Below are 57,430 nucleotides of genomic sequence, written 5' to 3' on the forward strand. Positions count from 1 at the left end.
CCCCCTTCCCGGCGGCGGGCCGGGGCGAGGGGGAGGCGGGGGGGCGCGCAAAAAATTGGCCCGGGGGGGGGGGAAGGGGCAAGGGGGGGGAAAATAAAAAAACCACCCCCAGCGCCACGCCCCCGCCCCCCACCCCGCCGATACCCTGATCCGACCACCCCCAGACTGAGGAGCTTCCCCGTGAACGCCGTCATCGACACCCCCACCCCCGATTTCACCGCCATCAAGCAGCGCCAGCAGGCCACCTGGGCCAGCGGCGACTACGCCGCCATCGGCACCACCCTGCAAATCGTCGGCGAGACGCTCGCCGAAGCCGCCGACGTGCGCGCCGACGAGGCCGTGCTCGACGTGGCCGCTGGCAACGGCAACGCCACCCTGGCCGCCGCGCGCCGCCACGCGCAGGTCACCTCCACCGACTACGTGCAGTCCCTGCTCGACAAGGGCCGCGAACGCGCCCAGGCGGAAGGCCTGAACGTGCAGTTCCGGCTGGCCGATGCCGAGGCGCTGCCTTTCGACGACGCCAGCTTCGACGTGGTGCTGTCCACCTTCGGCGTGATGTTCACGCCCGACCACCAGACGGCCGCGCAGGAGATGCTGCGCGTGCTGAGGCCGGGCGGGCGCATCGCCCTGGCGAACTGGACGCCGGCCGGCTTCATCGGCCGCCTGTTCAAGGTGATCGGCGCGCACGTGCCGCCGCCGGTTGGCGTGAAGCCGCCTTCGCTGTGGGGCACCGAGCCGCACATCGTGGAGCTGTTCGGCGCACAGGCCGCGAACATCCGTTGCGAGCGTCGGCTCTTCAACTTCCGCTACCGCTCGGCGGCGCACTGGGTGCAGGTGTTCCGCCAGGTGTACGGTCCCACGCACAAGGCCTTCGCCGCGCTCGATGCGGCGGGCGCTGCCTCGCTGGAGCGTGGCATCACCGCACTGCTCGACGAGCTCAACACCGCGCAGGGCTCGCTGGTCGTGCCCAGCGAATACCTCGAGATCGTGGTCACCAAGGCCTGAGCGCCCGCCACCGATGCAACACCTGGCCCCGCCGCGCGCGGGGTCGCAGGAGGCACACATGAACCCCGATCCTTTGACGGCCGACTACGTGGTGGTCGGCGCCGGTGCCGTCGGCATGGCCCTGGCCGACACCCTGGTGACCGAGAGCGAGGCCAGCGTGGTCCTGGTGGACCGCCGCGCCCAACCGGGCGGCCACTGGAACGACGCCTACCCCTTCGTGCGGCTGCATGGTCCATCGGCCATCTACGGCGTGAACTCGATGCCGCTGGGCAGCGGGCGCATCGACGAGACCGGCCTCAACCAGGGCCTGCACGAACTGGCCAGTGGCGCCGAGATCCGCGACTACTACCAGCGCGTGTTGCACGAGCGCCTGCTGGCCAGCGGGCGCGTGCGCTGGCTGCCGCTGCACGACGTGGATCCGCAGGGCGTGGCCGTCTCGCTGGTGAACGGCGAGCGCCAGCCTCTCGTGGCGCGCCAGCGCTGGGTGGACGCCACGCGGGCCGACACGCAGGTGCCGGCCACGCACGCGCCGCGCTTCGCGGTGGCCGAAGGGGTGCGCTGCCTCACCCCGACCGAGTTGACGCAGCACCGTGAGCCGGCGGGCGGCTACGTCATCGTGGGCGGCGGCAAGACCGCCATGGACACGGCCCTGTGGCTGCTCGGCCAGGGCGTGGACCCGGACGGCATCACCTGGATCCGCCCGCGCGAGGCCTGGGTGCTGAACCGCGCCAATGTGCAGCCCGCCGCGCCGTTCGCATTGCCGACCCTGGCCGCGATGGTGAGCGAGCTGGAGATCGCGCGCGACGCGGGCTCGTTGCCGGAGCTGTTCGAGCGGCTCGAAGCGGCGCGCCTGCTGCAGCGCATCGACACCAGTGTCGCACCCACGATGTACCGCTGCGCCATCCTCAGCGAGGCCGAGCTGGCGCAATTGCGCCGCATCCGCCGCGTGGTGCGCCTGGGTCATGTGCGCGCCATCGAGCGCGACCACATCGTGCTCGACCGCGGCGAGATCGCCACCTCGCCGTCGCAGGTGCACGTGCACTGCAGCGCGGCCGGCCTGCCGCGCGGGCCGATGGAGCCCATCTTCCAGGGCGCGCGCATCGTGCCGCAGTACGTGCGGCGCTGCTCGCCCACGTTCAGCGCCGCCTTCGTCGCGCACCTGGCGCTCAGCCCGTTGGACGACGCGCAGCGCAACGCCCTGAGCGCGCCCGTGCCGGTGCCCAACGAGCCGCTCGATTGGCTGCGCATGCACCTGAACACCGCGCGCAACCAACTGGCCTGGGCGCAGCGCCCCGAGCTGCAGGACTGGTTTCGCCGCAGCCGCCTGGAGGCCTACAGCGCGCTGTTCGAGCAGGCTGCAAAACAGGGCGACCCGGCCTGGGGTGAGCTGCAGGTGCGGCTGAAGCGGGCGCGCGGGGCGGGGCTGGAGCGCATGGCCGAGTTGCTGCGTTCGGCGATCAAGCCGTCTCCCGCTGAGTCAGCGCCCGCGTGATTCGGTGCTTCTTCACGGTCGTCCTCGGCACCGGAAACGGCAGATGCTCGAACCACGCCCGCACGTCTTCCTCCAGCCCGGTGCCGTGCATGTAGTTGTAGAGCGCCTTGCGCAATCCGACGCCCAGCGCGTCGTGGTCCACGCCGGTGGGGTCGATGAAGCCGATGTCGTTCTTGGCGAAGCTCACCGGCGGCAGCGGAATCAACTCGATGCCGTAGTCCTGCGGGTTGAGGCCCACCGGTGAGTGCACGGTGCACGAGAAGCGGTGGAAGAAGCCGCTCTGGATGCAGCCGTTGAGGAAGAGCTGGCGCACGTACTCCAGCGCGTCCACCGTGTCCTGCACGGTCTGCGTGGGAAAGCCGTACATCAGGTAGGCGTGCACCAGGATGCCTGCGTCGCTGAAGCCCTTGGTGACGCGCGCCACCTGGTCCACCGTCACCCCCTTTTTCATCAGCGTGAGCAGGCGGTCGCTGGCCACCTCCAGGCCACCGCTCATGGCGATGCAGCCGCTGTCGGCGAGCAACTGCGAGAGCTCGGGCGTGAAGGTCTTCTCGAAGCGGATGTTGCCCCACCAACTGATGGCCAGGTCGCGGCGCAGCAGTTCTTCGGCCAGGGCCTTCAGGGCCTTGGGCGGCGCGGCCTCGTCCACGAAGTGAAAGCCCGTCTGGCCGGTTTCGTCGACGATGCGTTCGATGCGGTCCACCAGCGTGCGCGCCTCGGCGGTTTCGTAGCGGCCGATGTAGTCCAGCCCCACGTCGCAGAAGCTGCACTTCTTCCAGTAGCAGCCGTGCGCCACCGTCAGCTTGTTCCAGCGCCCGTCGCTCCAGAGCCGGTGCATGGGGTTGAGCATGTCGAGCAGGCTCAGGTAGTCGTGCAGGGGCAGGCCGTCCCAGGTGGGCGTGCCCACGTCCTCGAAGGGCACGTCGGGTTCGGCGAGGTTGAGGTACTTCACCGCGCCGGTTTCGTCGCGCAGGAAGGTGCGCACCAGCCTTTGCGGGCCGCGCCGGCCTTGCAGGTGCTCGATGAGCGCGAGCAGCGGTCGCTCGCCCGCGTCCAGCGTCACGTAGTCGACGAAGTCGAACAGGCGCGCTTCCTTCAGCTCGCGCAGTTCGGTGTTGACGTAGCCGCCACCGAGCGCGATGGGCAGACCCGGCCAGCGCGCCTTGACGGCCTGCGCGATGCGCAGCGCGCCGTACACCGCGCCTGGAAACGGCACCGAGAGCAGCAGCAATTGCGGTGCGTGCCGCTCCACCGCGGCGACGGCCAGCGCCTGCAGTGTGTCGTCCACCAGCGTGGGCGGCGCGGCCAGGGCCTGCGCGAGTGGTTCGAAGGTGGGTTGGCTGCTGGCCAGCGATTCGCCGTAGCGCACGAAGGCGAAGCGCTCGTCCACCGCGTCGCGGACCACGTCGGCCAGGTCGTCGAGGAAGAGCGTGGCGATGTGGCGCGCGCGGTCGTTCGTGCCCAGGGCACCGAAGGCCCAGCCCAGCGGGTCGCCGCCGTCTTCTTCGTTCAGGTGGTCGTATTGCTCCAGCGCGGCGAAGCGCGGGCCTTCGGGCAGCAGTTCGCGCGCGGCGATGCGGTGCGCCAGCGTGCTGTCGCGCCCTTGCAGGAAGGCAATGGTCGGCGCGATGGCGCGGCGGTGGCGCGCGAAGCTGTCCAGGAAGGCATGCACGCTGGCCGAGCGCTTCGCTTCGGGCAGGGCCAGGGCGCGGTCACGTATCGCGTCCAGCCCCGCAGGCGTGAACAGCTTGAGCACCAGGGCCAGCGCCAGGTCGGTCTGCACCGCGTCGATGCCGCGCGAGCGCAGGAAGCCCGTGAGGTAGGCGGTGGAGGGGTAGGGCGTGTTGAGCTGCGTCATCGGCGGGATGACGCTGAGCACGCGAAAGGCGGAGGCGGTCATGGCAAGGCGTGGGGTCGGCGGGCAGTGTACGGCGGGGCGCCCGGCCCTCGTTTGGGAGTGGACGCTTGCCCGTGCGCCGGCCTAGCATGGCGCTTCTGGAGGTGGACCATGTCGAAACTGTCCGGATTTCTGCTGGCCATGCTGGGGCTGGCGCTGGCCGGTGCCGCTGGTGCGCAGGGCCTGCGGCCCGATGCCCTGGCGATGTTCGGGGGCCGCTATGCCCTGGATTGCGCCAAGGCCGACTCGCCGCGCGTGCTGGTCGAGGCGCAACAGATGCGCATCGAGCAGGGCAACCAACGCATCACCGTGGGCACGCTCGATTCGGCGTTCAGCTACTTCGGCCAGAACCCACCGCCCGATTTTCGCGTGGCGCTGCTGGGCCAGGTGAAGGGGCGGCATGAGGTGATTGCCCTGGTGAACGCCGACGGCAAGGGGCAGTACCTCTCGCTTGATGGCGACCGCACCGTGATGGCGAACCTGGGCGCCCTGGGCCAGGCGAAGTTCCGCCACTGCAACGAGGCCGCCAACCGCCAGGCCGTGGCCGACCAGCAGGCCGCGAAACAGGCCGAAGCAGCGGCCCGCGCGCCCGTGGCGCCGGGCACAGCGAAGCACCCCTCGGAGCTGATCCGCGATCCGCGCTTCAAGCCCGCTTACCGGCGCGCGCTCGGGCCGTTGTCGCGAACACCTTGGCTGGGCGAGATGAACGGCCCCGCGCCCGACCTGAGGCAGCAGCGCATCGGCGGCGTGGACTACACGGTGGCGGCGTTCTGCCAGCCGCACGACTGCGGCGACAACAACGCCGTGCTGCTGTACGACGCGGCGCAGGGCCGCGTGTTTGGCCTGTTGCAGCAGAAGGGTCGCATGCAGGGCTTTGGCTCGCCGCCCGGGCCGCTGCTGGCCGAACTGAACGCGATCTGGCGCAAGGAGTGGGGTCAGGGGCGCTGAGGCGCCGCCCTCAGTCCGCCAGATCCCCCGGCGGCACGCAGCTGCAGAACAGGTTGCGGTCGCCGTAGACGTTGTCCACGCGGCCCACGGGCGGCCAGTACTTGGCGTGCGCGCGCGTGTCCAGCACCGCGGCGCCCGCGTCGCGGGGGTAGGCGTGCGTCCACTCGCCCTTGAGCAGGCTGGCCGCGGTGTGCGGCGCGTGCTTCAGGGGGTTGTCGTCCTGAGGCCATTCGCCTTTCTCGATGCGGCGGATTTCCTCGCGGATGGCGATCATGGCCTCGATGAAGCGGTCGATCTCCTCCAGCGTTTCGCTTTCGGTGGGCTCCACCATCAGCGTGTTGGCCACGGGGAAGGACAGCGTGGGCGCGTGGAAGCCGTAGTCGATGAGGCGCTTGGCCACGTCCTCGGCCATCACGCCGCTGGTGTCCTTCAGTTGGCGCAGATCCAGGATGCACTCGTGCGCGACGTGGCCCAGCCTTCCTTCCTTGCCCTCGCTGGCGTACAGCGTGGGAAAGTGGTCTGCCAGGCGGGTGCTGATGTAGTTGGCCGAGAGGATGGCGGCCTCGGTGGCGCGCTGCAGGCCGTCGGCGCCCATCATGCGGATGTACATCCACGAGATGGGCAGCACGGCCGCGTTGCCCAGCGGCGCCGCGGAAATGGCCCCCACGCCATTGACTGGCAGGCCGCCGGCCGCGTGCCCCGGCAGGAAGGGCACGAGGTCTTCCACCACACAGACCGGGCCCACGCCCGGCCCGCCACCGCCGTGTGGGATGCAGAAGGTCTTGTGCAGGTTGAGGTGGCTCACGTCGCCACCGAACTCGCCCGGCGCGGCCACGCCCACCAGGGCGTTCATGTTGGCGCCGTCCACGTAGACGCGCCCGCCGTGCTGGTGCACCAGGGCGCACAGCTCCTTCACCTGGGTTTCGAACACGCCGTGCGTGCTGGGGTAGGTGATCATCACCGCGGCCAGGTTCTTCGAGTGCTGCTCGCACCGGGCCTTCAGGTCGGCAAGGTCCACGTTGCCGTTCTCGTCGCACTTGGTGACGACGACCTGCATGCCCACCATCTGCGCGCTGGCGGGGTTGGTGCCGTGCGCGCTGCTGGGGATCAGGCAGATGTTGCGGTGGCCCTCGCCGCGCGAGCGGTGGTACGCCTGGATGACGAGCAAACCCGCGTACTCGCCCTGCGAGCCCGCATTGGGCTGCAGGCTGATGCCGGCGTAGCCCGTGGCCTCGCACAGCCAGTCGCGCAACTGCTGGTCGAGCAGGGTGTAGCCCTCACGCTGGTCGGCCGGGGCGAAGGGGTGCACGTTCGCGAACTCCGGCCAGGTGATGGGGATCATCTCGCTGGTGGCGTTGAGCTTCATGGTGCACGAGCCCAGGGGGATCATGCTGCGGTCCAGCGCGAGGTCCTTGTCCGACAGCATGCGGATGTAGCGCAGCATGCCGGTTTCGCTGTGGTGGGTGTTGAAGACCGGGTGGGTGAGGAAGTCGCTGGTGCGGCGCAGCCCCTGCGGGATCAGCGGCTCGGCGCCCTTCTCGAAGGCCTCGAACGAGGGCAGGGTCTGGCCGTCTGTGGCGAAGATGGTCCACAGCAGTGCGACGTCTTCGCGCGTGGTGGTTTCATCGAGCGTGACGATGAGGTATTCGTCCCAGGCCTTGCGCAGGTTGGCGCCGTGGGCCACGGCGCGCGCGGCGATGGCGTCCACCTTCGCCTGGGTGGTGTGCAGGCAGACCGTGTCGAACACGCCCTGTTCGCCGTGGTGCGTGTTGCTGTAGCCCAGTTGCGCCAGGCCCTTGGCCAGGATGGCGGTGTAGGCCGCCACGCGTTGTGCGATGCGCTTCAAGCCCCGCGGGCCGTGGTACACGGCGTACATGCTGGCGATCACCGCCGGCAGCACCTGCGCGGTGCAGATGTTGCTGGTGGCCTTCTCGCGGCGGATGTGCTGCTCGCGCGTCTGCAGGGCCAGGCGGTAGGCGGGCTTGCCGTGCGCGTCCACGCTCACGCCCACCAGCCGGCCGGGCAGGCTGCGTTTGAACTCGTCGCGGCAGGCCATGTAGGCGGCGTGCGGGCCGCCGTTGCCCATGGGCATGCCGAAGCGCTGCGTGGTGCCGACGACGATGTCCGCGCCCATTTCGCCGGGCGGCTTCAGCAATGTCAGCGCCAGCAGGTCGGCCGCCACGACGAAGGCGGCGCCCTTGCCGTGCACGGTGGCTGCGTCCTGCGTCCAGTCGTGCAGCCAGCCGCTGGACGCGGGGTACTGCGTGAAGGCGGCGAAGTAATCGTCGGCTGCGAGCATCGCATCCCATTCCTCGCCCGACATGGCGATGCGCACTTCCAGCCCCAGTGGGGCCGCGCGCGTCTGGATCACCTCGATCGTCTGCGGGTGCACGTCGCCCGACACCACGAAAGCGTTGCCCTTGGCCTTCACCGAGCGCTTGGCCAGTGTCATGGCTTCGGCGGCTGCGGTGGCCTCGTCGAGCATGGACGCGTTGGCGATGGCCATGCCGGTCAGGTCGGTCACCATGGTCTGGAAGTTGACCAGCGCCTCCATGCGGCCTTGCGAGATCTCGGCCTGGTAGGGCGTGTAGGCGGTGTACCAGGCCGGGTTCTCCAGGACGTTGCGCAGGATGACGCCCGGCGTGTGCGTGCCGTGATAGCCCTGGCCGATGAAGCTCTTGAGCAGCTTGTTCCTGCCCGCGATGCCCTTGAGCTCGGCCAGTGCGGCGGCCTCGGTGAGTGGCGCGGGCAACTGCATGCCCTGGCGGCGCGCGATGGCGCGCGGCACGATGCTGTCGATGAGCGCGCGGCGCGAGGCCTCGCCGATGACGGACAGCATGTGGGCCTCGTCGGCGTCGGTGAGGCCGATGTGGCGCGCGACGAACTCGCTGGCGTTTTCGAGTTCGCCCAGGGGCTTGACGGAGGGCATGAGCATGGCAGGGCCTCGGTGGCGGGGAAAGGTCAGGCGTTGTCCTTGACGAACTTCTGGTAGGCCGGTTCGTCCATCAATGGGTCGAACTGGCCCATGTCCTTGATCAGGACCTTGAAGAACCAGCCGTTGCCCAGCGGGTCGCTGTTGGCCAGCGACGGGTCGGCGCGCAGGGCCTCGTTGACCTCGGTCACTTCGCCGTCGAGCGGCATGTAGACGTCGGCGGCGGCCTTCACCGACTCGACGACGCCAGCCACCTCGCCCTTGGCGTAGGTGCGGCCCACCTCGGGCAGTTCGACGAAGACCACGTCGCCCAGCGCGTCCTGCGCGTGCAGCGTGATGCCGACGACGGCGGCCTCGTGGTCCTCGAGCTGGATCCACTCGTGATCGGGGGTGTACTTGACGGTCATGGTTGATCTCCTGGGCGTTCAGCCGCGGTGGTAACGGTTGGGGACGAAGGGCAAGGCGGATACCTGCATGGGCACGGCCTTGCCGCGCACCATGGCGTTCAGGCGCGTGCCCACGGCGGCGAAGGCCGGTGGCACGTAGCCCATGGCGATGGGTTGGTTGATGCTGGGACCGAGCAGGCCGCTGGTGACCTCACCCAGGCGTTCGCCGGCTTCGCTGTGCAGCTCGGTGTGTTCGCGCACGGGCACACGCTCCTGCGCGATGAGGCCCACGCGCACGCGCTGAACCGGCAGGCTGCCGTCGAGTTGCGCGAGCACGCGGTCCGCACCGGGGAAGCCGCCGGCGCGCGCGCCGCCCGTGCGGCGCACCTTCTGCATGGCCCAGTTGAGCGCGGCTTCCACCGGCGTGGTGGTGGTGTCGATGTCGTTGCCGTAGAGGCACAGGCCGGCCTCCAGGCGCAGCGAGTTGCGCGCGCCCAGGCCCACGGGCTTCACCTCGGGTTGTTGGAGCAAGGCGCGTGCGAAGGCCTCGGTATCGGCGGCGGCCAGGGAGATCTCGAAGCCGTCTTCGCCGGTGTAGCCGCTGCGCGTGACGAAGAGCGGCTTGTCTTGCCAGGAGAAGGCGCCACCCGTCATGAAGACCAGCTTCTCGACGCCGGGCACCAGGCGCTGCAGCGCCGCCACGGCTTGCGGGCCCTGCAACGCCAGCAAGCCGCGGTCGAACTGCGGCTCTACGGTGCAGCGTGCGCCGATGCGGTCGACGATGTGCTTGAGGTCGCCGTGCTTGCAGGCGCCGTTGACGATGACGAACAGGTCACCACCGTTCGCCACGTCGCGGTTCACGAACATCAGGTCGTCGATGACCATGCCCTCGTCGGTGAGCAGCAGCCCGTAGCGCTGCTTGCCGGGCGCCAGGCCGATCACGTCCACTGGCATCAGGCTCTCGAAGGCGGCCGCCGCGTCGGGGCCAATCAGCCGCAACTGGCCCATGTGCGAGACGTCGAACAGGCCGGCGGCGCTGCGCGTGTGCAGGTGCTCGGCCATCAGGCCCATGCCCGGGCCCTGGTACTGCACCGGCATGCTGTAGCCCGCGAAGGGCACCATGCGCGCGCCCAGTTCGAGGTGCAGCGCGTGCAGCGGGGTCTGGAGGAGATCGGTGGAAGCGTCGGAGGAGGACAAGGCGGACTCGCTGGCGGGGGCAGGCCCCTCGTGGGGCGGGACACGGGGTCACCCGTGCGCTGCCCCACTGTCCGCTTTACCTGAGAGATTCACGCGGGCGATGCCGCGCTTGCTCCTTCGGTGGACCCCATCGGGTGGGGCCTCTCTCCAGGGGGGATCGCCTGCCGTTCGGCGGGCGTTTGCCAGTCCTTTTGCCTGAGCGTTCGGGGCCGTTCCAGCCTCCTGCGCCTTCGGCGGTTCCTCGAAGGAACGCTCTCCTGACAATGCGGCGGATTCTAGCCGGGAAGCTCGCGCGGGGCGGCGACGATCCGTCGCATCGCCATCGCCAGCTCAGGGATCAGGCGGCTTGCAGCGCCGACTCGGGCAGCACCTTGGCCAGGCGCTCGCTGATGGAGGCGGCGCGTTCCACCCCGGCCAGGCGCTCGACTTCGGTGAGCATCTCCCGGCCCACCAGCATCATGCTGCTGGCGTCGCGCGCCTCGCGCAGGGCGTTGCGAAAGCGATCGGCCAGGGCGCGGTCACGGGCGGCGAACATGCGATCGGACAGGTCGAACAGGAACATGCGCGCGCTGGCCAGCGAGCGCGGGCCGCTGAAGGTGTCGACGGAGCCTGCGGTGGGTGGCGGCGGCACCGGGCGGGCGGGCGGCGCGGCCGGCGTCTGTTCGATGAGGTACCCGCCGGCCAGCAGCGCCTGCACCATCGCACGGCCTTCGCCATGAAAGAGCGCGTTGAGCGAGTCGGTGGACTTGCGGCCATCGGCCACGAGCAGGATGGCGCGCTCGCGCTGGCCCAGCGTGCGCTGGCCCGGCAGGAGTTCGGTGCGGCCCTTGTCGGTCTTGATGAGCATGGCGTGTCGCAGGGTTGCTGCAGAATACGCAGCACTCTGGGCAGGCCGGATGACGGTTGCGTTACAGCGGGCGCAAAAAAGCCGCCCGTGGGCGGCTGATGGGGCAGTGCGTGAGGGACCTCACGCCAGTGGCAGAGGCATCGGCAGGAACCCTCCCGCGATGAGTCGCACGCCGTCGAACACGGGGACCTGTCCCTCGAACTGCATGCGCGGGTCGCTCGTCACCTTGGCCATTCCCGCATCCCTGGCCGCCTTGTCGGGCCATTCCACCCAGGACATCACCAGGGTCTCGTCCTCGCGCGCGCCAGCGGCCTGGCGAAAGCCGGTGTAGGCGTCGGCGGCCTGACGCACGGCGTCACCATGGTAGGTGGAGGCATCGGGACCGGATTCGTCCAGCCAGCACTCCGTCACCCGCAGCGCGCCGCACGCGCGCACGACCCGCGCCGACGTGGCCGCCATGCGCTCGTATGCGGCCTTGTTGGCGCGCGGCACCGGCACCAGGTAGCAGTCGATGTAGGGCACGTCCAGTCTCCTTCCGGCTTGCCGCGCGAGGCTCACATTCCCGCGTAGTTCGGTCCGCCCCCGCCCTCCGGCGTCACCCACACGATGTTCTGCGTCGGGTCCTTGATGTCGCAGGTCTTGCAGTGCACGCAGTTCTGCGCGTTGATCTGCAGGCGGTCCTCGCCGGCGTCGGTCTTCACGAACTCGTACACGCCGGCCGGGCAGTAGCGGCTCTCGGGGCCCGCATAGGTCGCCAGGTTCACCTGCACCGGCACCGCGCTGTTCTTCAGCGTCAGGTGCGCGGGCTGGTTCTCCTCGTGGTTGGTGTTGGAGACGAACACGCTGGAGAGGCGGTCGAAGGTGATGACGCCGTCGGCCTTGGGGTAGGCGATCCTGGGCATCTGGTCGGCCGGCTTCAGGTACTCGTGGTCGGGCTTGTCGCGGTGCAGCGTCCAGGGCGGGGCGCTCACGCCGATCTTGGGCAGGAACCACTGCTCGATGCCGGTCATGAGCTTGCCCATCAGGGGGCCCTTCTTGAACCAGGCCTTGAAGTTGCGCGTCTGCCAAAGTTCTTCGTGCAGCCAGCTCTTCTCGAACGCCGCGGGGTAGGCCGAGAGCTCGTCGCTGGAACGCCCGGCGGTCACGGCCTCGTAAGCGGCCTCGGCACACAGCATGCCGCTCTTGATGGCTGCGTGGCTGCCCTTGATGCGCGCGGCGTTGAGGTAGCCCGCATCGCAGCCCACCAGCGCGCCGCCGGGGAACACGGTCTTGGGCATGGCTTGCGGTGTGCCGTTGTTGATGGCGCGCGCGCCGTAGCCCAGGCGCTTGCCGCCCTCGATGTGCGCCTTGATGGCCGGGTGCGTCTTCCAGCGCTGCATTTCCTCGAAGGGCGAGAGCCAGGGGTTGCTGTAGTCCAGGCCGATGACGAAGCCCAGCGTGACCTTGTTGTCCTCCAGGTGGTAGAGGAAGCCGCCGCCGAAGGTGTCGTCCGTCATGGGCCAGCCGGCGGTGTGCACCACCAGGCCCGGCTTGGCCTTGTCGGCCGGGATCTCCCACAGCTCCTTCACGCCGATGGCCCAGCTCGACGGGTCCTTGCCCTTGTCGAGGTCGAACTTGCCGATGAGTTGCTTGCCCAGGTGGCCGCGCGCGCCCTCGGCGAACACGGTGTACTTGGCGTGCAGCTCCATGCCGAGCTGGAAGGCCTCGGTGGGCTCGCCGTCCTTGCCGATGCCCTGATTGCCCGTGGCCACGCCTTTCACCGAGCCGTCGTCGTTGTAGAGGATCTCGGCGGCGGTGAAGCCGGGGAAGATCTCCACGCCCAGGGCCTCGGCCTGCTCGGCCAGCCACTTCACCACGTTGCCCAGGCTGATGACGTAGCAGCCGTCGTTGTGGAAGTTGCGCGGCATCAGGAAGTCGGGCGTGCGGCTGGAGCCCGTCTCGCTGAGCATGAGCAAATCATCACCGGTGACGGGCTGATTCAAGGGCGCACCGCGCTCCTTCCAGTCGGGGAACAGCTCGTTGATGCCACGCGGATCCATCACCGCACCCGAGAGGATGTGCGCACCGGGCTCGGAGCCTTTCTCCAGCACGCAGACGTTGACCTCGGTGCCTTTCTCGGCGGCCAGTTGCTTCAGGCGGATGGCGGTGGACAGGCCGGCCGGGCCGGCGCCGACCACGACCACGTCGTATTCCATGGCTTCGCGGGGGCCGAACCGGGCCAGGATCTCGTCATGCGTCATGGGGGGTCTCGCTCATAATGTTTGACAACCTCCGGCCGCTCTCCTTTGCGAAGGGCTCTTGTCCCGGAGTGGACCGCATTTTATGCGGCGACCGCACAAAATCGAACGACCGTTCACATTTGGGAGCCTCAGCATGGCCTACACCCTCGATCTCTCGGGCCGCGTGGCCCTCATCACCGGCGCGTCCAGCGGCCTGGGCGCGCAGTTCGCCAAGACGCTGGCGCAGGCCGGCGCGGCCGTGGTGCTGGCCAGCCGTCGCACCGACCGCCTGATGAACCTGCGCGCGCACATCGAGGCCGAAGGCGGCGCGGCACACGTGGTGGCGCTGGACGTGACGGACCTGGCCTCGATCAAGGCCGCCATCGCGCACGCGGAGACCGAGGTCGGCCCCATCGACATCCTCATCAACAACTCGGGCGTGAGCACCACGCAGCGCCTGCAGGACGTGACGGAGGCCGACTACGACTTCGTCTTCGACACCAACACCAAGGGCGCCTTCTTCGTGGCGCAAGAGGTGGGCAAGCGCATGATCGCGCGCGCCAAGGGCGCGGCACCGGGCACGTTCGTTGGGGGGCGCATCGTCAACATCGCGTCGATGGCGGGGCTGAAGGTGCTGCCGCAGATCGGCGTGTACTGCATGAGCAAGGCCGCCGTGGTGCAGATGACCAAGGCCATGGCGCTGGAGTGGGGCCGCTTCGGCATCAACGTCAATGCCATCTGCCCCGGCTACATCGACACCGAGCTCAACCACGAGCACTGGAAGACCGAGCAAGGCAGGAAGCTCATCGAAATGACGCCGCGCAAGCGCCTGGGGCAGGCCAGCGACCTGGACGCGCTGCTGGTGATGCTGTGCTCGAACGAAAGCCATTTCGTGAACGGCGCCGTGATCGCGGCCGACGACGGCTTCGGCGCGTAGATGAGCACCCCCCGCGCCGCCTTCGGCGTCACCCCCCAGGGGGCAACACCTGCGGCCGGGCAAAGCCCGTTCCGCGGTGTTTCTGGGTTGGGGGTCCTCGCTGGCCTCGGGGCTGGCGCCTTTTGGGGCACCACGTTTGTTGCCCCTTTGGTCGTGCCCGCGTTCGGCACGGTCGATCTCACCGTGGGCCGCTTCCTCGTCTGCGGGCTGCTGTCGCTGGTGCTGCTGCTGTGGGCCGCGCTGCGCGGCGAGGCGCGCTGGCCCTCGGCGCCGCAGGCCTGGGCCGCGCTGGGCCTGAGCCTGCTGGGCTACACGGGCTACTACCTGCTGCTGGTGCTGGCCATTCAGGCGGCGGGCGCTGCGTTGCCGGTGCTCATCATCGGCACCATTCCCTTGTGGGTGATGCTGCTGGGCAAGCCGCAGGGCCTGCGCTGGCGCGCGCTGTTGCCGGGGCTGGTGCTCACGGCCGCGGGCATCGCGCTGATGATGCGGTCCAGCGCGCACGGCGGCGGGGGCGGCGCCGGCTCGAATCTGTGGATGGGCGTGTTGCTCGCGGCGTTGGCCACGGCTTCGTGGACGGCCTTCGGTCTGCTCAACGCGCGCTGGCTGGCGCGCCATCCCGAGGTCAACTCCACGCTGTGGGCGAACTGGCTGGGCGTGGCCGCGGGCCTGGGCGCCATCGGCATCGCGGCGGTGGCGGGCAGCGCGCCCACTGAACTCATGGCGCAGCCGCGCTTCGGCCTGTTCGTGGCGGTGAGCCTGGTCACCGGCATTGGCGCGGCCTGGGTCGCGTCGGTGCTGTGGAACATGGCCAGCCGGCGGCTCAGCGCCAGCCTCGCGGGCCAACTCATCGTGAGCGAGACCGTCTTCGGCCTGCTCTACACCTTCGCCTGGAATGGGCAGTGGCCCGCCGCCGTGCAGTGGCTGGCGTGCGCGCTGTTCGTGCTGGGCATCCTTGCCTCCATTCGCGCCCACCGATGAAATTCGAACTGCCCGAGAAGAAGAAACAGGTCCACCAGATGCGCATCCCCATCCGCTGGGGTGACATGGACGCCATGGGCCACGTGAACAACACGGTCTACTTCCGCTACCTGGAAACCATCCGCATCGACTGGATGCATTCCATCGGTTGCGAGCCCGACCCGCGCGGCGAAGGCCCGGTGATCATCAACGCCTTCTGCACCTTCCACAAACAACTCGAGTTCCCGGGCGAGGTGATCGCCACCATGTACGTGAGCGACACCGGCCGCAGCAGCTTCGAGAGCTGGTGCACGCTCACGCGCGCGGACGATCCCGACACGGTCTACGCCTCGGGCGGCGCCACCACGGTGTGGGTCAATTTCCCGCAACAAAGGTCCGCGCCCATCCCGCCCTTGCTGCGCCAGCACCTCGACGCCTGACGCCCCGCGACGGGTCACAAATGCTTGCACCCCCGGGCGGCGATGCGCCCTAGCATGGCCCGATGGTCCAGCCGCACCTCCCGAGCCTGAGCCGCGTTCTCGTGGCGCTGGGTGTGTGCGGCGTGCTGCTGTCCTGCGGTGGCGGGGGCAGCGGGGATGGGGATGCCGGTGGTTCGGGTGGAAGCGGTGGGGGCAACTCGCCGGGTTCGGGCAACTCGCCGGCCTTCATTCCCACCACCACACCGGTCACCGTGACCGAAGTGGTGGCGGGTCTGTCCAGCCCGTGGGGCCTGGCCTTCCTGCCGGACGGGCGCATGCTCATCACCGGCCGCCTGGGCCAGCTCTTGTTGCTGTCCGCAGACGGCAGCACGCGGCAGACCATCACCGGTCTGCCCACCGGCTTGTCCACTGGCGGGCAAGGTGGCCTGCTTGACGTCGCCATCGACCCGTCCTTCGCGAGCAACCGGCGCGTCTACTTCACGTTCTCCGAGGTCGACGCTGGCAATGCGTCGATCAATGGCACGGCGGTGGCGCGCGCGGAACTCGACGTGGGTTCGTCCAGCCTGGTCGGCCTCACCGTCATCTACCGCCAACTGCCCAAGGTGGCCAGCAGCGGGCATTTCGGTTCGCGCCTGGTGTTCGACGGCAGCGGCCACCTGTTCGTCACGCTGGGCGACCGCCAGAACGCCGACCAGGCCCCGTTCGCTCAGGACCTTTCGCGCGGCAACGGCAAGGTCGCGCGCATCACCACCAATGGCGATCCCGCGCCCGGCAACCCTTTCGCCGTCGGTCCTCAGGCGAGCTTCTGGAGCTACGGCCACCGCAACCCGCAGGGTGCCGCGCTGCGCCCGGGCACGGGCGAGCTGTGGATCAGCGAACATGGCCCGCAGGGCGGCGACGAGATCAACCGCGTGCTTGCCGGGCTCAACTACGGCTGGCCCGTCATCAGCCACGGCCAGCAGTACGGCACCACCACCCAGTGGGGCGAAGGCTCGGCCAAGGCCGGCATGGAGCAGCCGGTGTCGGTGTGGGAAAAGATCGATGGCACGCCCTGGGTGTCGGGTCAGAAAAGCTCCACCGCGCCGGCCGGCATGGCCTTCTTCACTGGCACCGGGCCCGCGCACTGGCAGGGCAGCCTGTTCGTGGGTGCGCTGGCGGGGCAAGCCCTGTGGCGGCTTCAGCTCGACGGCAATGTGGTGGTGGGCCGCGAGCGTTTCCTGACCTCGCTGGGCGAGCGCATCCGCGACGTGCAACAGGGCCCGGACGGGCGCCTGTACCTGCTCACCGACAGCGGGCGGCTGCTGCGCGTCAACGCGTGAGCGCCGCCCGGCCGCCGCCGCGGCTTACCGCTTACTGCTTGCTCTTCTTGAACTCGATGTCGTCGGCGTAGAGACGGCCATCGCGGCGGTCGATGTCCACTTCCACGTAGTGGCCCTCGCGCAGGTCTTCGAAGCGCTCGTAGTCGTTCTCGTAGTCCGTCTTGTCGGTCACGTAGATCACCTCGCTGGCGATGGTGAAGCTGCGCGCCGATTTGTCTATGGACTGGATGCGGCCCTTCATATCTTCCGCGTGGACGACACCGACACTCAGGGCCATGGCCGAGGCGATGAGGAAAGCGTGGATGCGGGACTTGTTGCTGCTGGACATGGTGAACCTCCAAAGTTGAAGCCCTCGTTCGATCGAGGCGTAGCCGATCGTGCCGCCTTTTCGGGTGGTTCGGCCGTGTCGGCCCGTAAAGGCGGCCTTGTCCTACAGGGGTGGGTTCACGCGGCCGACTTGGCCTTGGGCACGCGTCCGAGCAGGTAGAACTCGGGGTTGGGCGTCATGCCCGTGACGTTGGCCATGCGGTTCGAGAGCCCGAAGAAAGCGGTGATGGCCGTGATGTCCCAGATGTCCTCGTCGTCGAAGCCGTGCGCGTGCAGCGCGTCCATGTCGGCGTCGTCCACTTCGTTGGAGCGCAGGCAGACCTTGAGCGCGAAGTCGAGCATGGCGCGCTGGCGCGGCGTGATGTCGGCCTTGCGGTGGTTCACCGCCACCTGGTCGGCCACCAGGGGCTTCTTCTCGTAGATGCGCAGGATGGCGCCGTGCGCCACCACGCAGTAGAGGCAGCCGTTGGCCGCGCTGGTGGCGGTGACGATCATCTCGCGCTCGCCCTTGGTGAGGCTGCCTGTCTCCTTCAGCATCAGCGCGTCGTGGTACGCGAAGAAGGCGCGCCATTCCTCGGGCCGGCGCGCCAGCGCGAGGAAGACGTTGGGGATGAAGCCCGACTTGTCCTGCACCTCGCGGATGCGGGCCTGGATGTCCTCGGGCAGGGCGTTGAGTTCGGGCAGCGGGTAGCGGTTCTTCTGCGGCATGGGTGTGTCTCCTGATCATTGGATGTGGCCAGCGCCAAGTATCGGCCAGGCCTGCGTTATCGTTGCGCCCGTCATCGAAACATCCGCCGCGAGGCCTTCTCCATGAACCTGCCCGACGACCCCGAATTCCAGCGTGGCCTGGCCATGCGCACGCAAGTGATGGGCGACGACTTTGTCGCCAAGGCCTTCGGCGGCATGACGCCGTTCACCGAGCCCATGCAGCACCACATCACGCGCCGCGCCTGGGGCGATGTGTGGCAGCGCGGCGTGCTCGACCTGAAGACGCGCAGCCTCATCACCGTGGCCATGCTGGCCGCGCTGGGCAAGCAGCACGAGCTGAAAGGGCACGTGCGTGGTGCGCTCAACAACGGCGCCACGGCCCAGGAATTGCAAGAGGTGCTGCTGCACGCCGCGGCTTACTGCGGCATTCCCACCGCCGTGGAGGCCTTCCGTACCGCCGCCAGCGTCGTCGATGGCGAAGGCACCTGAGCAAACGACCGATTCTTTTTTCTGGAGGACCCACCGAATGAACCCGATCCTGTCCCGCCGCGCGGCCATCGCCGCCACCCTGGCCTTGGCCGCCGGCTTCGCGCACGCGCAGTCCAACGTCCGCATCCTCGTGGGCTTTCCGCCCGGGGGCGGCACCGACGCCATCGCGCGCATCCTGGCCGAGAAGCTGCACACCGAACTGGGCACCTCGGTGGTGGTGGAGAACAAGCCCGGCGCGGGCGGCCAGCTCGCGGGCCAGGCGCTGAAGGCCGCGCCGGCCGACGGCAGCACCGTCTTCCTCAGCCACGACCACAGCGTGAGCATCCTGCCGCTGACCATGAAGAACCCGGGCTTCGACCCGGCCAAGGACTTCGTGCCCGTGGCCGGTTTCGCCACCTTCGTGAACGCCGTGGCGCTGTCGGGCGGCACGCCCGCGCGCGACTTCAAAAGCTGGATCGACAGCGTGAAAGCCGCCGGCGGCAAGAGCACCGTGGGCATTCCCGCGCCGGCCTCCACGCCGCAGTTCGCGGTGCAGGTGATCGGCAAGCAATACGGCCTGGACCTGGTGGCCGCGCCCTACCGCGGCAGCGCGCCCATGATGGGCGACATGCTGGGCAACCAGATCCCGGCCGGTGTGGGCTCCGTGCCCGACTTCATCGAGAACCACAAGGCCGGCAAGCTGCGCGTGGTGGCCGTGATGGGCACGCAGCGCCAGGCCGCGCTGCCCGAGGTGCCCACCTTCAGCGAACTCGGCATCAAGGGCTTCGAGGACGTGCCGTACTACGGCCTCTTCGCCCCCGCCGGCACGCCGGCGGCGGCGGTGGACAAACTCGGCGCGGCGGTGCGCAAAGTGATCGCCTTGCCCGACGTGCGCGAGAAGCTCTCGGCCATGGGCCTGACGGTGGGCCACATGAGCGGCGCCGAGCTGGGCAAGCGCGAAGCCGCCTACCGCGAGGTGTGGGCGCGCATCATCAAGGACAGCGGGTACCAGCCGCAGTGAGGTGGGCGGGTCGGGCGCCCAGGGCCTGGAGCTGTATGAATTTTTGTGTTCGAATCGCTAAATCTAATCGTTTTGGCGCTCGAATATGGAAAATAGCAGCGCTCCTCTGGGGTATCTCTGGCTGTCCCGCCACACCGGCATCGAGCCGGTCCAGCCCCTTCGCCGCACCAGTTCCGTGGGCAAGGTGCGGGAGGTGCAGGTCGATGGGGCGCATGAGCACCGCACCTACCCCAGGGCCTGCGAGCCCGAGCCCAGCCTCGCCGGGCACCTGACCTTCGCGCTCAAGCACGAGGGCGTGGCGCTCGAATTTCTCGCGCGCCTGTTCGAGGCCAGCGATGGCGCGTTCATCAGCGAATGGATTGCGCGCGAGCCCACCAGCGCCTACGCGCGCCGCGTGGGCTTCTTCTATGAGTGGCTCACGGGCAGCGAGGTGCCGGCCATGGCCCGCCCGCCGTCGGGCAACTATGTCGATGCGCTGGACCCGTCGGCCTACCTCGTGGCCACCACGCCGCAGAAGATCCGGCGCTGGCGCGTGAACGACAACCTGCCGGGCACGCCCGCGTTCTGCCCGACCATCGAGCGCTGGGACGGGTTGCTCCAGCCCGAGGCCATCCAGGAGCAGCTCGACGGCCTCTACCGGCGCTTCGGACCCGAGACCATCGAGCGCGCGGTGGCCTGGCTCAGCGTGAAGGAAAGCCGCGCGAGCTTCGTCATCGAGCATGAGGGCAAGGAGGAAGACCGCATCGCCCGCTTCGCGCGCTGCATGGCCGAGCATTGCGGCCGGCTCGACGACCCCTTGAGCGATGAAGCGATACGGCGCGTGCAGGACGCTGTGCTGGGCGAGGCGCACACCGGCATCGCGCGCGGGCTGCGCGCTTCGCCGGTGTTCGTGGGACATGTCAGCGGCCTGCAGAACGTGGTGGACTACCTCGCGCCGCCGCACGAAGCGCTGGAAGGCATGGTGGATGGCCTGCGCGCGGCGGCGGCGCGAACGCGCGGCCAGAACGCCCTGCTGCGCGCGGCTGCCATCGCGTATGGCTTCGTCTACATCCACCCGCTGAGCGACGGCAACGGCCGCCTCTCGCGCTTCCTGATCAACGACACGTTGTTGCGCGACGGGGTGATCGCGCCGCCGCTGATCCTGCCCGTGTCGGTGGTGATCAGCGCCAATGCCAGCTCACGGCACGGCTACATGCAGAGCCTGGACCTGTTGTCGCGGCCGCTGATGCGCCGCCTCGGCGAGTCCATTGGCTTCGGCGAGCGGCGGCGCTACGCCGATGGTGTCGAGTCCAACCTGGTCGTGCGCGACTGGCGCTGGCCCATGGCCACCTGGCGCTACCCCGATCTCACGCTGCAGTCGAGGTATCTGCTGGACGTCATCGCACGTTCCGTGCAGGTCGAACTGCTCGATGAAGCGCTGTACCTGCAGGCCTATGACCGCGCACAAACCGCGCTCAAGGAACTGGTCGAAGGCACGAGCGAACACTACGCCACCATCATCCGATCGATACAGCAGAACCAGGGCGTCAGCGGCAAGCTGCGCAAGACCTTCCCGGCCGTGTTCGACGACGAGGTGCTGGCCGGGCGCGTGGCCGCCGCCGTGCTAAAGGCCTTCGAATCCGGTGCCGATGCCGAGGACGCCGTCGAACCCGTGCTCGACGTCCAGCCGCGCGGCAAGCGACCGCGCCACCGCCCATGACCCCTGACATCCCCGACCGCATCCGCGCCGAGCAGATCAAGTCCCTCTACGCCAGCATGCCCGCCTCGTACCTGGGCAGCGTGCTCGCGTCCGTGGGGTACCTGCTGGCGGCCTACCCGGTGCTGCCCACCTGGCAGTGGCTGCTGTGGGGCGGGCTCATGCTGTCGCAGGCGCTGTGGCGGCATCTGCTGTGGCGCGCCTACCAACGCCGCCAGCCGGGCGTGGAGGACACCGGCCGATGGGCGCTGTACGCGCTGCTGGGCTCGGGCGTGTCGGGTTGCTTCTGGGGGCTGGGCGGCTGGCTGGTGTTTCCGGCCGAGCACGCCGGCTACCAGCTCTTCTACCTCTTCCTCATCGCCAGCATGGGCTCGCTGTCGGCCATCGCCTCGGCGTCCTACCTGCCGGCGTTCTACGCCTTCGCGGTGCCCACCATCGTGCCGCTGGGCGTGTGGATGCTGTTGCAGGACACGTCCATGCTGCGGGTGCTGGGCCTCATCGGCCTGGGCTATCTGCCGGTCATCGGCGCCTTCGCGCACAACCTCAGTCGGCTGGTGGGCGAATCCTTCCGGCTGCGCTTCGAGAACCTCGACCTGCTGCGCGAGGTGATCGAGCGCAAGGAGCAGGCCGAGGAGGCCAGCCGCGAGAAGTCGATGTTCCTGGCCGCCGCCAGCCACGACCTGCGCCAGCCCCTGCACGCGCTGGCGCTGCAGACGCACCTGCTGGAGAAGACCGAGCTGGGCTCCGCGCAGCGCAAGCTGCTGGGTGGCATGCGCGGCTCCATTCACTCGATGACGGGCCTGTTCGACGCGCTGCTGGACATGTCGCGCCTGGACGCGGGCGTGATCCCGGTGCGCGAGGGCCCGGTGGCGCTGGGCGAGTTGTTCGCGCGGCTGGAGCGCGAGTTCCGCCGCGAGGCCGAGGCCAAGCGCATCGGCCTGCGCTTCCGGCCCACCGACGCGGTGGTGCGCTCCGACGACCACCTGCTGGCGTCGCTGCTGGGCAACCTGGTGTCCAACGCCATCCGCTACACGCGCCGAGGCGGCGTGCTGGTGGCTGCGCGGCGCACGCGGCGTGGCGTGCGCGTGGAGGTGTGGGACAGCGGCTGCGGCATCGCGCCAGAGAACCAGCGCGCGATCTTCAAGGCCTTCTACCAAGTGGGCAATATTGAGCGCGATCGCTCCAAGGGCTTGGGTCTGGGGCTGGCCATCGTGGAGCGCCTCACGCGGCTGCTGAAGATTCCGTTGGAGCTGCGCTCCGAACCCGGGCGGGGCAGCCGCTTTTCGGTGCGGCTGGCCGCCGCGCGCGAGAAGGCCTTGCCCGAGCGGGGCGTGAACCCCGCGGCAACGGACCGGCTGGCCGGCGCCATGGTGATCGTGGTGGACAACGAGGCCGAGATCCGCGCGGCCATGACGGCGCTGCTGGAGTCCTGGGGCTGCCAGGTGCTCAGCGCCTCGTCCGCCGCCGAGGCCTTGAGCCGGGCCGCCGCGCTGACCCGCGCGCCCGACCTCGTGCTCAGCGACTACCGCCTGGGCGCCGACGCCACCGGCCTGCAGCTCGTCGAGCGCCTGCGCGACGAGTTCAACGAGGCCATCCCCGCCCTCGTGGTCACTGGCGATACCGGTGCCGAGGTGCTGCGCGAGGTGCTGGCCGGCGACTGCACCATCCTGCACAAGCCGGTGCAGCCCGAGGCCTTGCAGCGAGGCGTGGCCACGCTGCTGGCCACGCGGGTGGCCGCTGCAGCCGATACAGCCGATCAGGCCGACGGGGGCTGAGGCTCGTCCGTCACCAGGCCCAGGCGCCGCGCCGCCAGCGCGGCCTGGGTGCGGTTGACCACGTCGAGCTTGTCGAAGATGGCGCCCACGTGCGCCTTCACGGTCTTCTCGGCGATCTGCAGGCGCTGGGCGATCTGCTTGTTCGAGTCGCCCGCGCACATGGCGGCCAGCACCTCCAGCTGGCGCGCGCTCAGGCCCGCCTGATTGGACGGCGTGGGAGGCGGCTCCACCCTGCCTTGCTGGCGCGTGATGAGCACACGCTCGCCCCGCGCCACGGCCTGCAGCCCGGTCATCAAATCCTCGGGCCGAGCCGACTTGGAGATGAAGGCCCGCGCGCCCGCGGCCCAGGCGGCCTCCTGGTCCTGCGGTTGGTCGTTGGCGGAGATGACCACCACCGCACCGGCCGGCAGTGCCTTCACCATGCCCTGGATCGCCGACAGGCCGTGCAGGTCGGGCAGGCCCGGGTCCAGCAGCACGAGTTCGGGCGGCTCATCGCTCAGCGCGTGCCCACGCGCCTCGGCAAAGCTGGCGGCCTGCAACACGCCGTGATCGGGCAGGGCCTGCGACGCGATCTGCGACAGACCCTCCAACATCAGCGGATGGTCGTCAACGACGAGCAGGGTCCTGGTGGTCTGGGTCATCCCGGTGGTGTGGTGGCGTGGCGCCCTGGGACAGGCGGCGCTGTACGTGGCGTCAACGGTCGGCAGGCTGCTATGAAACTTGATGGGCAATACCGCGAAAGACGCATATTGTTGCTTCATTTGTGACGGAGTTCTCACCTGACGGGTGAACTTGGGACTTTGGTCCCATATCACCGGGCCCCGTCCGCGCCGAGACTGCGCGCCAGCTTTTTCCGCCAGCCGGAGGTGTGCGCGTTCCGCCACGCTCCCCTGGGGAAGAGCCTCGAACAAGAAGGAGCGCGCGTGACGGACAAGGCAGGGCCCCGCCTCAGGGCTGGGCGATCGGGAGGGCAATCACTGGTGCTGGCCGTCGGCCTGTGGGTCGCGGCGCTGGCCGCCCAGGCCCAAGGCGTGGCGCCCACGCCGCAACAGATCGACCAGATCCGCCAGCAGCAGGAGCAGTTGCAGCGCGACGAGCAGCAGCGCCGCGAGCAGTTGCTGCGCCAGCAGGACCCGGCGCGCCGCCTGCCCGGCAGCGTGGGCATCGATACCGCGCCCGAGTTGCCCGACGGGCCCGACGGAGGCCCGTGCTTCCCCGTGCAGCGCGTCGAGCTGGAAGGCGCCGCGCGCCTGGACGCCGCCACGCAGGCCGACATTGCGCGCCCTTTCATTGGCCAGTGTGTGGGCCTGAAGGAGATCCGCGAGCTCATGCGCGAGATCACCAACCGCTACGTCGAGATGGGGCTGGTGACCACGCGCGTCTACATCCCGCAGCAGGACATGTCCAACGGCCTGCTGCGGTTGCTGGTGCTCGAAGGCAAGGTGGGCGAGATCGGCCTGAGCGACGACCAGGCCGGCGTGTACCTGGCCACGGCCTTTCCTGGCCTGAAGGGCAAGGTGCTCAACATCCGCGACATCGAGCAGGGCCTGGACCAGATCAACCGCCTGGGATCGAACAGCGCCACCATGGAGCTGCAGCCCAGCGAGCACCCGGGCCTCACCAACATCCTCATCCGCAACCAGCCCCGCCACCGCGTGAGCGGCGGGCTCACGCTGGACAACTACGGCAGCCCCTCCACGGGCGACCTGCGCGGCACGCTCAACCTGTCCGTGGACAACCCCATGGGCCTGAACGACGCCTGGTTCGGCAGCTTCTCGCGCAACCTCGACGCCGATTCGGATGAGCGCCTGAGCGAAAGCGCGTTGATCGGCGCGAACTTCGCTTACGGCTACTGGAACTGGAGCCTCAACCTGAGCAAGAGCCGTTACGTGAGCATGATCAGCTCGCTCACGCAGCGCTTTCGCACCGACGGCAACACGGAGACCTACAACCTGGGCGTTCAGCGCGTGCTCAGCCGGGGCCAGACCAGCAAGCTCACGCTCAACGCCGGCGTGACGCACAAGGACTCCAAGAACTACATCGAAGGCAGCCTGCTCAGCACCAGCAGCCCCAAGCTCACCGACGTGCAGATCGGTCTGACCTCGGTGTTCGTGGCCGGTGCGGGCTCCTGGACGCTGGACGCCTCGGCCGCGCGCGGCATCAAGGCCTTCGGCGTGGTGGCGCTGCCCGAGGCCGGCACCGGCAACGTGCCCACGCCCTTCGGCACCCGCTACAACGCGGCGGTCTCCTACTTCCGGCCCCTGCCGCTCAAAGGCGTCGATGCCACCTGGTCGAGCAGCCTGCAGATGCAGACCAGCCCGCACTTCCTCTACGGCTCCGAGCAGATGTCCGTGGGTGGACTGTTCACGGTGCGGGGCTTCGACGGCACCTCGCTGTCGGCCGAGCGTGGTCTGTACTGGCGCAACGACATCGCCTTCACGCTGCCACCGCCGCAGGAGAGCTCCGCGCGCTGGATCGGGCGGCTGCAGACCTACGTGGCCGTGGACGTCGGGCGCATCTTCGGCCGCGAAGGCCAGATCACCGGCAGCCTGGCCGGCATGGTCGTGGGCGTGCGCGCGGTGGGTGGCCCCATCGGCTTCGACGTGGGCCTCGGCCTGCCCATTTACGCCTCCCGATCGGTCGAGGCGCGCGGCTCCATCGAAGGCCACGCGGTGTACGCGCGGGCGAGCTTGAGTTTCTGATTTCCAGGGGAGTACGACACATGAAGACCATCGCGATGAAAGCCACGCTGAAGGCAGCGTTCACGGGTGCCGCGCTGGGCATGATCCCGGTGGTTCAGGTCACGCACGCGCAGCAGCAGGTGGTGGACCCCACCGCCGCCGCGGGCAAGCAGTCCACCATGGCGCAGTCGCTCAACGGCACGCCGGTGCAGAACATCGCCGCGCCCAACGCCAGCGGCCTGTCGCACAACCAGTTCAGCAGCTTCAACGTCGGCACGCCGGGCCTGGTCATCAACAACTCGGCCGTCAATGCCGTTTCGCAGATCGGCGGCGCGGTGGTGGCGAACCCCAACCTGGCCGGTGGCCAGGCGCGGCTCATCCTGAATGAGGTCACCAGCGGCAACCGCTCCCTTCTGCAGGGCGCGCAGGAACTGCTCGGCGGGCGCGCGGCCTATATCCTCGCCAACCCCAACGGCATCACCTGCGACGGCTGTGGCTTCATCAACTTCCCGCGCGCCACGCTCACCACGGGCGCGCCGCAGTTCAACAACGGCGCGCTCACCGGCTTCGGCGTCAGCGGCGGCGACGTGCTCGTGGGCCCTGGCGGCCTGAACGCCACTGGCGCGGATTTCTTCGACATCATCACGCGCTCGGCCGTGCTCAACGGTCAGGTCAACGCCAGGGATCTGTCATTCCGCCTGGGCAGCAACGACGTGGACTACGCCACCCTGGCCACCACCGCCCGCGCCGCGGGCGACGTGCCGGTCTTCTCGCTCGATTCCTCCGCGCTGGGCGGCATGTACGCGGGCCGCATCTCGCTCATCGGTACCGAAGCCGGCGTGGGCGTGCGTCTGCTGGGCAACGTGGCCGCGTCGGTGAGCGACATCGACCTGGACGTGAACGGCCAGATCACGTTGAAGGACAACGTGGTCGGCGCGCAGCGCAACCTCAACATCCGCTCGACGCAGGTGGCCTCGGTCGCCGGCAACGAGATCGAACTGCTCAATGCACAGGTGAGCGCGGGCGGCCAGGTGAATGTGCAGGGCGGCGACGTGCGCCTTGACGGCGGCAAGACCGTCGCGGGAACCGACCTCGCCATCAGCGGGCGCACGCTTGAGAGCATCGGCGGCCAGCGCGAAGCGGGGCAGAACCTGAACCTCACCGGCTCCGGCGCGATCACCGTCACCGGCGGTACCGTGCAGGCCAACCGCGGCCTCGCGGTCAACGGCTCCAGCCTCACGCTGAACAACGCCACGCTCATGGGCGAGGCCGACGGGGTCGATCCCACCGCAGGCAGCACCAGCGTCACCGTGGGCGGCGCGCTCGACATCAACAATTCCAGTCTGTTCAGCGGCAACACCCTGAACGTGAGCGCCGCCTCGGTGGACGTGGACGCGGCCAGCCACGCCAACGGCACCAAGGGCCTGCGCGGCAAGGGCGCCGTGGGCATCACCACCGCCGCGCTCACCAACGCCGGCCTGGTGGCCAGCGACGCGGGCCTCACCATCAACGGCAGTGGCACCACGGTGACCAACACCGGCAAGCTCTTCGGCGCGACCGGCCTGAACATCACCGCGACGAATCTGACGAACCGCAGCGTGGTCGAGTCCGGCGCGGCCATGACACTCAACGTGGCGAGCATCAGCAACGACGCCGCCAACGCCCTGGCCGAGATCTACGCCATCGGCAACCTGAACATCACGGGCAACAACACCCTGAGCAACCAGTCATCGGCCGCGCACGTCGCCAAGATCGTGTCGCGCGACGGCAAGCTGGACATCGACTCCCGCAGCGGCGCGGTGGGCACGCAGTCGGTGCAGAACAACGGCGGCCTGCTGTTTGGCGGCAATGGTGTGGACGTGGAGGTGTCGCGCGAATTCGTCAACCGCAAGTCGGCCGGCCGCAAGGGCTACGTGTTCGCCAACAACGGCGACGTGCTGATCGGCGGCATCAACCAGGCCGCCGTGACGGCGGCCCCGCAGGACATCACCGTCAGCAACATCGACTCGGACATCGAAGCGCGCGTCGGCAACATCACCATCAACGCCAGCAGGCTCTACAACACCACCGACGCCGCAGCCCCCACGGTGGCCGACGGCAACTGGACGCGCCACTACGGCTGGTTCGACCACGACGACAACCCCGCCACGCCCTCGATCGAGGCCTTCTCCAACTGCGGCACGTACGACGACCACTTCGACAAGGACGTGACGGGCAAGATCTGCGCCGTCTGGTACGACACGCGCTCGCAGTACCTCGTCAATCCCGACACCTCGCCGCGCAGCCGCATCATCGCGGGCAACAACTTCAACGCGTGGATCGAGAGCGAGGCGCTCAACTACATCAGCCTGATCTCGGCCGGCAACAACATCGACATCCAGGGCACCGGCAGCTTCGAGAACCGCGCGATCGAACTGCGCCACGACCGCAACACCCTGATGTACCGCTACGAGAACGGCGGCACCAGCAGCAACCCGGCCGGCGAGTGCTACACCGACGGCGTGTTCAACCGCTGCTTCATGGAGGATGGCCTTCACAAGAAGAAGCGCTTCGCCGACATCTCGCCCGGCACGCTCAGCACCTACACGGTGGGCATGGCCTCCACGGTTCAGGCGCGCGGCACCATCAACATCAACCTCGCGCGCGTGGGCAACCACAACAGCGGCGACAACGGCGAGCGCACCGGTGGCGGTTTCGTGGCGCCGGCGGGCACGGGCCAGACCTCGGGCAACCCCGGCGGCGCACCAGGCAGCGGCATCGGCTCGCTCACGGGCAGCCCCTTCTTCGTGCCCAGCAGCGACCCGGCCTCGCCTTTCCTGTTCGAGACGGATCCGCGCCTCATGAGCCTGGAAGGCCTCTACGGTTCGGACCTGTTCTTGAAGAGCCTGGGCCTGGACCCAACCGATTACCTGCGCGTGGGTGACCCGTACTTCGAACAGCAACTGCTGCGCCAGCAATTGCTGGCCGAGGCGGGGCAACTCTTCATTGCCGACGGCATGGCCGGCGAGAACGAGCAGTTCAAGCTGCTGATGGAGAACGCCGTCGCCGCCAAGGACGACCTGCAGCTGCGCGTGGGCGTGGCGCTCACCAAAGAGCAGATCGCCAACCTGCAGAAAGACATCGTCTGGATGGTGGAGACCGAGGTCAACGGCAAGAAGGCGCTGGTGCCCCAGCTCTACCTGTCGGACGCGACCAAAGCCAAGCTGGCCGAGGGCGCGCGCTTCGTTGCCAGCAACATCAACGTCAAGACCGAGGGCGCGATCAGCAACAGCGGCGCCTTCGTCGCGAGCAACAACATCGACCTCAAGGCCGGCACCACCTTCACCAACAGCCAGGGCACGCTGGTGGCGGCCAATGGCCTGAGCATCGAGGCCACCGGCGACATCCTCAACCAGAGCGGCACCATCAGCGGGGGCAACGTGACGCTGACCTCGACCGAGGGCTCCATCGTCAACGAGACCCTGAAGCGCGACGTGGCCTTCGGCGACGCGGGCGAGGTCACCTACCTCGGCAACACGGCCAGCATCCAGTCCACGGGCAAGCTGACCCTGGACGCGAAGCAGGACATCGTCTCGCGCGGCGGCGACATCACCGCCGGTGGCGACGCCACGCTGAAGGCCGGCAACGACATCACCCTGACCGCCATCGAGCGCAAGACCTTCACCAGCGAGTACAGCAGCTCCGGCGCGGACGGCCACAGCACCACGACGATCACCAACACCAACTCCACGCGCCAAGTGGGCTCCGGCCTGACCGTGGGCGGCAACCTCGACGCCACGGCCGCGCGCGACATCAACGTCGAGGCGAGTTCCGTGGACGTGGCGGGCAACGGCCGCCTCGACGCGGGCCGCGACATCAATGTCACCGCCCTGGCCGAACAGACCGACACCACGACCACCACCGCCACGCGCAGCTGGAACAGCAACTACGAGCAGGACACCGAGGTGAAGCGCACCACGGGCGCGGCCAGCTCACTCAACTTCGGCGGCAACCTGGCCATCTCGTCGGGCAACGACACCAACATCAAGGGCTCGCAGATCGCCGTCGGCGGCGACCTGAACGTGGAGAAGATCGGCGGCGACCTCAACGTCACGACCTTCGAAGAGAAGACCACCGTTTCCCAGACCACCAAGACCAGCAGCTTCTTTGGCGGCGAGGCCAAGGCCGAGGCCGGCAAGAACATCACCGAGAGCAAGGCCACGGCCAGCGCCACGCTGTACAGCTCGTCCAAGGAAACGGTCGACATCGACTCCACCACGCACCTGCGCTCGGGCATCGCGGTGGGCGGCAACCTCAATGCGGGCGGCGACGCAATCAAGGGCGACGTCAACATCACCGGTTCGAACATCGCCACCGGTGGCGACCTGAACCTGGCGGCCGGCGGCAACATCAACATCCTGGCCGCCGAGGACAAGACGACCGTCAACCAGACCAGTGAGAGCTTCTCGCTCAACGTAAGCACCTCGGCCTCCATCGATGGCGCCGAGGCAGGCATCGGCGCGCAGTACGACGAGTCCAGCGGCTCGGCCACGCAGACCACGGCCCAGGTGTCCGGCCTGAGCGCGGGCGGCAACATCGACATCAACGCGGGTGGCGACTTCACCGAGCAGGGCACGCAGGTGGCCGCCGGTGGCGACATCAAAGTGGAGGCCGACAGCATCACCAGCCTGGCCGCGCAGAACACCTACACCGAAACCGGCGAGTCGCTCTCGGTGAGCGTGGGCATCGGCGTGAAGGCCGAGACCGGGCTGGGCGGCGTGGTGGGTGCCTTCGTCGACGACAAGACCAACAAGGCCGGTTTCGACATGGCCGCCGCGAGCGAAGGCCTCAACGGCCTGGACGTGCCGGACGCCGGCTCGGTGAAGGCCGAGCTGAGCGTGTCGGTGAGCAAGACCAAGACCAGCGCCAGCGGCAACGACGCGGTGGCCTCCGGTTTCACCAGCGGCGGCAACACCAGCTTCAAGGCGCGCGAGGGCGATGCCACCTTCCACGGCACCAACGTGGAGGCGGGTGGCTCCATCGACGTGAGCGCCGACAAGGGCAGCGTGAAGATCCTCACCGCCGACAGCGCCAGCCAATCGAGCAAGAGCACGACGGATGCCAGCGTGACCATCGGTGTCTCGGCCGACGGCACCTTCTCGGGCTCCGGCTCGGGCAGCGAGAAGACCGAGTCGTCCAGCAGCACCACGCAGCAGGCCGCCAGCTTCAAGGCCGGCAAGGACATGAACATCACCGCCAAGGACGACGTGACCCTGGTGGGCACGAACCTCGAGGCCGGCGGCACCGCGAGCATCGAGGCCAAGGAGGGCAAGATCGACTTCCTTGCCGCGCGCGACACCAGCAGCGCCAGCAGCGACGAGATGAACGCCAACGCCAGCTTCTCGGCCAACGTCACGGGCAAGGAAGGCAGCGTGGGCGGTGGCGGCGGCGAGCTGTCCACGCGCGAGTCGAGTTCCACGGGCAAGGCCGGCTCACTGAGCGCGGGCAACATCGTGCTCAAGTCCAAGGGCGACATCACCCTGGAAGGCACGAACGTGGCGGCGGCCGACAGCGCCACCATCCAGACCGAAGGCAAGCTCGACTTCAAGGCGGTGGAGAGCACCTACAGCCGCACCGCGCAAGGCCAGTCGGGCCAGGTGGACCTGGAGGCCGGCGCCACCGGTGGCGGCGCCAAGGTGGCCGGCTCGCGCACGGACGAGAACGAGCAAGGCACCACCCGTACCGGTGGCTCGCTGTCGGCGAAGAACCTCACCATCAACGCCGGCAACGGTGCGCGCCTGGAGGGCACGCAGGTCGACGTGACGGAGAACGCCAGCATCGACACCGGCAAAGGCTCGCTGGTGATCGAGTCGGCCGTGAGCACCTACACCAAGACCGTGGACAACACCGCGGTGGAGGTGGGTGCCAAGGGCAACGCCAAGCAAGGCAGCGGCCAGGGCAGCTTCAAGATGGAAGGCGCCTACGAAGACACCAACCAGGTGAAGAACCAGAACGCCACGCTCAACATCGGTGGCAAGGCCGACATCAAGGCTGCGGGCGGCATCCAGATCGCCGGCGCCAACATCGAGAACGTGGGCAGTGTCATCAAGGCCGGCGAGACCAACCTGAACGGCGCCAGCGTCGGCATCGAGCAGCGCCAGGACGTGGACCAATCCACCAAGTCCAACGTGGGCGTGAGCGTGGGTGTCATCGTGCCCGGCAAGAAGACCCGCAAGGAAGTGAGCGACACGGTGCAGAAGGTGCGCGACAGCGACGCCGCCAACACCCTGAAGAACAAGGTGGGCAACGCCACGACGGCGATCTCCAACGCGGCCGATTCGGCGAAGACGAAGCTGGCCAACGTGGGCAGCGACGCCGCCACCAAGGCCAAGGCCGACAGCGACCTGGCCCAGCGCGTGCAGGACCGCAAGGACACCAACACCGCCACCAAGCTGACGAACAACACCGCGCAGGCCGACCGCAACGCCACGCGCAAGAACGCCGACAAGCGCCGCGACGCCATCAAGGCCGAGCACGACCAGCGCGTGGCGAAGGCGCAGACCCAGCTCGACGCGGCGAAGGCCGGCTCCGCCAAGGCCGCCGACAAGAGCAAGGCCGATGCCCAGAAGGTGGCGGACAAGGCCAAGGCCGACGCCCAGAAAGTGGCCGACAAGAGCAAGGCCGACGCCCAGAAGGTGGCCGACAAGGCCAAGGCCGACGCGTTGAAGACGGCCGAACAAGGCAAGGCGGACGCGAAGAAGACCGCCGACCAGGACGTGGCCAAGGCCGAGGCCAAGCGCGACACGGACGAAGCGAAGGCGAAGAAGGACCGCGAGGAGGATCAGGGCGTCGTCGACGCGAAGAACGATCAGAAGAAGGCCTTGGAGGACCGCAAGGCGATCGACATCGCCAAGGCGGCCGAGGACGCGGCGCACAAGAAAGCCATCGCCCAACTCGACGCCGATGAGCGCACCGCGAAGGAAAAGGCCGACCGTGACGCCGCCCGCGAACAGCAGGCCATCCAACGCGACGACAGCCTGAGCGGCACACAGAAGGCCGACAAGCTCAAGCAGGTGGCCGACCAGCAGGCCGAGGCGCGCGAGCAGGCCGCGAAGGACCATGCCGCCGCGGTCGAGGCCAAACAGAAGGCGCGCGACGACATCGAGAAACAGGCCGCCATCGACGCCATCGATCCGAGCGCGACGGACGCCGAGAAGACGGCGCAGCGCAAGGCCATCGACGACCGCTTCAAACAGCGCGAGACCGCTCGCGACGACGCGAAGAAGGCCATGGAAGCGAAGGCCGGCGAGGACAGGCAGGCCGCCCAGGCCGTGGCCAAGGCCGACCACGACCAGCGCAAGGCCCGGGCCGACGCCGACGCCAAGCTCCAGCAGGACAAGGACAACGTGGCGGCACAGCGCCAGACCGCCGACGACCAGGCGGACCGCGACTACCTGAAGAAGACGCGCGACATCCAGGACAAGCTCGCGCAGGACAGCGTGGGCAAGACCGACGCCGAGAAAGCCACGCTGCAGGAACAGGCCGACAAGGACAAGGCGCAGGCCAAGGCCGACATGGAGACGGCCAAGCGCGATAGCCAGCTCAAGGCCGACACCGACCTGGCGACGTTCCAGCGCGAGGCCGACGCCAAGCGGGTGAAAGCCGATGCCGAGCGCGCCAAGGCCGAGGCCGAGCGCACACACGACCAGGAGCTGGCCGATCTGAACAAGCTCAACCCGCGGCCCGCGGACTACACCGAGCGCGTGCAAGCCATTGACCAGCGCCTGACCGACGCAAAGGACAAGGCCGACAAGCGCGTGCTGGCGCAGGAGAAGGACTTCGCGGCGACCGAGGCCGAGCGCAAGGCCCAGGCCGAGCGCACCAAGCGCGACGCCGACATCGACGCCGATGCCACGCTCACCGCGAAGCAGAAGGAGCAGAAGAAGGCCGAGAGCGAGAAGACCTTCCTGGCCGAGCAGAAGACGGCGCAGGCGGAGCACGACACCGCGAAGAAGGACATGGCCGCGCTGTTGTCGCCCGCCGAGAAGGCCGCAGCCGACGCGGCGGCGGCCAAGGCCGAGAAGCAGGGCGATCGCGTGAAGAACCCGTACGCGCTCAGCGCGCGCCTCAAACCCCACCTGACGAAGGCGCGCCGCTGGAAAGAGGTGGTGACCTCCTTCGGCATGGACGTGGACCGCAGGGCGGCGCCGGTGGAAGAAGAAGAGGCCGAGGCCGCCACCACCGTGGACCTGCTGGCCCTGGCGCGCCAGTTCCAGGCCGGCGAACAACCGCTGGCAATGCAACTGCTGCGTGAGCCCGCGGTGCAGGACGCGGCCGCCGTCACGGCCGCCGTGGACTCGCTGCGCGAGGAAGCGCGCGACGGTCTGCTCAAGGCGCTTCGGTTGGAGATGACGGGCAAGGAGTTGGGCGTGCTCACCGTGGCGCAGCAGCGCGAAGCCCTGGGCGACCTGGGCATCGAACTGCCCGCGAACCTGCCCTCGACCGAGGTCACGAAGCGCTTCAACGCCTACCTGGACGACAGCGTGGCCGCCCTGCAGCCGGATGCGGCGCAGAAGGCGGAGATCCTGAAGGCCCTGGGCAAGGACGTGAAGCCCGAGAAGGTGGAGGAGGCCTATACCAAGCTGCTGTCCGACGGAGCGGAGAAGGCGCGAGAGCGCGCCGCGAAGATGGGGCTGTCCACTGCGCAGGCGGATGCCCTGGCACAGCAGTTCCAGCCGTGATGCACCAGCGGCTGGCGCAGGCCGGCCGTGAGCCCCCCGGCCTCACAGCCGGTCGACCACCCGCGCCAGCGCCGCGCGCCGGTGCACGCCCAGCTTCTCGAACACGCGCTGCAGGTAGGTGCGCACGCTGGGCAGGCCAATGCCCAGCTCGCGCGCGATCTCCTTGTCGGTGAGGCCCTGGCCCACGCAGCGCGCCACAGCGGTCTCGCGCGGGCTCAGCAGGGCCAGCGCGGCCTCGCTCACCACGGGGTCCGGCCGGCGTGCGTGGCGCGCGCGGCGCAGCGCGGCGGAGAAGGCGGGCTCAATGAACTGCAGCAGCTCGCGCTCGTGCGCGCCGAACTCGCGGCCCTGGCGGCCACGCCAGATGCGCAGGTCGCCCAGGGCGCGGGCTCCGTCGAAGGCGTGCAGGTTGATGCCCCAGTGCAGGCCGTCGCGCGCGAGGAAGTCGTTGAAGAACTCGCAGCGCAGCAGCTCGGCGCGCGGCATCACCTCGCTCACCAGCGTGGCCTGGCGGCGCTGCTGCAGGTGGAAGGTGATGGGGTCGCGGAACTGGTACCAGGCCTCGTAGCGGCCCAGGTTGGCCGGGTCCATGTTGATGGCCAGGCCGTGCTCGAAGCGGCCCGAGGCTTCGTCCCACACGTAGGAAGCGAAGTGGTCGGCGCGGAACAGGCGCAGCAACTGCTCGCCCAGGCGCGCGCGGATGTCGCGCTCGTTCAGGTCCTGCGCGAGCAGGGCGAAGCAGGCGGCGAGCTGGCCTTGTTCGGCGGGCGACAGGTGCATGGTGATGGGCGGTGGCGTGGCGCGAACGTAGCGCGTGGGGCAGGGCGGGTCAATCGGGGCAAGTGAGGGGGCGGCCACGGGTGCAGGCGCAAGCCCCGGTGGGGGGCGGTGCAAGTGCCATGCCGGGCGAGGGTGTGTCATCAATCCTCAGGACAGACGGCGGGGCCGCGCGGGCGCACAGTCGGCGGCCATGTCGTCCATTTCCGGAGCCTTTGCCATGCGCCGCTTTCCGCTCTTGTCCTCACTGCCCCTGGCCGCCGCGCTCGCCGGCTGTGCCAGCACCGGAGGCCCCGTGCCAGACCTCACCACGCTCACCGCCACCGAAGCCGCCGCCGCGGTGTGCAATGGCCGAGTGAGCAGCGAAACCCTGACCCGCGCCTACCTGGAGCGCGCGAAGGCGCGCACGGCGCTCAACGCCTTCGTCACGCTCGACGAGGCCGGCGCCCTGGCGGCGGCGCGCGCGGCCGATGCGCGCCGGGCGAGCGGCGCGCCTTGCCTGCCGTTGCAGGGTGTGCCCATCGTGGTGAAGGACAACATCGAGGCCGCCGGCCTGCCGACCACGGCGGGCACGCCGGCCTTGAAGAACTTCGTGCCCAAGGCCGACGCGCCCGTGCTGGCGAAGCTGCGCGAGGCCGGCGCCGTGGTGCTGGGCAAGACCAACATGCACGAACTGGCCTTCGGCATCTCGGGTTTCAACCCGGCGTACAACACCGGCCCTCAGCCGGGCGTGCGCAACGCCTACGACCCGTCGAAGATGGCGGGTGGCTCCTCGTCGGGCACGGCGGTGGCCATTGGCAGCCGCATGGCGCCGGCAGGCCTGGGCACTGACACCGGCGGCTCGGTGCGTTTGCCGTGCGCGCTCAATGGCTGTGCCTCGCTGCGTCCCACCATGGGGCGTTATGCGCAGACGGGCATCGCGCCGATCTCACACACGCGCGACACGGCGGGGCCGATGGCGGTGTCGATGAACGACGTGGAGCTGATGGACCGCGTGATCGCGGGCGGGCCGGCGGTGGGCGCGGCCGAGTTGCGCGGTGTGCGGCTCGGCCTGGCGCCCGAGTTCCTGGCCAACCTGGACGCGGACACCAAGGCGGCCTTCGACGCCGCGCTGGCGCGCCTGCGCAGCGCAGGCGTGACGGTGGTGGACGTGCCGATGCCCACGCTGATGCAACTGAACGGCATGGTGGGCTTCCCCGTGGCGATGTATGAGGCGCACGACGACATGGTGAAGTACCTGCGCGAGCGCGGCACGGGGGTGACGCTGCAGCAACTGGTGGCGGGCATTGCCAGCCCGGACGTGAAGGGCACGTATGAGGCCCTGGTGGTGCCGCGCAAGCTGCCCGCGCCCACGGGGCTGACCGACACCGAGCCGGTGTACCGCGCCGCCATGGCAACGCACCGGCCGGCGCTGGTCAAGCTGTACGCCGACACCTTCGCTCAGCACCGCATCGACGCGCTGGTCTTCCCCACGGTGCCGCGCGTGGCGGCCGACGCGGGGCCACAGAGCAGCAGTGTGGAGACCTTCGGCCTGTTCATCCAGAACACCGACCCGGGGAGCAACGCGGGGCTTCCTGGTGTCCAGGTGCCGGTTGGTCTGGGGGCTTCGTCGCGCTTGCCGGTGGGGTTGGAGCTGGATGGGCCGGCGGGGAGCGATCGGAGGCTGGTGGCTTTGGGGATGGCGATCGAGAAGCTGGTGGGGAGGGTGCCGGCGGGGCGGTGAGTTTCGTGGCCTGGTGCCTGCTTGGCGAGCCAACTCACCCCGCCATCAAGCGATGAACGAGATCGGGGGTGCTGTGCGCCTGGTACTTCCGCATCAAGCGCGCCCGATGCACCTCCACCGTCCGGTGGCTGATCGCCAGCAGCTTGCCGATCTGCTTGCTCGTGAGCCCGTCCATGATCAGCGCCGCCACCTCCCGCTCGCGCGCCGTGAGCGAGGCCCGCACCGGCCGGTGCGAACTCAGGTCCTCGAAGCTCCAGATGCCGGCCGCGTGCGGCGCGGCGCGGTCCACCGCGCGGCCCGTCACGTGGCACCAGAAGGTCTCGCCCGCCTGCCGCCCGCCCACGCGCTTCATGATGCGGTTGTCCGCATACGTGCCGCTGCGCCCCAACAGCGGCGCCATGCGCGCCCCAAGGCGCTCGTACTCGTCGGCGCTGGGGTAGAGGATCTGGAAGCTCTGGCCCACCAACTGCTCGCGCGTGGCGCCGAACATCTCGCACAGGGCCTGGTTGCAGTCCACCATGTAGCGCTCGCGCGAGAGCGCCAGTCCCACGGGCGCCAGGTCGAACGCCAGCCGGTAGTCGATGTCCATCGTGGTTGCCCTTTACGAAATACTACGTAAGCCGCTACGTAGTATCGTTGCGGTTTCCCGCATCCCCAGCAAGCAAGACCTTCCGGAGGCAATCCCCGTGAACAAGATCTACCCCAGCGCGGCCGCCGCGCTCCAGGGCGTGGTCGCCGATGGCCAGCTCATGGCCGTGGGCGGTTTCGGCCTGTGCGGCATCCCCGAAGCCCTCATCGACGCCCTGCGCGACAGCGGCGTCAAGAACCTCACCGTCATCTCCAACAACGCGGGCGTGGACGGCTTCGGCCTGGGCAAGCTGCTCGACACGCGCCAGATCAAGAAGATGATCAGCAGCTACGTGGGCGAGAACAAGGAGTTCGAGCGCCAGTACCTGGCTGGTGAACTGGAGCTGGAGTTCACGCCCCAGGGCACGCTGGCCGAGAAGCTGCGCGCCGGTGGCGCGGGCATTCCGGCCTTCTTCACCAAGACCGGCGTGGGCACCCTGGTGGCCGAGGGCAAAGAGTTGCGCGAGTTCGATGGCGAGACCTACGTGATGGAGCGCTCGCTGGTGCCCGCCGTGTCGCTGGTGAAGGCGCACCGCGCCGACAAGAGCGGCAATCTGCAGTTCCGCTACACCGCGCGCAACTTCAACCCGGCCGTGGCCATGGCGGGCAAGGTCTGCATCGTGGAGGTGGAGGAGATCGTCGAGACCGGCGACATCCACCCCGACCAGATCCACCTGCCGGGCATCTACGTGCACCGCATCGTGCACAACGCGAGCCCGGAGAAGCGCATCGAGAAACGAACCATCACCGAAAAGGCCTGACCATGCCCTGGACCCAAGACCAGATGGCCGCGCGCGCGGCCCAAGAGCTCGAGGACGGCTTCTACGTCAACCTCGGCATCGGCATTCCCACCCTGGTGGCCAACCACACCGGCACCAAAGAGGTGTGGCTGCAAAGCGAGAACGGCATGCTGGGCATCGGCCCCTTCCCGACGGAGGATGAGGTCGACGCCGACCTCATCAACGCCGGCAAGCAGACGGTGACCACCATCAAGGGCTCGTCCATCTTCGGCAGCCACGACAGCTTCGCCATGATCCGCGGCGGCAAGATCAACCTGTCCATCCTGGGCGCCATGCAGGTGAGCGAGCAGGGCGACCTCGCCAACTGGATGATCCCCGGCAAGATGGTCAAGGGCATGGGCGGCGCCATGGACCTCGTGGCCGGTGTGCCGCGCGTCATCGTGCTGATGGAGCACGTGGCGAAGAAGAAGGACGGCACCGAAGACCTGAAGATCCTGCCCAAGTGCACGCTGCCCCTGACCGGCGTGGGCGTGGTGGACCGCGTGATCACCGACCTGGGTGTGATGGACGTGACCCCGCAGGGCTTGAAGCTCGTGGAACTGGCGCCCGGCGTCACGCGCGAGTTCATCCAGTCCAAGACCGGGGTGACCTTGGTCTGATACGGGTGGCGGGTATACTGCCGCCCGCACCCGTCATTGGGGAGTAGCCGCCCGGCGCGCCACGCGCCGGGGTTCGCGTCAACACACTTGGCCAGCCGGCCATGGCGCGAACAGCCTTCCAGCCTGGCAAGACCTTTGACCGCACCGCCTCCGCACGCGCCGGGGAGGCGCTGCGGTCTTTGGTTTTTTACGCCGGCCGTTGGAGTTTTCCTTGGAAGCCTTCCTCCTGTCCACCGGCATCGTCGCGCTTGCCGAAATGGGCGACAAGACGCAATTGCTCTCGCTGGTGCTCGCCGCGCGGTTCAGGAAGCCCTGGCCCATCATCGCGGGCATTCTCGTCGCCACCTTGCTCAACCACGCGCTCGCGGGCGCGGCCGGCGCCTGGATCATGGCGGCCGTGGGCCCGGTGGTGATGCGCTGGGTGCTGGGCCTGTCTTTCATCGCCATGGCGGTGTGGATGCTGATCCCCGACAAGCTCGACGCCGACGAGGTGAAGGCCTCGCGCGGACTGGGCGTGTTCGTTGCCACCACCTGGGCCTTTTTCCTGGCCGAGATGGGCGACAAGACGCAGATCGCGACCATCGCGCTGGGTGCGCAGTACGAGCCGCTGTTCGCGGTGGTGATTGGCACCACGCTGGGCATGATGATCGCGAACGCGCCGGTGGTGTTCTTCGGCGACGCGATCACGCGGCGCGTGCCGATCAAGGCGGTGCACGCGGTGGCCGCGCTGATCTTCGCGGCGCTGGGGGTGTTCGCGCTGTGGGGCGCGAACACGCTGCCGGGCGTTCAGTAGAGGTACACCGCGCCGCTGCGCAGGCTGTTGTCGGCCTGGTTGCCGTTGATGCCGGTGGCGCTGCTCGCTTCGTTGGGCACGCCCACGGCCAGGGTCGGTGCGCTGTCCTGGCCGCCGAGCGCCAAGCCTCCCGTCAAAACGCTTCCGAGGCCCGTCCCATTGCCGCCGCCGAATTGGTCGCCCGCGTCAGCATTGGGGGCTTTCACGTAGGCCTGCTGGGTCCATTGGTCGCCGCGGCGAACGAACAGGTAGAGGGCGCCACTGTTCACGGCGCTGTCGTCGGCCTGGTTGCCGTTGAGGCCCGTGGCGCTGCTGTCTTCCCAGATGGCGCTCACCGCCAGGGTATTGCCTTCGGGCGAGAGGGCGATCTTGTAGCCGAAGCGATCGAGCGCCTGGGTGTTGGAGGCCTTCACATACGCTTGCAGTGCCCAGCCGCCGCCGCTGCGCGTGAACACATACACCGCTCCGCTGACGCCCGCCGCATTGTTTGACTGGTCGCCGTCGATGCCTGTGGCATTGCTGTCTTCAAAAGGGGCCGACGCCACCAGGGTATTGCCATCGGCGGAGAGGGCGACGGACGCGCCAAAAGCATCGCCCGTTTCGGTGTTGGAGCCCTTCAGATAGGCCTGCTGACTCCAGTTGCCGTTGCTGCGCGTGAAGACATAGGTGGCACCGCTGTCCGTGGCACTGTTGTTTGACTGGTCGCCGTTGATACCCGTGGCGTTGCTGTCTTCCTGATGGGCGCCCACCGCAAGGGTGCCGCCATCGGCCGACAGCGCGAGGCTTGAGCCAAAGCGGTCGCCCGCGGAGGCATTGGAGGCTTTCAGATAACCCTGTTGCGCCCAGACGTTGCCAAAGAGCGCGAAGACATAGACGGCACCGCTGTCCACGGCGCTGTTGTCGGCCTGGTCGCCGTTGATGCCTGTGGCGCTGCTGTCTTCCGCGTTGGCGCCCACGGCAAGGGTGGTGCCATCGGCCGACAGCGCGAGGCTTCTGCCAAAGCCATCATTCGCTCCCGTGTTGGACGCCTTCACGTACGCCTCTTGGGTCCAGGCGCTGGCGCCGCGCCGGAACACGTACACAGCCCCGCTGCCGGGGGCGCCGTCGTTGCCGGGGTCTCCGGTGGTGCCTGTTCCGTTGCCGCTTTCTCCGATAGCGGACACGGCGAGCACATGGCCGTCGCCGGACAGGGCGACCTCCTTGCCGAATTGGTCGCCCGCGCCGGTGTTGGAAGCCTTGACATAGGCCTGTTGCAGCCAGATGTCGCCGCTGCGCGCGAACACATAGACCGCTCCGCTGGCGTTGGCGAGTTCGTTGCCCGAGTCGCCTCCTGTGCCCACACCCGTGGCGTCGCTGTCCTCCGCGGGCATTCCCACCGCCATCGTCAGGCCGTCGGCCGACAGCGCCACGCTGCTGCCGAAGTCGCCGTCCAGCTCCTGGGCGGACGCCTTCACGTAGCCGATGGCTGCCGTGAGCTGGCTGGGGACGCTGACGGCAGCGGAGTCGGCGCAGCCTGCGGCGTTGCAGGCCTGCAGCACGTAGCGCGCGTTCACGCGCGCCGGCAGGAAGATCACGTGGTCGTAGGTGCTGGCGGCGGCGGGCAGGTCGTCGTCTGTCGCGGGCTTGAAGCCGGATGCGCCATCCGGGTCTTCGAGCAGCACGTAGTGTGTCGCGCCGCTCACCGATGCCCAACTGAAATGAAGGACCTTGGTGCTCTGCGGCATCAGGGTTAGCGTGGGGGCCGATGGCGTGGCAGCACCGCCACCGCCACTACCGCCGCCGCTGCTGCCGCCGCTGCCGTCACCGAGACCCCCACCGTCGAGAACGCCATTACCGCCCCCGCCGCAGGCGGCGAGAACGCAGGCGGTCATGCCGATTACCGCGAGAGCTGAACATTTCCTGAAGAAGTTCATGTCAACGATCCTGTTGAGAGAAAAGGAGAAGGCACCTGCCGGGTGCGTGCGCGCCGTCGGTCAGTAGAGGTACACCGCGCCACTGCGCAGGCTGTTGTCGGTCTGATCGCCATTGATGCCGGTGGCCTGGCTTTCTTCACCCCCGGCGCCCACCGCCAAGGTCAGCGCCTGGCCCGCATCGCCACCCAGCGCCACGCTGGCGCCGAACTGGTCATTGGCCCCTGGGTTGGGCGCCTTCACGTAGGCCTGCTGCGACCACGTGCCCCCACGGCGAACGAACACATATGCGGCGCCGCTGGCCGAGGCGCTGTTGTCGCTCTGGTTGCCGTTGAGGCCCGGGGCAAGGCTGCTCTCGGTGGAGGTGCCCACGGCGAGCGCGTTGCCATCGAACGAGAGGGCAAGGCCCGTACCGAAGCGATCGCCGGCCTCGGCGTTGGACGATTTGAGGTAGGCCTGATGCGCCCAGCCGGCGCCTGTGTTCGTGAGGACATAGACGGCGCCGCTGTCCAGGGCGGCGTTGTTGAAGCCATCGCCATTGACGCCCTGGGCGAAGGCGTCTTCGCCATCGGCCCCGATGGCCAGTGTGGTGCCGTCGCCCGACAAGGCGATGCGGGTGCCGAAGGCGTCATGGGCCTCGCCGTTGGGTGCCTTGAGGTAGGCCTCCTCGGTCCAGATGGCGCCACTGCGCCTGAACACGTAGACCGCGCCCGCAGCGGGGGCGGCATTGTCGGCGGGGTTGCTGGGGCTGACGTTGCCGGCGAAACCACTTTCGCCGACGGCGCTCGCCGCCAGCAACTTGCCGTCGGCCGACAAGGCGACATCGGCGCCGAAGTGGTCGCCAGCGTCGGCGTTGGATGACTTGATGTATGCCTGTTGCATCCAGGCAATGCCGTTGTGCATGAACACGTACACGGCACCACTTTCTGCCGCGCCGTTGCTGGCCTCGTCGCCACCCAGGCCGCGGCCGGCGCCGTCTTCGAAGGGGGCGCCAACGGCCAGGGTTTTGCCGTCGGCCGCCAGGGCCAGGCTGCCGCCGAACTGGTCACCCGCCTCGGTGTTGAGCGCTTTCACATACGCCTCCTGGTTCCAGGCAGCGCCATGGCGCCTGAACAGGTAGACCGCCCCGCTTTGCGCGGCGCCGTCGTTGCTTTGGCCCTGGGAGTTGACGCCTGTGGTGCCACTGTCTTCATTGCGGGCGCCCACGGCCAGCACATTGCCGTCGGCCGACAGGTCCACTTGCTCGCCGAAATGGTCGTGCGCACCGGTGTTGGAGGCTTTCACATAGGCCTGTTGCGACCAGCCGTCGCTGGTGCGCGCGAACAAGTACACCGCTCCGCTGTTCTCGGCACCGTTGTTGGCCGCATCGCCACCTGTGCCGATGCCCCTGGCGTTGCTGTCATCGAGCGGCATGCCCACCGCCATCGTGCGGCCATCGCCCGAGAGCGCCACGCTGACGCCGAAGCCGCCGTCCAGTTCCTGGGCGGATGCCTTCACATAACCGACGGCCCCTGCGAGCGTGCCCGAGACGCTGACGGCAGCGGAGTCGGCGCACGCGCCGACGTTGCAGGCCTGAAGAACGTAGCGCGCGTTCACGCGCGCGGGAAGGAACACCTCGTGGTCATAGGCGCTCGCCTCGGCGGGCAGCCTGGCCACGGGCGTGTAGTCGGAGCTGCCATCGGCGTCTTCGAGCAGCACGTAACCTGTGGCGACGCTAGTGGGCGCCCAGCTGAAGTGGAAGGTCTTGGTGCCCTGAAGCACCAGGCTCAGTGTGGCGGCCGAAGGGGCTGGCGGGGAAGAAGAGGCCGAGGTGGTGCCTCCCCCGCCACCTCCACAGGCGAAGAGAAGGCCGGCGAGCGTTCCCATCAGCGCGACAGCCAGGCGCCGCTTGAACGTATCCATGTCGAGGGTCCCTTGAGAAACGAGTAGCACAGGCCATTGCATGCGAAGCGGTGGACACACGCCATTCGCCGGACAGCCTATGACTGGCATGCACGGGCCCAGCCATTTGGCCGTAGGGCTCCCCCTTGATGGTCATTGGGGTATCGGGGGTCCAAGGTGTGCTATGTGCCTTCTCGACACGGCCATGGTGCCGATCGCGGCTTGATCCGCGTCAGGGCTACGCGCTGCTGGTACCGGTCATCCCGTGGGCATACCGATGGCCGTCTGGCTCATGCTTCGTCGGCTGCCTGATGGCGTTCAGTCGTCGAAGGCGCGCGGGCCCAGCCGCTCGACCACGTGGGCGATGAAGCAGGAGATGCGCGAGGCCAGGGCCGTGTTGCGGTAGTACACGGCGTTGACCGGCTGGCGCACGTCCAGCGTCTGGCGCGCAAACAATTGCACCAGCCGGCCGGCCTGGCGGTCCTCGCGCGTCATGAAGTCGGACAGGCAGACGATGCCGGCGTCGGCGAGCGCGAGGTGGCGCAGGGTCTCGCCGCTGGACGAGGCGATGGTGGGGCGGATGTGCAGGGTGTTGCCGTCCCCGTCGCGCAGCGGCCAGTCGTTGAGCGACTCGGGTTGGGTGAAGCCCAGCAGTGAGTGCCGCGCGAGTTGCGCCACCTTGGTCGGCGTGCCCTGCCGCTGCAGGTAGCCCGGGCTGGCCAGCACGCGCAGCCGGCTGGTGCCCAGGGGCCGCGCGCGCAGCGTGGAATCCTTCAGCGCGCCAATGCGAAAGGCCAGGTCGGTGCGTTTCTCGATCAGGTCGATGAAGCCCTCGTTGCTGTGCAGCTCCAGCGTCACCTGCGGGTGGCGCTGCCGGAAGTCGTCCACCAGGGGCGCGATGACGTGCAGCATGAAGGGCGTGGAGGCGTCCACGCGCAGGCGGCCCGAGGGCTGTTCCAGGCGTGCAGCCATCTGCTCCTCGGCCTCGTCCACGGAGGCGAGGATGGCGCGCGCGTGCTGCAGGAAGGCCTCGCCTTCTTCGGTGAGCTCCAGGCGTCGCGTGGTCCGCCGCAGCAAGGTGGCGGCCAGCTTGCGCTCCAGGCGGCCGAGCGCGCGGCTCACGCCCGAGACGGTCTGGCCCAGTTGATCGGCAGCGGCGGTGATCGAGCCCGTGTCCACCACGCGGGTGAAGGCCTGCATCTCGTCGAGGGTGGTTTTCATTGTTGATTCCAGATCAAGATTCTTTGGCTTATAGACGGCTTTATGTGCAAACGCAAAGAGGAGAGACTGCGCGCCATTCCTCACCCACTCGCGGAGCCTTCCATGCCCCTTGCCTTGCTGGCGCTGACCATCAGCGCCTTCGCCATCGGAACCACCGAATTCGTCATCGTCGGCCTGATACCGACCATCGCCGCCGACCTCGGCGTGAGCGTGCCATCGGCCGGCCTGCTGGTTAGCCTCTACGCCCTGGGCGTGGCGGTGGGCGCGCCGGTGCTCACCGCGCTCACCGGCCGCGTGCCGCGCAAGGCTTTGCTGGTGGGCCTGATGGCGCTGTTCACCCTGGGCAACCTGATGGCCTGGCAAGCGCCGGGCTACGGGACACTGGTGCTGGCGCGGGTGCTCACGGGGCTCACGCACGGGGTGTTCTTCTCGGTGGCGTCAATCATCGCCACCAACCTGGTGCCGCGCGAGAAGGCGGCCAGCGCCATCGCCACCATGTTCAGCGGCCTCACGGTGGCCTTCGTCACCGGCGTGCCGCTGGGCACCTTCATCGGCCAGCGCTTCGGCTGGAACGCCACCTTCCTCGTGGTCTCGTTGTTCGGCCTGGTGGCGCTGATCGGTTCGCTGGCCTTCGTGCCGCGCGGCATCGAGCAGGCGCCGCCCGCGCCGCTGCGGCGCCAGGCCCGCGTGCTGCTGCAGCCGCGCCTGCTGCTGGTCTACGCCATGACGGCCGTGGGCTACGGCGGTTCGATGATCGCCTTCACCTTCCTCGCACCCATCCTGCAGGACATCGCGGGCTTCAGCCCGTCCATGGTGGGCGCGCTGCTGCTGCTCTACGGCGCGTCGGTGGCCGTCGGCAACGTGTGGGGCGGCCGCCTGGCCGACCGCGCAGGGCCGGTGAGCGCGCTCAAGACCATCTTCCTGCTGCTGGCCACCGTGCTGCTGGTGCTCAACTTCACGGCGCCTCACCCCTGGCTGGTGGTGTTGACGGTGCTGGCCTGGGGCGCTGTGGCCTTTGGCAACGTGCCGGGGCTTCAGGTGTACGTTGTGCAGCAGGCCCGGCGTTTCGCGCCCGAGGCGGTGGACGTCGCCTCCGGCTTCAACATCGCGGCCTTCAACCTGGGCATCGCCGGCGGTGCCTGGGCCGGCGGCCAGGTGATCGCGCACCTGGGGCTGGGGCACACGCCCTGGGTCGCGGCGGTCGTGACCTTCGCGGGCTATGGCCTGACGGTGCTGAGTGGCCGGCTGGACCGCCGTTTGCCCCAGGCGCAAGCGGCCTGCGCATGAATCTTTCTTTTCACAAGGACACCGCCATGAACATCCCCGCCTTCGGCCTTGGCACCTTCCGTCTCAAGGGCCAGACCGTCATCGATTCCGTGCGGACCGCGCTCGAACTCGGCTACCGCGCCATCGACACCGCGCAGATCCACGGCAACGAGGCCGAGGTCGGCCAGGCCATCGCCGACAGCGGCGTGCCGCGCGAGCAGGTCTTCATCACCACCAAAGTCTGGGTGGACCACGCCGCGAAGGACAAGCTCGTGCCCAGCCTGCGTGAGAGCCTGCGCAAGCTGCGCACCGATCAGGTGGATTTGACGCTGATCCACTGGCCGGCGCCGGGCAGTGGCGTGCCGCTGGAGGAGACGCTCGCGGCGCTGGCGGATGCAAAGGCGCAAGGCCTCACGCGCCAGATCGGCGTCTCCAACTTCAACATTGCGCTGACACAGCTGTCGATCGAGGTGCTCGGTGCGGATGCCATCGCCACCAACCAGATCGAGCTGAGCCCCTACCTGCAGAACCGCGCGCTGGCCACCTTCCTGCATTCGCAGGGCATCACGCCCACCTCGTACATGACCCTGGCCTACGGCAAGGTCCTCAAGGACCCGGTGCTCACGGCCATCGCCGCGAAGCACGGCGCCACGCCCGCCCAGGTGGCGCTGGCCTGGGCGCTGCGGCTGGGCTACGCGGTGATTCCCTCGTCCACGAAGCGCGAACACCTGGCCAGCAACCTGCTGGCGCAGCAACTGCGGCTGGACGACGATGACATGGCGCGCATTGTGGCGCTGGAGCGCAATGGGCGCGAGGTGGACCCGGAGGGCCTGGCGCCCGCGTGGGACTGAGCGGCGCGGCCGAACCCTGGCCTGTGGAGCCTCAGCCGCAGGCGGCGCGAACGATCTTGCCCGTCTTGGTGTCGGTCTCGATCGTGACCCGTTCCTGGCGGTAGTCCATGGTGACGGCCTGGCCGGGCTGGATCTGCCGCACGAGGGTGGCGCCTGTGAGCCGCCGGGCTTCGGCGTCGCTGACGGCGGCCTTGCCGACGAGCGCCTGGGCGGCGTCGGGGCGGCAGGCGCCGGCTGGGCCAGCTGATGTGGGAGGTGTCGGGCTTTGGCAGGCCGCGAGGCCCAGGGTCGCCAGCACGGCGGCGCCGATGGCGAGAGACTTCATCTTCATGTCGGTCCTCCTTGGGCGGGTGGCGGCGAACGGCGGCGATCGAGGATGGCCAGAGGCGTTCGCGCAGGGAGGCGTGGAGCGGGTGAAGGGAATCGAACCCTCGTATGAAGCTTGGGAAGCTGCCGTTCTACCATTGAACTACACCCGCAGCAGGGGCGGATTCTAGCGCCCCGCGCTCAGTCCGTCCCGGTAGCGATGGGCGCACCCGGCCGCGCGCACCACTCGCTCCACGACCCCGGGTAGAGCGCCGCACCACCCAGGCCTGCCACCTCCATCGCCAGCAGGTTGTGGCAGGCGCTCACGCCCGAACCGCACTGGTTCACCACCGCTTCAGGCGGGCGGCCGTCGAGCAGTGCCTCGAACTCGGCGCGCAGCACCGCGGCGGGCTTGAAGCGGCCATCGGCCTGCAAGTTGTCGCGGAACGGGCGGTTGCGCGCGCCGGGGATGTGGCCGCCCTTGGGGTCGAGCGTTTCGTTCTCGCCGCGGAAGCGGTCGGCGCCGCGTGCGTCCAGCACCAGCCAGCGTGGCTCGTCGATGTTGGCGCGCAGTGTCTCGTGGCCCACCACCTTCGACAGCGAGGGCCGGGTCTTCAGCGGCGCAGGCGTGGGGCGCGGCGACGCCTCGGCGGTGAGGGGCAGGCCGGCGGCCTTCCAGGCGCCCAGGCCGCCGTCCAGCACGGCCACGTTCTCATGACCGATCCAGCGCAGCATCCACCAGAGGCGCGCGGCGTACAGGCCGCCGCTGTTGTCGTAGGCCACCACCGGCCTGTCGGTGCTCACGCCCAGCGCGCTCATGGCCTGCAGGAACATCAGCGCATCGGGCAGCGGGTTGCGGCCGTTGTCGCCGGTGCGTGGGCCCGACAGGGTGTGCCCCATGTGCACGTGATGGGCGCCGGGGAGGTGGCCCGCGTCGTACGCGCGGCGACCGATGTCTGGGTCGCTGGTGTCGCCGCTGCAGTCGAGCACGACCGGGGGCGTGGCCGACTGCAGGGCGCTGGCGAGTTCACTGGTGCTGATGAGGGTGGTGTGGAGGGTGGTGTGGAGGGTGGTGTGGTTCATGGGGAGAAGGGGTTCAGGCCTTGTGGCCGCTCAATTGGTTGCCCGCGTCGCGCGGCAGCCGCCGGCAGGCGGGCGTGGCCAGGGCGCCGATGAACGCCAGGACGAGGAAGGCCAGCCCGTAGTCCAGCGGCACGGCCTCGGCCCGGCCGGCGCCGCGCGCCGCCAGCGTGACCACCACGGACGACAGCGAGATGCCGACCATGATGGCGAGCTGCCACACCATGGTGTTGAGCGTGGTGGCCGCGCCGATGCGCGCCGGTGGCAGCTCGGCATAGGCGATGGCCGCGACGGCGTTGAACTGCACCGCGCGGAAGAAGCCCGCAATGGACACCGCCAGCGCGATGGCGCCCAGGCCCCAGTGGTCGCGGAACAGCGCGCACACCACCAGCCCCGCCACGCACAGCGAGCCGTTGACCAGCATCACCCGGCGAAAGCCCCAGCGGCGCAGCATGGGCGTGGTCTGCGTCTTGGTGAGCATGGACACGACCCCGCTGGCCAGCAGCACCAGGCCGCTCTGCACCGGCGTGTAGCCCAGGCCCAGTTGCAGCATCAGCGGCAGCAGGAAGGGCAGGGCGCCGTAGCCGACGCGCAGCAGCGAGCCCGACCAGAACGAGGCCGCGAAAGTGGGCACGCGCAGCAGCGACCAATCGAGCATGGGCAGGCGGGCGCGGCGGCTGCGGTATCCGTAGGCCAGCACCAGCACAGCCATCGGCAGCAGCCAGACGAAGAGGCCCAGGCGGCCTTCGCGCACGCCCTCCAGCACCACCACCACGATGGCCAGCGCGCCGCCCAGCAGCAGCCACGACAGCGCGTCGAAGCGGCCGTCGGCGCTCTGGCGGATCTGCGGGAAGGCGCGCAGGGAGCCCAGCAGGCACAGCAGCGCGATGGGCACGTTGATGAGGAAGATCCAGTGCCAGGACAGCCAGGTGGTGAGCAGGCCACCCAGCGGCGGGCCCAGCATGGGGCCCGCCATGGCGAGCGTGATCATCCAGGCCAGCGCGTTCACCAGTTGCGGCTTGGGCGTGACGTGCACGATGGACGTGCGGCCCACCGGCACCATCAGCGCGGCCGAGGCGCCCTGGATGGCGCGCGCCGCCACCAGCATGGGCAGGCTGGTGGACAGCGCGCACATCAGCGAGCTGAGCGCGAAGATGCCCAGCGCGGCCTGGAAGACGGTGCGCGTGCCGAAGCGCGAGGCCAGCCAGTCGCCCGTGGGGATGAAGACCACGCTGCACAGCAGGTAGACCGTCATCGTGAGGTTCAGGCTCAGGGGATCGACGCCCAGGCTGGCGGCGATGTCCGGAATGGCCGGCGCGATGATGGTGGAGTCGAGTTGCTCCATGAAGAAGGCCAGCCCCACCGTGAGCGGGAGCAGGCGCTGGTTCATGAACGCACGCCCTTGCCGGGAGCGGCTTCGTGGTGATCGGGTTCGTGGCGCATCCGACGAGCTTACTGCGTGACCTGGATGCCGCTGGTCTTGACGAATTCCGACCACTTGCGCGCGTCGTCGGCCACCTGCTTGCCGAACTCGGCCGGCGAATTGCCGCCGGGCTCGGCGCCCACGGTCTCCATGCGCTTGCGCATCTCGGGCGTCTGCAGGGCCGGGCGCAGCACGTTGGCGATGCGCTCCACCACGGCGGGCGGCGTGCCGGCGGGTGCGAACAGGCCGCTCCAGCCGGTGACGTCGAAGCCGGGCACGCCCGACTCGGCGATGGTGGGGATGTCGGGCGTCTGCGGGTAGCGGCGCGCGCTGGTGAGTGCGATGGGGCGCAACTTGCCCGACTGCATCCAGGTCAGCGCGTCGGAGTAGTTGGCGAAGCTCATGTGCACGTCGCCGGCCGCGGCCGCCGCCACGGCGGGTGCGCCACCGCGGTAGGGCACGTGCACCATCTTCAGGCCCAGTTGGTGCTTGAGGATTTCGCCCGCGAACTGCGTGAGGCCGCCCGCGCCGCCGAAGTTGAGCTTGCCCGGATTGGCCTTGGCGTGGGCCACGAACTCCTGGAAGTTGTTCACCGGCAGCGAGGGGTTGACCATCAGCACCAGCGGGTTGGTGTTGATGAGCGTGATGGGCGCGAAGTCCTTTACGCCGTCGTAGCCCACCTTGAAGATGTACTGGTTCAGCGTCTGCGGCGCGGCCAGGGCCAGCAGCAGGGTGTAGCCGTCGGGCGCGGCCTTGGCCACGTACTCGGTGCCCAGACTGCCCGCAGCGCCCGGCTTGTTCTCGATGATCACCGGCTGCTTGAGCCCGTCCTGCAGCGCGGGCTGGATCATGCGCGCGACGATGTCGCCGATGCCGCCGGGCGCGTAGGGCACGACGATGCGGATGGCCTTGGTCGGCCAGGGCTCATTGGCGAGTGCGAAGGGACTCGTGATCGATAGGCCGGCGCCGAGCAGCGCCAGTGCCGCGAGGCGGCGCGAGAGCGTGGGTGTCATGGGGTTTGTCTCCGGAGTGTTGTAGGGGCGGTCAGAGCGGATAGACCATCAAGGTGTCGACCATCCGCGAATCCAGCACGACGCGTCTTTGCGCGATTCGCCATCCCTGGGGGCCCGGCTTGAGCACGTCGTCGTAGCGACCGGTCGCGAAGACCTCGGTCTGGCCGGTGTGCATGGTCCGGTAGATCACGAAGGACGAGCGCACGGCGCATTGGCCGTCGGGCTTCGGTTCGATCAGCGGACGCCCCACCACGTGGCGGTGGGTGTGGTTCTCGAAGATGTTGGCGATGCGCAGCGCCTTGATGCGGTCGTCCATCATGCCGCGCCCTTCGCACAGCACGATGCCGATGGGCATGTTCGCCTCGACGTTCTGGCGCGTGGTCACGAGGTAGCTGGCGTCCTCCTCGAAGTAGGCGCTCCAGTCCTCGAACAGGCCATCGTCGAGCGTGTGGCAGTAGCGCTCCAGGAAGTCGGCGATCTGGTCGGCGTTGCTGCTCATTCGTGGAACCCCATGATGGTCTGGTAGCCGTGCCAGAAGCCGCGCACGGCCGCTTCGGTGGCGCGTGAGGACTCATTCGACTCGGCGAGCTTGCCGCCCATCTCGATGAACGAGGCCTTGTCGTCGGAGCCGCGCGTGCCGCGCTGCACGAAAGAGTTGATGCAGCCGTCCTCCAGCGCGACGAGCCCCGCCGCGCCGGTGAGGTTGGCCTGCATCACGCGCATCTTTTCCTGCTCGGGCGTGTCGGTCTCGTAGCCCAGGAAGACCCAGTACAGCTCGGTCTTGTCCACGCCGCGCGGCACCACGAAGCGCACCGCCAGCGAGTTCAGCGTGAGCTGGCTCACCAGCGTGGGGAAGATGGTCTGGATGCTGTGCGTGATCTGGTCGTCGAAACCGTCCCAGGCCTGCAGCAATTGCGGGCCGTCGAGCTCGGAGCTGTACTTGGCCGAGTGCACCTCGGCGCTGGTGTATTCGGCGGCGGCGTCCAGCGTGGCGCGCTTGCTGTAGCTGATGTGGTGCCACTTCTTCTCCGACAGGATGATGCCGCCGTCCATGTCGAGGCGGTTCACCTTGAAGGTGGTGTAGAAGGTGTGCAGCAGCGTGGCGTGGTACGAGTCGCGCACGTTCTCGGCGTACAGCTTCCAGTTGTTGTGGATCATCTGGCTGTGCGTGCCGAGGATCTTCAACGGATGGTCCATGTTGCGCTTGAGGAAGGCGGTAATGCGGTCACCCAGGAATTCCTCCAGCGGCGGCGCTTCGTCCGAAAACGTGCCGAACACGATGCCCGCGACCACCGACACGCGGATGGGCTGCAGGCGGTGTTTCGAGACATCGAAGTCCTCGGGCATGCCGCCCTTGCCCTTCACGCCCTTCTGGAAGGCCACGCCGCGCAGTTGCCCGTCGAGCTTGTAGTTCCAGGCGTGGTACACGCAGGTCAGCGACTTTTTGTTGTCGCGCTCCTTCAGGCACACCAGCGCGCCCTTGTGCGCGCAGCGGTTGACCATGCCGTGCAGCTCGCCGTTCTCGTCGCGCGTCACGATGATGGGCGTGTCGCCGATCCAGGTGGTGCGGATGTCGCCGGGGTTCTTCACTTCCACCGTGAGGCAGAGGTAGTGCCAGATCGGGCCGCGGAAGATCTTCTCCTGCTCCATCTGGTAGATGGCGGGGTCGGAGAAGACGCGGTAGGGCACGCGTGTGGCGCCGCCGGCGGGCCAGCGCAGATCGCAAGGGGTCGTTTCCATGTCTCGTGGGGGCTCGAAGGGATCAGAGCTGCGGATGCTAGGGACGCGCTGACCATAAGTCGATAAGATGAAGGCGATCAGCGATATCTGGAATGCAGATGGGACAAGACGCCGGCCCCCGATTCGATCTCAACTTGTTGCGGGTGTTTCTCGCGGTGTACGAAGCAAAGAGCGTCGGCGGTGCCGCACAGGCCTTGAACATGAGCCAGCCCGGCCTGAGCACCGCACTCGCGCGCCTGCGCCGGCAATTGGGGGACCCGCTGTTCCTGCGCGGCGCCACCGGCATGGAGCCCACCAGCCGCGCGCGCAGCCTGGCCGATTCGGTGCGCGGGATCATGCGATCGGTGGACGCCGAGGTGCTCAAGCCGCCGGTGTTCGACCCCACCACCTCCACGCGCGAGTTCCGCATCGCGCTCACCGACATCGCCGAGGGCATTTACCTGCCCATCGCGCTGCGGGCACTGAAGGAAAACGCCTCGCGCATGAGCCTGCGCTCGGTGTTCATGTCGCCGCGCGAACTGGAGGAGGCCATGGCCGCGGGCGAGGTGGACATGGCCGCCGGCTTCTACCCCGACATCAAGGGCTCGGCCTTCATGCACCGACGCATCGCGCTGCACTCTTTTGCCTGCATCGCGGCCGCCCGCCACCCCGAGCTGGGCGAGCGCATGACGCCGGAGCAGTTCGCGCGCCTGCCGCACGTGGTGGTGGAGGCCACCGGCCGCAGCCAGGAGGTGTTCGACCGATTTCTGCAGCGGCGCCAGTTGCAGCGCGACGTGGTGCTGCGCACGCCGCACTTCATGAGCGTGCCGGTGATCGTGGCCGAAAGCGACGCGGTGGCCGTGGTGCCGCAGGCCCTGGCCGATTTCATCATCGACCACCCGCGCATCAGGCAGGTGCAACTGCCGTTTCGACCACCCACGTTTCAAGCGAACCTGTACTGGCACCGCAGCGCGCACACGGACCCGGCCAACCAGTGGCTGCGCCAGGCGCTGATCCGCGAGTTCCCGCGTTTGCAGGCGCGGGCGTATGACCGCAACGGCCGTGCGGCGAACGCGCCACGGGGCTGAGGATCAGCTCGCCTCGGCGGGCAGCGTTTGCATCCAGCCGTCGAGCACGCGGGCCAGCTCACCCGGGCATTCGGCCGCGCTGATGTGCGCGGCCTCCACCTCGACGATGCGCGCGCCGGCGATGCCGTCGGCGATGGCTTGCGATTGCGCCAGCGGCGTGGCGAGGTCGTGGCGGCCCGCGACGATCAGCGTGGGTGTGGTGATGCGCCGGTTGCCAGCGCGCAGGTCCATGGCGGCGATGGCCTCGCAGGCGCGCACGTAGCCCAGCGAGTCCGTGTCGAGCAGGCTCTGGCGCAGGCGCGCCGCCACGGCCTGGCCGTCGGCGCTCTGACGGAAGGCGGGCGTGAGCCAGCGGTCGATGGACGCGTCGGCCACGGCGGGCATGCCGGTGGTGCGCACGGCCTGGATGCGCGTGTCCCACAGCGTGCGGTCGGCGTAGTGCGGGGCCGAATTGATGACCGCCAGGCCACGCAGCAGCGAAGGGTGGCGCGCCGCCAGGGCCTGGCCCACCATGCCGCCGAGCGACAGGCCGGCGAACACCACCGGGCCGGACGAGACCGAGCGGATCACGGTGGCGGCGTCGTCGGCGAGGTCGTCGATGCTGTAGGGCGCATCAGGCGAGGGGCCCTGGCCATGGCCGCGGTGGTCGTAGCGGACCACGCGGTAGCGCGGAGCGAGCAGGGCCGTGAGCTCGTCCCACATGTGGCGGTCGAGGGCGAGTGCGTGGCTCAGGACCACCGTGGGTCCTTGTCCGTCCTGGCTGGTGTTCATGGTCTGCTGCGTCGTGAGGGGGAACGCGGCAGTCTACGGGCCCGGGTGGCGCAGGCGCATCGCTCAGCGCGATACGCGATATCGCTTCGCGCGAGCGAGCCGCGCGCTCATGGGCGAGGAGCGTTCATCCGAACAGCCGCTGCGCGTGCACACCCAGGCCACGGGCCACGCTGGCGTCGCGGTCGCCGTGCACGGCGGTAGCGGCCGGCAGGTGGGCGGCGATGCGGTCGGTGAGCGGCTTGAAGCCGGTGGAGCCGCCGGTGAAGTACACCGCGTCCACCGCGTCGGCGCGCACGCCGGCCGCGCGCAGGGTTTCATCGGCTGCCACCACGATGCGCTGCAACTGCGCGTCCAGCGCGCGCACGGCCTGGGCCTCGTCGAGCGTGGCGTGCAGGTCCGGCTCAAGCCGGTCCAGGTCGATGCGGGTGGTGCCGCCCTGGGCCACGGCGATCTTGGCCGCCTCGGCTTGGCCGGCGAGGGCGTGGCCCAGGCGCTCGTTCACCACGGTCATCAGGCGCTGGTGCTGTTGCGCATCGCCGTAGAAGGAGTGCATGCGACGCAGCTCGGCCACGCGCGACGGGCTGTACACCGTGTTGATGAGGTGCCAGGTGGCGAGATCGAAGTACACGCGGCTGGGCACCTCGCGCGGCGTCTCGCCGGGGCGCGCGGGGCCCAGGCCCTTGTAGCCGCACAGCGGCAGGATGCTGGCGAGTTCGATGCTGCGGTCGAAATCGGTGCCGGCGATGTGCACGCCGTGGTTGGCCAGGATGTCGTCGCGCCGGTCCAGTCGCTGGCGGCGTTCGGGCCCGACGCGCACGAGCGAGAAGTCCGAGGTGCCACCGCCAATGTCGGCGACCAGCACGAGTTGCTCGCGCGTCGTGCTCTGCTCGAAGTCGAGCGCGGCGGCGATGGGCTCGTACTGGAAGCTCAGCTCGCGCAGGCCGATGGCGCGCGCCGCGTTCTCCAGCGCCTGCTGCGCTTGCGCGTCGCGCAACGGGTCGCCGTCGACGAAGTAGACCGGCCGACCCAGCACCGCGCGCTCGAGTGGCGCATCCGCTTGCTGCTCGGCCAGCGTCTTGAGGTGCCGCAGGTAGGCCGAGACCACGTCGAGGTAACGCACCGATCGGCCGGCGCCGACCTCGGTGCTCTGCTCGGCCAGGCTGGAGCCGAGGATGCTCTTCATCGAGCGCATGAGCCGGCCCTCGTGCCCTTCCATGTAGGCGGCCAGGGCGTCGCGGCCGTAGGCGCGCTGCGGCTCCTCATGCGCCGCCAGGCCCTCCACGCGGTAGAACACCGCGGTCGGCATGGTGCGCCGGCCGGGTTCCACTTCGATCAGCTCGACGCGCCCCTGCATCGGCAGGGCGATGGCGGAGTTGGAGGTGCCGAAGTCGATGGCGCAGAAGGCTGGGGTGCTCAAAACCCCACCGCTTGCCCATCCCGCCGCGAGTCGCTCGCGGCCACGTAGCCGTCCTCGATGTCGTCGCTCAGCCGCGCGATGAACTGGCCGCTGCCGAAGTCGAGGTAGGTGTCGGCGGTGGGCTCGAAGCGATGGCCCAGGGCCTTGAGGCCGTCGCGCAGCGTGGGGGCCATGGTGGTCTCGAAGTCCACGTCCAGGCCCTTGCTCCACTTCCAGCGCGGGGCGTCGCTGGCGGCCTGCGGCTGCTGGCCGTGCACCAGCATGCGCACCAGCGTCTGCACATGACCCTGCGGCTGCATGTTGGCGCCCATCACGCCGAAGCCCATCACGGGCTGGCCGTTGCGCGTGACGAAGCCCGGGATGATGGTGTGGAAGGGCCGCTTGCCCGGCGCCACCTGGTTGGGGTGGCCGTCCTGCATCGTGAAGCCGTGGCCACGGTTCTGCAGGCTCACGCCCCAGCCGGGTACCACCACGCCGCTGCCGAAGCCCAGGTAGTTGGACTGGATCAGGCTGACCATGCGGCCCTGCGCGTCGGCGGTGGTGAGGTAGACCGTGCCACCGCGCGGCGGCTGGCCCGGGCCAGGGTCGATGGCGCGTGATGGGTCGATGAGCTTCGCGCGCTCGCGCAGGTAGGCGGGGTCGAGCAGGTCGGCCGCGCGCACCTCGGTCATGAAGCGCTCGTCGGCCACCCAGCGGTAGGTGTCGGCGAAGGCGATCTTCATCGCCTCGATCTGCAGGTGCTGGCCCTCGACGCTGTCGGGCTCGAAGCGGCCGATGTCGAGCTGCTCCAGCATGCCCAGCGCCATGAGCGCGGCGATGCCCTGGCCGTTGGGCGGCAGCTCGTGCACCGTGTGGCCGGCGAAGGCCACGTCGATGGGCTGCACCCACTGCGCCTGGTGCGCGGCGAGGTCGCTGGCGCGCAGTTGCGCGCCGTGCTCGCGCGCGAAGGCGTCGATGGCGGCGGCGATCTCGCCGCGGTAGAAGGACTCGCCGCGTGTCTCGGCAATCGCGCGCAGCGCGCGGCCGGCGTCGGGAAAGCTGAAGCGTTCACCGGGTTGCGGCGCGCGGCCGTGCGGCAGGAAGGCCTGGGCGAAGCCGGGCTTGTCGTGCAGCAGGGGCACGGCCTGCGCCCACTTGTGCGCGATCACCGGCGCCACCGCGTGGCCGCGCTCGGCCAGTTCGATGGCGGGCTCCATCAGGTCGGCGAAGGGCAGGGCACCGAAGCGCTCGGACAGCGCGGCCCAGCCGCCCACCGCGCCCGGCACGGTCACGGCGTCGAAGCCGCGCAGCGGCATCTGGCCGCCGTGCTTGCGCTGAAAGTAGTCCGTGCTCCAGCCCGCGGGCGCCACGCCCGAGGAGTTCATGCCGTGCAACTGCTCGCCGTCCCACACGATGGCGAAGTTGTCGCTGCCCAAACCATTGGAGCAGGGCTCCACCACCGTTAGCGCGGCGGCCGTGGCGATGGCCGCGTCGATGGCGTTGCCGCCCTTGAGCAGCATGCGCAGCCCGGCCTGCGCGGCCAGCGGCTGCGTGGTGGCAACCACGTTGCGCGCCATCACCGGCGCGCGAGAGACGGGGTAGGGGTTGTTCCAGTGAAATTGCATGAGAGAAGGAAACGGTGGACAACAGACCCCGGAACCGAGGGCTGCGCGGATCCGGCTTTGCCGGTCCGCAGCAGCCGCCCCCTGGGGGGTGACGGCCGAAGGCCGGCGCGGGGGGTTACTTCAGCACATCGCCCAGGCAGAGGAATTTGATCTCGACGTAGTCGTCCATGCCATGGTGCGAGCCCTCGCGGCCCAGGCCCGACTGCTTGACGCCGCCGAAGGGCACGTGCTCGGTCGCCAGGATGCCCACGTTGATGCCGACCATGCCGTACTCCAGCGCTTCGCTCACGCGGAAGATGCGGCCCACGTCGCGGCTGTAGAAGTAGCTGGCCAGGCCGAACTCGGTGTTGTTCGCGGCGTCGATGGCTTCCTGCTCGGTCTCGAACTTGAACACCGGCGCGAAGGGGCCGAAGGTTTCCTCGCGCGCGCACAGCATGTCGGGCGTGGCGCCGGCCACCACCGTGGGCTCGAAGAACTGGCCCTGCAGCTTCTTCCCGCCGGCGACCACCGTGCCGCCCTTGGCCACGGCGTCATCCACGTGGCGCTGCACCTTCTCCACCGCCGCGTCCTCGATCAGCGGGCCCTG

At 69.0% G+C, this 57,430-nt stretch carries 45 protein-coding genes, 1 tRNA gene and 3 riboswitches (1 of these 49 cut by a window edge); of the genes, 20 read left to right on the forward strand and 26 right to left on the reverse strand.

Features of this window, described 5'->3' with window-relative positions; genetic code table 11:
• Positions 1-180 precede the first annotated feature (180 nt).
• Complete coding sequence (locus tag BN948_RS10600; RefSeq protein WP_009518892.1) at positions 181-1,005, forward strand: class I SAM-dependent methyltransferase; 825 nt, start codon at positions 181-183, stop codon at positions 1,003-1,005.
• 58 nt (positions 1,006-1,063) lie between these two features.
• Positions 1,064-2,497: an NAD(P)-binding protein gene (locus tag BN948_RS10605; protein WP_009518893.1), complete on the forward strand. Its 1,434-nt coding sequence runs from the start codon at positions 1,064-1,066 to the stop codon at positions 2,495-2,497.
• Here BN948_RS10605 and BN948_RS10610 read toward each other — a convergent pair.
• The gene (locus BN948_RS10610; RefSeq protein ID WP_009518894.1) at positions 2,463-4,397 is read right to left on the reverse strand and encodes a radical SAM protein; all 1,935 of its coding nucleotides are present in this window, start codon (positions 4,395-4,397) and stop codon (positions 2,463-2,465) included. The genes BN948_RS10605 and BN948_RS10610 overlap by 35 nt on opposite strands.
• A gap of 108 nt (positions 4,398-4,505) precedes the next feature.
• On the opposite strand from BN948_RS10610, the gene BN948_RS10615 reads away from it, so the two are divergent.
• Positions 4,506-5,342: an Ivy family c-type lysozyme inhibitor gene (locus tag BN948_RS10615; RefSeq protein ID WP_009518895.1), complete on the forward strand. Its 837-nt coding sequence runs from the start codon at positions 4,506-4,508 to the stop codon at positions 5,340-5,342.
• Between the two features lie 10 nt (positions 5,343-5,352).
• Here the strand turns inward: BN948_RS10615 and gcvP are convergent, their stop codons facing one another.
• The 6 genes from gcvP to BN948_RS10645 all read right to left on the reverse strand — a co-directional run bounded on the left by gcvP (position 5,353) and on the right by BN948_RS10645 (position 12,944).
• A complete protein-coding gene (gcvP, locus tag BN948_RS10620) occupies positions 5,353-8,277 on the reverse strand; it encodes an aminomethyl-transferring glycine dehydrogenase (protein ID WP_009518896.1) in 2,925 nt (974 codons plus the stop codon).
• 26 nt (positions 8,278-8,303) lie between these two features.
• Entirely contained in the window at positions 8,304-8,681 is a 378-nt protein-coding gene (gene gcvH, locus BN948_RS10625) for a glycine cleavage system protein GcvH (RefSeq protein WP_009518897.1), read from the reverse strand.
• Positions 8,682-8,699: 18 nt separating this feature from the next.
• Positions 8,700-9,857 carry a glycine cleavage system aminomethyltransferase GcvT gene (gene gcvT, locus BN948_RS10630; protein WP_009518898.1) on the reverse strand — a complete coding sequence of 386 codons (1,158 nt, stop codon included), beginning with the start codon at positions 9,855-9,857 and terminating at the stop codon, positions 8,700-8,702.
• A 57-nt stretch (positions 9,858-9,914) separates the two neighbouring features.
• A riboswitch (glycine riboswitch) is annotated at positions 9,915-10,018 on the reverse strand.
• Positions 10,019-10,030: 12 nt separating this feature from the next.
• Positions 10,031-10,127: riboswitch (glycine riboswitch) on the reverse strand.
• 67 nt (positions 10,128-10,194) lie between these two features.
• The gene (locus BN948_RS10635) at positions 10,195-10,704 is read right to left on the reverse strand and encodes a hypothetical protein (protein WP_009518899.1); all 510 of its coding nucleotides are present in this window, start codon (positions 10,702-10,704) and stop codon (positions 10,195-10,197) included.
• A gap of 120 nt (positions 10,705-10,824) precedes the next feature.
• Entirely contained in the window at positions 10,825-11,226 is a 402-nt protein-coding gene (locus BN948_RS10640; protein WP_009518900.1) for a DUF1428 domain-containing protein, read from the reverse strand.
• A gap of 32 nt (positions 11,227-11,258) precedes the next feature.
• Entirely contained in the window at positions 11,259-12,944 is a 1,686-nt protein-coding gene (locus BN948_RS10645) for an electron transfer flavoprotein-ubiquinone oxidoreductase (protein ID WP_009518901.1), read from the reverse strand.
• A 133-nt stretch (positions 12,945-13,077) separates the two neighbouring features.
• Here BN948_RS10645 and BN948_RS10650 point away from each other — a divergent pair, with 133 nt between their 5' ends.
• The 4 genes from BN948_RS10650 to BN948_RS10665 all read left to right on the forward strand — a co-directional run bounded on the left by BN948_RS10650 (position 13,078) and on the right by BN948_RS10665 (position 16,579).
• Positions 13,078-13,860, forward strand: coding sequence for an SDR family oxidoreductase (locus tag BN948_RS10650; protein WP_009518902.1), 783 nt, complete (start codon positions 13,078-13,080; stop codon positions 13,858-13,860).
• The gene (locus BN948_RS10655) at positions 13,861-14,841 is read left to right on the forward strand and encodes a DMT family transporter (RefSeq protein WP_009518903.1); all 981 of its coding nucleotides are present in this window, start codon (positions 13,861-13,863) and stop codon (positions 14,839-14,841) included.
• The gene (locus BN948_RS10660) at positions 14,838-15,260 is read left to right on the forward strand and encodes an acyl-CoA thioesterase (RefSeq protein ID WP_009518904.1); all 423 of its coding nucleotides are present in this window, start codon (positions 14,838-14,840) and stop codon (positions 15,258-15,260) included. Before BN948_RS10655 ends, BN948_RS10660 begins: the two co-directional genes overlap by 4 nt.
• A 62-nt stretch (positions 15,261-15,322) precedes the next feature.
• Positions 15,323-16,579 carry a PQQ-dependent sugar dehydrogenase gene (locus tag BN948_RS10665; RefSeq protein WP_009518905.1) on the forward strand — a complete coding sequence of 419 codons (1,257 nt, stop codon included), beginning with the start codon at positions 15,323-15,325 and terminating at the stop codon, positions 16,577-16,579.
• 31 nt (positions 16,580-16,610) lie between these two features.
• Here BN948_RS10665 and BN948_RS10670 read toward each other — a convergent pair whose 3' ends face one another.
• Both BN948_RS10670 and BN948_RS10675 read right to left on the reverse strand, forming a co-directional pair.
• Positions 16,611-16,907, reverse strand: coding sequence for a DUF5666 domain-containing protein (locus BN948_RS10670; RefSeq protein ID WP_009518906.1), 297 nt, complete (start codon positions 16,905-16,907; stop codon positions 16,611-16,613).
• Positions 16,908-17,023: 116 nt separating this feature from the next.
• Positions 17,024-17,614, reverse strand: a complete 591-nt coding sequence (locus BN948_RS10675) for a peroxidase-related enzyme (protein ID WP_009518907.1) — start codon at positions 17,612-17,614, stop codon at positions 17,024-17,026.
• A gap of 102 nt (positions 17,615-17,716) precedes the next feature.
• Between BN948_RS10675 and BN948_RS10680 the strand changes: the two genes are divergently transcribed.
• From BN948_RS10680 to BN948_RS10695, 4 genes are all read left to right on the forward strand, one after another.
• Positions 17,717-18,103 (forward strand): carboxymuconolactone decarboxylase family protein, encoded by a 387-nt coding sequence (locus BN948_RS10680; RefSeq protein ID WP_009518908.1) that lies wholly within the window; start codon positions 17,717-17,719, stop codon positions 18,101-18,103.
• Positions 18,104-18,140: 37 nt separating this feature from the next.
• Positions 18,141-19,103, forward strand: coding sequence for a Bug family tripartite tricarboxylate transporter substrate binding protein (locus BN948_RS10685; RefSeq protein WP_009518909.1), 963 nt, complete (start codon positions 18,141-18,143; stop codon positions 19,101-19,103).
• Between the two features lie 85 nt (positions 19,104-19,188).
• Entirely contained in the window at positions 19,189-20,802 is a 1,614-nt protein-coding gene (locus BN948_RS10690) for a Fic family protein (RefSeq protein WP_009518910.1), read from the forward strand.
• Complete coding sequence (locus BN948_RS10695) at positions 20,799-22,574, forward strand: ATP-binding response regulator (protein ID WP_009518911.1); 1,776 nt, start codon at positions 20,799-20,801, stop codon at positions 22,572-22,574. The genes BN948_RS10690 and BN948_RS10695 overlap by 4 nt, the downstream gene beginning before the upstream one ends.
• Here BN948_RS10695 and BN948_RS10700 read toward each other — a convergent pair.
• Positions 22,556-23,215: a response regulator transcription factor gene (locus BN948_RS10700; RefSeq protein ID WP_069902783.1), complete on the reverse strand. Its 660-nt coding sequence runs from the start codon at positions 23,213-23,215 to the stop codon at positions 22,556-22,558. The two genes, BN948_RS10695 and BN948_RS10700, sit on opposite strands and share 19 nt — an antisense overlap.
• Positions 23,216-23,554: 339 nt before the next feature.
• Between BN948_RS10700 and BN948_RS10705 the strand changes: the two genes are divergently transcribed.
• Entirely contained in the window at positions 23,555-25,276 is a 1,722-nt protein-coding gene (locus tag BN948_RS10705; RefSeq protein ID WP_035621622.1) for a ShlB/FhaC/HecB family hemolysin secretion/activation protein, read from the forward strand.
• A 20-nt stretch (positions 25,277-25,296) separates the two neighbouring features.
• A complete protein-coding gene (locus tag BN948_RS10710) occupies positions 25,297-33,975 on the forward strand; it encodes a hemagglutinin repeat-containing protein (RefSeq protein WP_035621623.1) in 8,679 nt (2,892 codons plus the stop codon).
• Between the two features lie 42 nt (positions 33,976-34,017).
• Here BN948_RS10710 and BN948_RS10715 read toward each other — a convergent pair whose 3' ends face one another.
• Positions 34,018-34,833 (reverse strand): helix-turn-helix transcriptional regulator, encoded by an 816-nt coding sequence (locus tag BN948_RS10715; RefSeq protein WP_236953923.1) that lies wholly within the window; start codon positions 34,831-34,833, stop codon positions 34,018-34,020.
• 139 nt (positions 34,834-34,972) lie between these two features.
• Here BN948_RS10715 and iaaH point away from each other — a divergent pair, with 139 nt between their 5' ends.
• Positions 34,973-36,475 (forward strand): indoleacetamide hydrolase, encoded by a 1,503-nt coding sequence (gene iaaH, locus BN948_RS10720; RefSeq protein WP_009518916.1) that lies wholly within the window; start codon positions 34,973-34,975, stop codon positions 36,473-36,475.
• Between the two features lie 34 nt (positions 36,476-36,509).
• Here the strand turns inward: iaaH and BN948_RS10725 are convergent, their stop codons facing one another.
• On the reverse strand, positions 36,510-37,064 hold the full coding sequence (locus BN948_RS10725) for a PAS and helix-turn-helix domain-containing protein (protein WP_009518917.1): 555 nt from the start codon (positions 37,062-37,064) through the stop codon (positions 36,510-36,512).
• Between the two features lie 97 nt (positions 37,065-37,161).
• Here BN948_RS10725 and BN948_RS10730 point away from each other — a divergent pair, with 97 nt between their 5' ends.
• The 3 genes from BN948_RS10730 (at position 37,162) to BN948_RS10740 (ending at position 39,294) form a co-directional block, all read left to right on the forward strand.
• A complete protein-coding gene (locus tag BN948_RS10730; RefSeq protein WP_009518918.1) occupies positions 37,162-37,863 on the forward strand; it encodes a CoA transferase subunit A in 702 nt (233 codons plus the stop codon).
• A gap of 2 nt (positions 37,864-37,865) precedes the next feature.
• Positions 37,866-38,501, forward strand: a complete 636-nt coding sequence (locus BN948_RS10735) for a 3-oxoacid CoA-transferase subunit B (RefSeq protein ID WP_009518919.1) — start codon at positions 37,866-37,868, stop codon at positions 38,499-38,501.
• Positions 38,502-38,527: 26 nt separating this feature from the next.
• Positions 38,528-38,710, forward strand: a riboswitch (yybP-ykoY riboswitch).
• 2 nt (positions 38,711-38,712) lie between these two features.
• Positions 38,713-39,294, forward strand: coding sequence for a TMEM165/GDT1 family protein (locus BN948_RS10740; RefSeq protein ID WP_009518920.1), 582 nt, complete (start codon positions 38,713-38,715; stop codon positions 39,292-39,294).
• Here the strand turns inward: BN948_RS10740 and BN948_RS10745 are convergent.
• The 3 genes from BN948_RS10745 to BN948_RS10760 all read right to left on the reverse strand — a co-directional run bounded on the left by BN948_RS10745 (position 39,288) and on the right by BN948_RS10760 (position 44,306).
• Positions 39,288-41,165, reverse strand: coding sequence for an FG-GAP repeat protein (locus tag BN948_RS10745; protein ID WP_238327232.1), 1,878 nt, complete (start codon positions 41,163-41,165; stop codon positions 39,288-39,290). The two genes, BN948_RS10740 and BN948_RS10745, sit on opposite strands and share 7 nt — an antisense overlap.
• A gap of 102 nt (positions 41,166-41,267) precedes the next feature.
• Entirely contained in the window at positions 41,268-43,106 is a 1,839-nt protein-coding gene (locus BN948_RS10755; RefSeq protein WP_009518922.1) for an FG-GAP repeat protein, read from the reverse strand.
• A gap of 297 nt (positions 43,107-43,403) precedes the next feature.
• Positions 43,404-44,306 (reverse strand): LysR family transcriptional regulator, encoded by a 903-nt coding sequence (locus tag BN948_RS10760; protein ID WP_009518923.1) that lies wholly within the window; start codon positions 44,304-44,306, stop codon positions 43,404-43,406.
• A 102-nt stretch (positions 44,307-44,408) separates the two neighbouring features.
• Here BN948_RS10760 and BN948_RS10765 point away from each other — a divergent pair, with 102 nt between their 5' ends.
• Together BN948_RS10765 and dkgB are read left to right on the forward strand one after the other, a co-directional pair.
• Positions 44,409-45,593 (forward strand): MFS transporter, encoded by a 1,185-nt coding sequence (locus tag BN948_RS10765; RefSeq protein WP_009518924.1) that lies wholly within the window; start codon positions 44,409-44,411, stop codon positions 45,591-45,593.
• A gap of 26 nt (positions 45,594-45,619) precedes the next feature.
• Entirely contained in the window at positions 45,620-46,423 is an 804-nt protein-coding gene (dkgB, locus tag BN948_RS10770) for a 2,5-didehydrogluconate reductase DkgB (protein ID WP_009518925.1), read from the forward strand.
• Positions 46,424-46,454: 31 nt separating this feature from the next.
• On the opposite strand, the gene BN948_RS10775 is transcribed toward dkgB, so the two are convergent.
• From BN948_RS10775 to BN948_RS10805, 7 genes are all read right to left on the reverse strand, one after another.
• Entirely contained in the window at positions 46,455-46,754 is a 300-nt protein-coding gene (locus tag BN948_RS10775; RefSeq protein ID WP_009518926.1) for an I78 family peptidase inhibitor, read from the reverse strand.
• Positions 46,755-46,828: 74 nt separating this feature from the next.
• Positions 46,829-46,902, reverse strand: a tRNA-Gly gene (locus tag BN948_RS10780).
• A gap of 28 nt (positions 46,903-46,930) precedes the next feature.
• Positions 46,931-47,812: a sulfurtransferase gene (locus tag BN948_RS10785; protein WP_035621626.1), complete on the reverse strand. Its 882-nt coding sequence runs from the start codon at positions 47,810-47,812 to the stop codon at positions 46,931-46,933.
• A gap of 13 nt (positions 47,813-47,825) precedes the next feature.
• Entirely contained in the window at positions 47,826-49,199 is a 1,374-nt protein-coding gene (locus BN948_RS10790) for an MFS transporter (RefSeq protein WP_009518928.1), read from the reverse strand.
• Positions 49,200-49,261: 62 nt separating this feature from the next.
• Complete coding sequence (locus tag BN948_RS10795; RefSeq protein ID WP_009518929.1) at positions 49,262-50,245, reverse strand: Bug family tripartite tricarboxylate transporter substrate binding protein; 984 nt, start codon at positions 50,243-50,245, stop codon at positions 49,262-49,264.
• Between the two features lie 31 nt (positions 50,246-50,276).
• Entirely contained in the window at positions 50,277-50,744 is a 468-nt protein-coding gene (locus BN948_RS10800; RefSeq protein WP_009518930.1) for an aromatic-ring-hydroxylating dioxygenase subunit beta, read from the reverse strand.
• On the reverse strand, positions 50,741-51,985 hold the full coding sequence (locus BN948_RS10805) for an aromatic ring-hydroxylating oxygenase subunit alpha (protein ID WP_009518931.1): 1,245 nt from the start codon (positions 51,983-51,985) through the stop codon (positions 50,741-50,743). Before BN948_RS10805 ends, BN948_RS10800 begins: the two co-directional genes overlap by 4 nt.
• A gap of 92 nt (positions 51,986-52,077) precedes the next feature.
• On the opposite strand from BN948_RS10805, the gene BN948_RS10810 reads away from it, so the two are divergent.
• Positions 52,078-53,052 carry a LysR family transcriptional regulator gene (locus BN948_RS10810; RefSeq protein ID WP_050980679.1) on the forward strand — a complete coding sequence of 325 codons (975 nt, stop codon included), beginning with the start codon at positions 52,078-52,080 and terminating at the stop codon, positions 53,050-53,052.
• 3 nt (positions 53,053-53,055) lie between these two features.
• On the opposite strand, the gene BN948_RS10815 is transcribed toward BN948_RS10810, so the two are convergent.
• The 4 genes from BN948_RS10815 to BN948_RS10830 form a co-directional block, all read right to left on the reverse strand.
• The gene (locus tag BN948_RS10815; protein WP_009518933.1) at positions 53,056-53,823 is read right to left on the reverse strand and encodes an alpha/beta fold hydrolase; all 768 of its coding nucleotides are present in this window, start codon (positions 53,821-53,823) and stop codon (positions 53,056-53,058) included.
• Positions 53,824-53,947: 124 nt separating this feature from the next.
• The gene (locus BN948_RS10820; RefSeq protein WP_009518934.1) at positions 53,948-55,240 is read right to left on the reverse strand and encodes an Hsp70 family protein; all 1,293 of its coding nucleotides are present in this window, start codon (positions 55,238-55,240) and stop codon (positions 53,948-53,950) included.
• On the reverse strand, positions 55,237-56,844 hold the full coding sequence (locus BN948_RS10825; protein WP_009518935.1) for a gamma-glutamyltransferase family protein: 1,608 nt from the start codon (positions 56,842-56,844) through the stop codon (positions 55,237-55,239). Before BN948_RS10825 ends, BN948_RS10820 begins: the two co-directional genes overlap by 4 nt.
• A 115-nt stretch (positions 56,845-56,959) precedes the next feature.
• Positions 56,960-57,430 carry the end of an NAD-dependent succinate-semialdehyde dehydrogenase gene (locus tag BN948_RS10830; RefSeq protein WP_009518936.1) on the reverse strand. 1,008 nt of this gene lie beyond the right edge of the window, so 471 of the gene's 1,479 nt are visible here — the last part of the coding sequence; its start codon lies off the right edge, out of view; it ends in the stop codon at positions 56,960-56,962.

This window comes from Hydrogenophaga intermedia (assembly GCF_000723405.1).
In the GTDB taxonomy this organism is placed as follows: Bacteria; Pseudomonadota; Gammaproteobacteria; order Burkholderiales; family Burkholderiaceae_C; genus Hydrogenophaga; species Hydrogenophaga intermedia.

What these genes read in the sequence shown, in the direction of transcription:
- BN948_RS10675 (WP_009518907.1), bottom strand. Translation starts at nt 17,614, where the DNA reads ATGCCGCAGAAGAACCGCTACCCGCTGCCCGAACTCAACGCCCTGCCC.
- BN948_RS10815 (WP_009518933.1), bottom strand. Translation starts at nt 53,823, where the DNA reads ATGAACACCAGCCAGGACGGACAAGGACCCACGGTGGTCCTGAGCCAC.
- BN948_RS10685 (WP_009518909.1), top strand. Translation starts at nt 18,141, where the DNA reads ATGAACCCGATCCTGTCCCGCCGCGCGGCCATCGCCGCCACCCTGGCC.
- BN948_RS10700 (WP_069902783.1), bottom strand. Translation starts at nt 23,215, where the DNA reads ATGACCCAGACCACCAGGACCCTGCTCGTCGTTGACGACCATCCGCTG.
- BN948_RS10785 (WP_035621626.1), bottom strand. Translation starts at nt 47,812, where the DNA reads ATGAACCACACCACCCTCCACACCACCCTCCACACCACCCTCATCAGC.
- BN948_RS10795 (WP_009518929.1), bottom strand. Translation starts at nt 50,245, where the DNA reads ATGACACCCACGCTCTCGCGCCGCCTCGCGGCACTGGCGCTGCTCGGC.
- BN948_RS10615 (WP_009518895.1), top strand. Translation starts at nt 4,506, where the DNA reads ATGTCGAAACTGTCCGGATTTCTGCTGGCCATGCTGGGGCTGGCGCTG.
- BN948_RS10610 (WP_009518894.1), bottom strand. Translation starts at nt 4,397, where the DNA reads ATGACCGCCTCCGCCTTTCGCGTGCTCAGCGTCATCCCGCCGATGACG.
- BN948_RS10775 (WP_009518926.1), bottom strand. Translation starts at nt 46,754, where the DNA reads ATGAAGATGAAGTCTCTCGCCATCGGCGCCGCCGTGCTGGCGACCCTG.
- BN948_RS10825 (WP_009518935.1), bottom strand. Translation starts at nt 56,844, where the DNA reads ATGCAATTTCACTGGAACAACCCCTACCCCGTCTCTCGCGCGCCGGTG.
- BN948_RS10690 (WP_009518910.1), top strand. Translation starts at nt 19,189, where the DNA reads ATGGAAAATAGCAGCGCTCCTCTGGGGTATCTCTGGCTGTCCCGCCAC.
- BN948_RS10665 (WP_009518905.1), top strand. Translation starts at nt 15,323, where the DNA reads ATGGTCCAGCCGCACCTCCCGAGCCTGAGCCGCGTTCTCGTGGCGCTG.
- gcvP (WP_009518896.1), bottom strand. Translation starts at nt 8,277, where the DNA reads ATGCTCATGCCCTCCGTCAAGCCCCTGGGCGAACTCGAAAACGCCAGC.
- BN948_RS10695 (WP_009518911.1), top strand. Translation starts at nt 20,799, where the DNA reads ATGACCCCTGACATCCCCGACCGCATCCGCGCCGAGCAGATCAAGTCC.
- BN948_RS10790 (WP_009518928.1), bottom strand. Translation starts at nt 49,199, where the DNA reads ATGAACCAGCGCCTGCTCCCGCTCACGGTGGGGCTGGCCTTCTTCATG.
- BN948_RS10805 (WP_009518931.1), bottom strand. Translation starts at nt 51,985, where the DNA reads ATGGAAACGACCCCTTGCGATCTGCGCTGGCCCGCCGGCGGCGCCACA.
- BN948_RS10645 (WP_009518901.1), bottom strand. Translation starts at nt 12,944, where the DNA reads ATGACGCATGACGAGATCCTGGCCCGGTTCGGCCCCCGCGAAGCCATG.
- BN948_RS10800 (WP_009518930.1), bottom strand. Translation starts at nt 50,744, where the DNA reads ATGAGCAGCAACGCCGACCAGATCGCCGACTTCCTGGAGCGCTACTGC.
- BN948_RS10660 (WP_009518904.1), top strand. Translation starts at nt 14,838, where the DNA reads ATGAAATTCGAACTGCCCGAGAAGAAGAAACAGGTCCACCAGATGCGC.
- dkgB (WP_009518925.1), top strand. Translation starts at nt 45,620, where the DNA reads ATGAACATCCCCGCCTTCGGCCTTGGCACCTTCCGTCTCAAGGGCCAG.
- BN948_RS10650 (WP_009518902.1), top strand. Translation starts at nt 13,078, where the DNA reads ATGGCCTACACCCTCGATCTCTCGGGCCGCGTGGCCCTCATCACCGGC.
- BN948_RS10725 (WP_009518917.1), bottom strand. Translation starts at nt 37,064, where the DNA reads ATGGACATCGACTACCGGCTGGCGTTCGACCTGGCGCCCGTGGGACTG.
- BN948_RS10755 (WP_009518922.1), bottom strand. Translation starts at nt 43,106, where the DNA reads ATGGATACGTTCAAGCGGCGCCTGGCTGTCGCGCTGATGGGAACGCTC.
- BN948_RS10765 (WP_009518924.1), top strand. Translation starts at nt 44,409, where the DNA reads ATGCCCCTTGCCTTGCTGGCGCTGACCATCAGCGCCTTCGCCATCGGA.
- BN948_RS10635 (WP_009518899.1), bottom strand. Translation starts at nt 10,704, where the DNA reads ATGCTCATCAAGACCGACAAGGGCCGCACCGAACTCCTGCCGGGCCAG.
- iaaH (WP_009518916.1), top strand. Translation starts at nt 34,973, where the DNA reads ATGCGCCGCTTTCCGCTCTTGTCCTCACTGCCCCTGGCCGCCGCGCTC.
- BN948_RS10655 (WP_009518903.1), top strand. Translation starts at nt 13,861, where the DNA reads ATGAGCACCCCCCGCGCCGCCTTCGGCGTCACCCCCCAGGGGGCAACA.
- BN948_RS10680 (WP_009518908.1), top strand. Translation starts at nt 17,717, where the DNA reads ATGAACCTGCCCGACGACCCCGAATTCCAGCGTGGCCTGGCCATGCGC.
- BN948_RS10760 (WP_009518923.1), bottom strand. Translation starts at nt 44,306, where the DNA reads ATGAAAACCACCCTCGACGAGATGCAGGCCTTCACCCGCGTGGTGGAC.
- BN948_RS10605 (WP_009518893.1), top strand. Translation starts at nt 1,064, where the DNA reads ATGAACCCCGATCCTTTGACGGCCGACTACGTGGTGGTCGGCGCCGGT.
- BN948_RS10670 (WP_009518906.1), bottom strand. Translation starts at nt 16,907, where the DNA reads ATGTCCAGCAGCAACAAGTCCCGCATCCACGCTTTCCTCATCGCCTCG.
- BN948_RS10735 (WP_009518919.1), top strand. Translation starts at nt 37,866, where the DNA reads ATGCCCTGGACCCAAGACCAGATGGCCGCGCGCGCGGCCCAAGAGCTC.
- BN948_RS10745 (WP_238327232.1), bottom strand. Translation starts at nt 41,165, where the DNA reads ATGACCGCCTGCGTTCTCGCCGCCTGCGGCGGGGGCGGTAATGGCGTT.
- BN948_RS10710 (WP_035621623.1), top strand. Translation starts at nt 25,297, where the DNA reads ATGAAGACCATCGCGATGAAAGCCACGCTGAAGGCAGCGTTCACGGGT.
- BN948_RS10810 (WP_050980679.1), top strand. Translation starts at nt 52,078, where the DNA reads ATGCAGATGGGACAAGACGCCGGCCCCCGATTCGATCTCAACTTGTTG.
- gcvH (WP_009518897.1), bottom strand. Translation starts at nt 8,681, where the DNA reads ATGACCGTCAAGTACACCCCCGATCACGAGTGGATCCAGCTCGAGGAC.